Annotated in this window: 55 protein-coding genes and 1 riboswitch (2 of these 56 cut by a window edge); of the genes, 39 read left to right on the forward strand and 16 right to left on the reverse strand. The window is 72.5% G+C overall.

Annotated features, from left to right (window positions below; genetic code table 11):
• Window positions 1-67 carry the final stretch of a DUF5719 family protein gene (locus tag JT1_RS01950; protein WP_068322129.1) on the forward strand. Its footprint begins 1403 nt before the window's first position, so 67 of the gene's 1470 nt are visible here — the last part of the coding sequence; its start codon lies beyond the left edge, outside the window; it ends in the stop codon at window positions 65-67.
• 25 nt (window positions 68-92) lie between these two features.
• On the opposite strand, the gene JT1_RS01955 is transcribed toward JT1_RS01950, so the two are convergent.
• Window positions 93-491, reverse strand: a complete 399-nt coding sequence (locus JT1_RS01955; protein WP_245634770.1) for a metallopeptidase family protein — start codon at window positions 489-491, stop codon at window positions 93-95.
• Between the two features lie 71 nt (window positions 492-562).
• Here JT1_RS01955 and JT1_RS01960 point away from each other — a divergent pair, with 71 nt between their 5' ends.
• From JT1_RS01960 to ahcY, 7 genes are all read left to right on the forward strand, one after another.
• Window positions 563-946: a DUF3499 domain-containing protein gene (locus JT1_RS01960; RefSeq protein ID WP_068322134.1), complete on the forward strand. Its 384-nt coding sequence runs from the start codon at window positions 563-565 to the stop codon at window positions 944-946.
• Between the two features lie 66 nt (window positions 947-1012).
• On the forward strand, window positions 1013-2446 hold the full coding sequence (locus tag JT1_RS01965) for a phosphomannomutase/phosphoglucomutase (RefSeq protein ID WP_068322140.1): 1434 nt from the start codon (window positions 1013-1015) through the stop codon (window positions 2444-2446).
• 2 nt (window positions 2447-2448) lie between these two features.
• A complete protein-coding gene (locus JT1_RS01970) occupies window positions 2449-2640 on the forward strand; it encodes a Trm112 family protein (protein ID WP_068322520.1) in 192 nt (63 codons plus the stop codon).
• A 4-nt stretch (window positions 2641-2644) separates the two neighbouring features.
• Window positions 2645-3823, forward strand: a complete 1179-nt coding sequence (locus JT1_RS01975) for an SIS domain-containing protein (protein WP_068322144.1) — start codon at window positions 2645-2647, stop codon at window positions 3821-3823.
• Window positions 3820-5244 (forward strand): mycothione reductase, encoded by a 1425-nt coding sequence (locus tag JT1_RS01980; RefSeq protein WP_068322147.1) that lies wholly within the window; start codon window positions 3820-3822, stop codon window positions 5242-5244. Before JT1_RS01975 ends, JT1_RS01980 begins: the two co-directional genes overlap by 4 nt.
• 90 nt (window positions 5245-5334) lie before the next feature.
• Window positions 5335-6297 carry a DUF808 domain-containing protein gene (locus JT1_RS01985; RefSeq protein WP_068322149.1) on the forward strand — a complete coding sequence of 321 codons (963 nt, stop codon included), beginning with the start codon at window positions 5335-5337 and terminating at the stop codon, window positions 6295-6297.
• Between the two features lie 119 nt (window positions 6298-6416).
• Window positions 6417-7865 (forward strand): adenosylhomocysteinase, encoded by a 1449-nt coding sequence (gene ahcY / locus JT1_RS01990; protein ID WP_068322152.1) that lies wholly within the window; start codon window positions 6417-6419, stop codon window positions 7863-7865.
• A gap of 63 nt (window positions 7866-7928) precedes the next feature.
• Here the strand turns inward: ahcY and JT1_RS19115 are convergent, their stop codons facing one another.
• The gene (locus tag JT1_RS19115; RefSeq protein WP_082807401.1) at window positions 7929-8453 is read right to left on the reverse strand and encodes an SMR family transporter; all 525 of its coding nucleotides are present in this window, start codon (window positions 8451-8453) and stop codon (window positions 7929-7931) included.
• Window positions 8454-8463: 10 nt separating this feature from the next.
• Window positions 8464-8529: riboswitch (guanidine-III (ykkC-III) riboswitch) on the reverse strand.
• 87 nt (window positions 8530-8616) lie between these two features.
• Between JT1_RS19115 and mtrA the strand changes: the two genes are divergently transcribed.
• From mtrA to JT1_RS02025, 6 genes are all read left to right on the forward strand, one after another.
• Window positions 8617-9294, forward strand: coding sequence for an MtrAB system response regulator MtrA (gene mtrA / locus JT1_RS02000; protein WP_068322526.1), 678 nt, complete (start codon window positions 8617-8619; stop codon window positions 9292-9294).
• Between the two features lie 2 nt (window positions 9295-9296).
• Entirely contained in the window at window positions 9297-11015 is a 1719-nt protein-coding gene (gene mtrB, locus JT1_RS02005) for an MtrAB system histidine kinase MtrB (protein WP_082807402.1), read from the forward strand.
• Complete coding sequence (locus tag JT1_RS02010) at window positions 10999-12780, forward strand: LpqB family beta-propeller domain-containing protein (protein ID WP_082807403.1); 1782 nt, start codon at window positions 10999-11001, stop codon at window positions 12778-12780. Before mtrB ends, JT1_RS02010 begins: the two co-directional genes overlap by 17 nt.
• A 91-nt stretch (window positions 12781-12871) precedes the next feature.
• Entirely contained in the window at window positions 12872-13627 is a 756-nt protein-coding gene (locus JT1_RS18635) for a ComF family protein (RefSeq protein ID WP_068322161.1), read from the forward strand.
• 175 nt (window positions 13628-13802) lie between these two features.
• Window positions 13803-14483, forward strand: coding sequence for a ribosome hibernation-promoting factor, HPF/YfiA family (gene hpf, locus JT1_RS02020; protein WP_068322166.1), 681 nt, complete (start codon window positions 13803-13805; stop codon window positions 14481-14483).
• 91 nt (window positions 14484-14574) lie between these two features.
• Window positions 14575-15768: a winged helix-turn-helix domain-containing protein gene (locus JT1_RS02025; RefSeq protein WP_255218227.1), complete on the forward strand. Its 1194-nt coding sequence runs from the start codon at window positions 14575-14577 to the stop codon at window positions 15766-15768.
• Between the two features lie 181 nt (window positions 15769-15949).
• Here the strand turns inward: JT1_RS02025 and JT1_RS18185 are convergent, their stop codons facing one another.
• On the reverse strand, window positions 15950-16165 hold the full coding sequence (locus JT1_RS18185; protein WP_169701795.1) for a GNAT family N-acetyltransferase: 216 nt from the start codon (window positions 16163-16165) through the stop codon (window positions 15950-15952).
• Window positions 16166-16498: 333 nt separating this feature from the next.
• On the opposite strand from JT1_RS18185, the gene secA reads away from it, so the two are divergent.
• The gene (gene secA, locus JT1_RS02035) at window positions 16499-19270 is read left to right on the forward strand and encodes a preprotein translocase subunit SecA (RefSeq protein ID WP_068322176.1); all 2772 of its coding nucleotides are present in this window, start codon (window positions 16499-16501) and stop codon (window positions 19268-19270) included.
• A gap of 1 nt (window position 19271) precedes the next feature.
• Here secA and JT1_RS02040 read toward each other — a convergent pair whose 3' ends face one another.
• Window positions 19272-19799: an Rv3235 family protein gene (locus JT1_RS02040; protein ID WP_068322178.1), complete on the reverse strand. Its 528-nt coding sequence runs from the start codon at window positions 19797-19799 to the stop codon at window positions 19272-19274.
• Window positions 19796-20611 carry a LysM peptidoglycan-binding domain-containing protein gene (locus JT1_RS02045; protein WP_068322180.1) on the reverse strand — a complete coding sequence of 272 codons (816 nt, stop codon included), beginning with the start codon at window positions 20609-20611 and terminating at the stop codon, window positions 19796-19798. Before JT1_RS02045 ends, JT1_RS02040 begins: the two co-directional genes overlap by 4 nt.
• A gap of 129 nt (window positions 20612-20740) precedes the next feature.
• Between JT1_RS02045 and JT1_RS02050 the strand changes: the two genes are divergently transcribed.
• Window positions 20741-21280: a hypothetical protein gene (locus tag JT1_RS02050; RefSeq protein WP_068322532.1), complete on the forward strand. Its 540-nt coding sequence runs from the start codon at window positions 20741-20743 to the stop codon at window positions 21278-21280.
• A gap of 10 nt (window positions 21281-21290) precedes the next feature.
• On the opposite strand, the gene JT1_RS02055 is transcribed toward JT1_RS02050, so the two are convergent.
• Window positions 21291-21506 carry a helix-turn-helix domain-containing protein gene (locus JT1_RS02055; RefSeq protein WP_068322183.1) on the reverse strand — a complete coding sequence of 72 codons (216 nt, stop codon included), beginning with the start codon at window positions 21504-21506 and terminating at the stop codon, window positions 21291-21293.
• A 142-nt stretch (window positions 21507-21648) separates the two neighbouring features.
• Here JT1_RS02055 and JT1_RS02060 point away from each other — a divergent pair, with 142 nt between their 5' ends.
• From JT1_RS02060 to JT1_RS02075, 4 genes are all read left to right on the forward strand, one after another.
• Window positions 21649-22326, forward strand: a complete 678-nt coding sequence (locus tag JT1_RS02060) for a hypothetical protein (RefSeq protein ID WP_169701796.1) — start codon at window positions 21649-21651, stop codon at window positions 22324-22326.
• Entirely contained in the window at window positions 22323-23636 is a 1314-nt protein-coding gene (locus JT1_RS02065) for a CpaE/TadZ family protein (protein WP_068322193.1), read from the forward strand. The genes JT1_RS02060 and JT1_RS02065 overlap by 4 nt, the downstream gene beginning before the upstream one ends.
• A 61-nt stretch (window positions 23637-23697) precedes the next feature.
• Window positions 23698-25125, forward strand: coding sequence for a WS/DGAT/MGAT family O-acyltransferase (locus JT1_RS02070; protein ID WP_218005545.1), 1428 nt, complete (start codon window positions 23698-23700; stop codon window positions 25123-25125).
• Entirely contained in the window at window positions 25125-25505 is a 381-nt protein-coding gene (locus JT1_RS02075) for a DUF6912 family protein (protein ID WP_068322197.1), read from the forward strand. Before JT1_RS02070 ends, JT1_RS02075 begins: the two co-directional genes overlap by 1 nt.
• A gap of 34 nt (window positions 25506-25539) precedes the next feature.
• Here JT1_RS02075 and JT1_RS02080 read toward each other — a convergent pair whose 3' ends face one another.
• The 3 genes from JT1_RS02080 to JT1_RS02090 are packed head-to-tail and all read right to left on the reverse strand — an operon-like array spanning window position 25540 to window position 26859.
• Window positions 25540-26025, reverse strand: a complete 486-nt coding sequence (locus JT1_RS02080; RefSeq protein ID WP_068322199.1) for a DUF2505 domain-containing protein — start codon at window positions 26023-26025, stop codon at window positions 25540-25542.
• 40 nt (window positions 26026-26065) lie between these two features.
• Window positions 26066-26587 carry a WXG100 family type VII secretion target gene (locus JT1_RS02085; protein WP_068322202.1) on the reverse strand — a complete coding sequence of 174 codons (522 nt, stop codon included), beginning with the start codon at window positions 26585-26587 and terminating at the stop codon, window positions 26066-26068.
• Window positions 26584-26859: a hypothetical protein gene (locus tag JT1_RS02090; RefSeq protein WP_068322205.1), complete on the reverse strand. Its 276-nt coding sequence runs from the start codon at window positions 26857-26859 to the stop codon at window positions 26584-26586. Before JT1_RS02090 ends, JT1_RS02085 begins: the two co-directional genes overlap by 4 nt.
• A 197-nt stretch (window positions 26860-27056) precedes the next feature.
• Here JT1_RS02090 and JT1_RS02095 point away from each other — a divergent pair, with 197 nt between their 5' ends.
• Together JT1_RS02095 and JT1_RS02100 are read left to right on the forward strand one after the other, a co-directional pair.
• The gene (locus tag JT1_RS02095) at window positions 27057-31856 is read left to right on the forward strand and encodes an NAD-glutamate dehydrogenase (RefSeq protein ID WP_068322208.1); all 4800 of its coding nucleotides are present in this window, start codon (window positions 27057-27059) and stop codon (window positions 31854-31856) included.
• 47 nt (window positions 31857-31903) lie between these two features.
• Window positions 31904-33367 (forward strand): sensor histidine kinase, encoded by a 1464-nt coding sequence (locus JT1_RS02100; protein ID WP_068322211.1) that lies wholly within the window; start codon window positions 31904-31906, stop codon window positions 33365-33367.
• A 77-nt stretch (window positions 33368-33444) separates the two neighbouring features.
• Here the strand turns inward: JT1_RS02100 and JT1_RS02105 are convergent, their stop codons facing one another.
• Window positions 33445-33693 (reverse strand): WhiB family transcriptional regulator, encoded by a 249-nt coding sequence (locus JT1_RS02105; RefSeq protein WP_007925026.1) that lies wholly within the window; start codon window positions 33691-33693, stop codon window positions 33445-33447.
• A gap of 198 nt (window positions 33694-33891) precedes the next feature.
• Between JT1_RS02105 and JT1_RS02110 the strand changes: the two genes are divergently transcribed.
• From JT1_RS02110 to JT1_RS02120, 4 genes are all read left to right on the forward strand, one after another.
• Entirely contained in the window at window positions 33892-34290 is a 399-nt protein-coding gene (locus JT1_RS02110) for a hypothetical protein (protein WP_169701798.1), read from the forward strand.
• A gap of 1 nt (window position 34291) precedes the next feature.
• Window positions 34292-36088 (forward strand): amidase, encoded by a 1797-nt coding sequence (locus tag JT1_RS02115; protein ID WP_082807406.1) that lies wholly within the window; start codon window positions 34292-34294, stop codon window positions 36086-36088.
• A 123-nt stretch (window positions 36089-36211) separates the two neighbouring features.
• Window positions 36212-37501, forward strand: coding sequence for a trypsin-like serine protease (locus tag JT1_RS18190; protein ID WP_169701799.1), 1290 nt, complete (start codon window positions 36212-36214; stop codon window positions 37499-37501).
• 155 nt (window positions 37502-37656) lie between these two features.
• Window positions 37657-37971, forward strand: coding sequence for a hypothetical protein (locus tag JT1_RS02120; protein ID WP_169701800.1), 315 nt, complete (start codon window positions 37657-37659; stop codon window positions 37969-37971).
• Here the strand turns inward: JT1_RS02120 and JT1_RS02125 are convergent.
• The 6 genes from JT1_RS02125 to JT1_RS02150 form a co-directional block, all read right to left on the reverse strand.
• On the reverse strand, window positions 37955-42136 hold the full coding sequence (locus JT1_RS02125) for an FtsK/SpoIIIE domain-containing protein (protein ID WP_068322219.1): 4182 nt from the start codon (window positions 42134-42136) through the stop codon (window positions 37955-37957). The two genes, JT1_RS02120 and JT1_RS02125, sit on opposite strands and share 17 nt — an antisense overlap.
• Window positions 42137-42198: 62 nt before the next feature.
• Window positions 42199-42795 carry an energy-coupling factor transporter transmembrane component T gene (locus JT1_RS02130; protein ID WP_068322222.1) on the reverse strand — a complete coding sequence of 199 codons (597 nt, stop codon included), beginning with the start codon at window positions 42793-42795 and terminating at the stop codon, window positions 42199-42201.
• Window positions 42792-43481, reverse strand: a complete 690-nt coding sequence (locus JT1_RS02135) for an energy-coupling factor ABC transporter ATP-binding protein (protein WP_068322224.1) — start codon at window positions 43479-43481, stop codon at window positions 42792-42794. The genes JT1_RS02130 and JT1_RS02135 overlap by 4 nt, the downstream gene beginning before the upstream one ends.
• Entirely contained in the window at window positions 43475-44605 is a 1131-nt protein-coding gene (locus JT1_RS02140) for a thiolase family protein (protein WP_068322229.1), read from the reverse strand. The genes JT1_RS02135 and JT1_RS02140 overlap by 7 nt, the downstream gene beginning before the upstream one ends.
• Entirely contained in the window at window positions 44602-45591 is a 990-nt protein-coding gene (locus JT1_RS02145; RefSeq protein WP_068322232.1) for an AMP-binding protein, read from the reverse strand. Before JT1_RS02145 ends, JT1_RS02140 begins: the two co-directional genes overlap by 4 nt.
• A complete protein-coding gene (locus JT1_RS02150) occupies window positions 45578-46168 on the reverse strand; it encodes a biotin transporter BioY (RefSeq protein WP_068322235.1) in 591 nt (196 codons plus the stop codon). The genes JT1_RS02145 and JT1_RS02150 overlap by 14 nt, the downstream gene beginning before the upstream one ends.
• Before the next feature lie 191 nt (window positions 46169-46359).
• Between JT1_RS02150 and JT1_RS02155 the strand changes: the two genes are divergently transcribed.
• From JT1_RS02155 to smpB, 13 genes are all read left to right on the forward strand, one after another.
• A complete protein-coding gene (locus tag JT1_RS02155) occupies window positions 46360-47589 on the forward strand; it encodes a TadA family conjugal transfer-associated ATPase (protein WP_068322238.1) in 1230 nt (409 codons plus the stop codon).
• The gene (locus tag JT1_RS02160; protein ID WP_068322241.1) at window positions 47586-48455 is read left to right on the forward strand and encodes a type II secretion system F family protein; all 870 of its coding nucleotides are present in this window, start codon (window positions 47586-47588) and stop codon (window positions 48453-48455) included. Before JT1_RS02155 ends, JT1_RS02160 begins: the two co-directional genes overlap by 4 nt.
• The gene (locus JT1_RS02165; RefSeq protein ID WP_169701801.1) at window positions 48452-49405 is read left to right on the forward strand and encodes a type II secretion system F family protein; all 954 of its coding nucleotides are present in this window, start codon (window positions 48452-48454) and stop codon (window positions 49403-49405) included. The genes JT1_RS02160 and JT1_RS02165 overlap by 4 nt, the downstream gene beginning before the upstream one ends.
• A gap of 31 nt (window positions 49406-49436) precedes the next feature.
• On the forward strand, window positions 49437-49661 hold the full coding sequence (locus JT1_RS02170; protein ID WP_068322244.1) for a hypothetical protein: 225 nt from the start codon (window positions 49437-49439) through the stop codon (window positions 49659-49661).
• On the forward strand, window positions 49658-50053 hold the full coding sequence (locus JT1_RS02175; RefSeq protein ID WP_082807407.1) for a TadE family protein: 396 nt from the start codon (window positions 49658-49660) through the stop codon (window positions 50051-50053). The genes JT1_RS02170 and JT1_RS02175 overlap by 4 nt, the downstream gene beginning before the upstream one ends.
• The gene (locus tag JT1_RS02180; protein ID WP_068322257.1) at window positions 50050-50490 is read left to right on the forward strand and encodes a pilus assembly protein TadE; all 441 of its coding nucleotides are present in this window, start codon (window positions 50050-50052) and stop codon (window positions 50488-50490) included. The genes JT1_RS02175 and JT1_RS02180 overlap by 4 nt, the downstream gene beginning before the upstream one ends.
• Window positions 50487-50966, forward strand: a complete 480-nt coding sequence (locus JT1_RS02185) for a pilus assembly protein TadG-related protein (protein WP_068322260.1) — start codon at window positions 50487-50489, stop codon at window positions 50964-50966. Before JT1_RS02180 ends, JT1_RS02185 begins: the two co-directional genes overlap by 4 nt.
• Before the next feature lie 87 nt (window positions 50967-51053).
• Complete coding sequence (locus JT1_RS02190) at window positions 51054-52376, forward strand: AI-2E family transporter (RefSeq protein WP_169701802.1); 1323 nt, start codon at window positions 51054-51056, stop codon at window positions 52374-52376.
• 11 nt (window positions 52377-52387) lie between these two features.
• The gene (prfB, locus tag JT1_RS02195; RefSeq protein ID WP_068322272.1) at window positions 52388-53500 is read left to right on the forward strand and encodes a peptide chain release factor 2; all 1113 of its coding nucleotides are present in this window, start codon (window positions 52388-52390) and stop codon (window positions 53498-53500) included.
• A gap of 119 nt (window positions 53501-53619) precedes the next feature.
• Window positions 53620-54447 carry a cell division ATP-binding protein FtsE gene (ftsE, locus tag JT1_RS02200; RefSeq protein WP_068322273.1) on the forward strand — a complete coding sequence of 276 codons (828 nt, stop codon included), beginning with the start codon at window positions 53620-53622 and terminating at the stop codon, window positions 54445-54447.
• Window positions 54444-55352 (forward strand): permease-like cell division protein FtsX, encoded by a 909-nt coding sequence (ftsX, locus tag JT1_RS02205; protein WP_068322278.1) that lies wholly within the window; start codon window positions 54444-54446, stop codon window positions 55350-55352. The genes ftsE and ftsX overlap by 4 nt, the downstream gene beginning before the upstream one ends.
• A gap of 64 nt (window positions 55353-55416) precedes the next feature.
• Window positions 55417-56793 carry a M23 family metallopeptidase gene (locus JT1_RS02210; RefSeq protein WP_068322280.1) on the forward strand — a complete coding sequence of 459 codons (1377 nt, stop codon included), beginning with the start codon at window positions 55417-55419 and terminating at the stop codon, window positions 56791-56793.
• Between the two features lie 88 nt (window positions 56794-56881).
• Window positions 56882-57007, forward strand: partial view of an SsrA-binding protein SmpB gene (gene smpB / locus JT1_RS02215; RefSeq protein WP_068322283.1) — the 5' end (the start) only. It continues 351 nt past the right edge of the window; the window shows 126 of its 477 coding nt (coding positions 1-126); its start codon is at window positions 56882-56884; its stop codon lies off the right edge, out of view.

Consider the following 57007-nt stretch of genomic DNA (forward strand, 5'->3'; position numbering starts at 1 on the left):
GACCTCGATCCCCGTGCTGCCCTCGCGCGTCACGGTGCGCGACGTGCCGGTCGTGCAGGCCCGCTGAGGCTCGCTGCGGACCCGGGGGGCGGTCAGCGGCGCTCGGGGTCCACCTCGTCCGGGTCGACGCCGAGCAGGAGCGCGACCTGCTCGACCATCACCTCGTGGACCACGTCGACCGGGTCGCTCCCGCGCGCGATCGTCTCGACCGGTCGCCGGTAGACGACGATCCGGGCGGGCAACCTCCCTTCGGCGGGCCACAACCTGGCGAGGGGGACCCCCTCCTCCCAGCGGGCCGGGTCGGACGGGGGGATGTCCTCGACGGCGAACTCCACGTCGTCCCACCGTCGGCCCAGGACCCGGCGGAAGCGCTGCGCGGTGTCCACGACGAGGTCGTCGAAGGCCTCTGCGCGGGTCGCCATCGCCGGCACGGCCGGCTGGGCGAGCGGTCCGCGCAGGCCGCGGCCACGACGATCCCGATGACGACTCACCCTCCCGATCGTAGGTGCCCCGGTGCGGCGTGGCGTCACCGATCCTCTCCTGCGTGGCCTAGCCTGCACGGGTGACCGTCTCCCGCCAGTGCTCCCGTGCCGCCTGCGCACGACCGGCCTCCGGGACCCTCACGTACGTCTACTCCGACTCCACGGTCGTCCTCGGGCCCCTCGCCACCTACGCCGAGCCGCACGCCTACGACCTGTGCCAGGACCACGCCCAGCGCCTCACCGCGCCGCGCGGCTGGGACGTCGTGCGGCTCTCCACGGACCAGCCCGCCCCGGCCACCTACGACGACCTCGTGGCCCTCGCCGAGGTGGTCCGTCGGCGCCCCGAGCCGATGACCGACTCGGAGCGGACCCGCGGCATCGCCACGACCGCGCGTCCGGAGCCCGCGAGCGTCACCGAGACCGGTCGGCGCGGCCACCTGCGCGTGCTGCGCGACCGCGACTGAGCGCCCGACCCGGCGCTGCAGGACCGGCGCACGCCCGGCACGCGGTCGCGAACTAGGCTGCTGCCCGTGACCATCCAGCTCGCCGACTTCGTCAAGGCCTACGACGTGCGGGGCCTCGTGCCCGACCAGCTCAACATCGACGTCGCGCACGCACTGGGCGCGGCCTTCGCCGAGGTCGTCGCCATCGCCGAGGGCGCCCCGGCGGTCGTCATCGGCCACGACATGCGCCCGAGCTCTCCGGAGCTCGTCGACGCCCTGGCCCGGGGCATCACCGCCCGGGGCGTCGACGCGATCCTCATCGGCCTGGCCAGCACGGACGGGCTCTACTACGCGAGCGGGGCCCTCGGCCTGCCCGGTGCGATGTTCACCGCGAGCCACAACCCGGCCCGGTACAACGGCATCAAGTTCTGCCGCGCGGGCGCGCGGCCGGTCGGCCAGGAGAGCGGCTTGGCGCAGGTCCGCGACCTCGCCCAGGAGCACCTCGACGCGGGCGTCTCGGCCTTCGACGGCGTGACGCCCGGCGCGGTCACCGAGCGCGACGTCCTCGCCGACTACGCCGCCTTCCTGCGCGGTCTCGTCGACCTGTCGGGCTCGCGCCCGCTGCGGGTCACGGTCGACGCCGGCAACGGCATGGGGGGGCTCACCGTCCCCGCGGTCCTCGGGACGCGCTCGGGCCTGCCCGAGCTGCCCCTGACGATCGACCCGATGTACTTCGAGCTGGACGGGACCTTCCCCAACCACGAGGCGAACCCGCTCGACCCCAAGAACCTCGTCGACCTCCAGGCGCGCGTGCGCAGCCACGGGGCCGACATCGGCATCGCCTTCGACGGCGACGCCGACCGGTGCTTCGTCGTCGACGAGCACGGTGACCCGATCAGCCCGAGCGCGATCACCGCGATGATCGCCCGGCGCGAGATCGCCCGTGAGGTCGCTGCTGGCCGCGACCTTGCGGAGATCTCGATCGTCCACAACGCGATCACCTCCGCCGCGGTCCCCGAGATCATCGGCGAGGACGGCGCCCGACCGGTCCGCACGCGCGTCGGGCACTCGTACGTCAAGGCCGACATGAGCGAGCACGACGCGGTCTTCGGCGGCGAGCACTCCGCGCACTACTACTTCCGCGACTTCTGGTTCGCCGACACGGGCATGCTCGCGGCGATGCACGTGCTCGCCGCCCTCGGGGAGACCGACCGGCCCCTCAGCGAGGTCATGGCTCCCTTCGAGCGGTACGTCGCCTCCGGCGAGATCAACTCCACGGTCGCGGACGCCGCCGCCGTCACCGAGGTGGTACGCGGGCGCCACGTCACCGACGGTGCGGTCGTCGACGAGCTCGACGGCCTCACCGTGACCCACCCGGCCACCGACCGCGAGCCGATGTGGTGGTTCAACCTGCGGCCGAGCAACACCGAGCCGCTGCTGCGCCTGAACGTCGAGGCCGCCGACGAGGCGACCATGGCCCGGGTGCGGGACGATGTCCTGACGACGATCCGGGAGGCATGACCATGAGCGAGTCGACCATCGAGCCCTGGCTGCGGGAGATCCTGCGCTGCCCCGCGTGCCGCGCCGAGCTGCGCGACGAGACCGGGGCACAGGGGCCCGAGCTGGTGTGCACCGGTCCGGACTGCGGTCTGGCCTACCGGGTGGACGAGGGCATCCCCGTCCTCCTCGTCGACGAGGCACGACCGCGGGCCTGAGGCGATGCCCCCCTTCGACACCGGGCTCCTCGACGACGACGGGCGTCGCGCCGCCGTCGACACGACCGACATGCTGCGAGCCCTTGCCGGCGCCGGCGCCCAGGTGCGACGCGCGCTGACCCTGGCGGCGGAGACCGATCTCGCGAGCGTCACGGCGGGGGAGCGGCCGCGTGCCGTGCACGTCGCCGCCGTCGGCGGCGCCGAGACGGTCGGGACGGTCCTCGACCTGCTCGTCTCGCGCAGCGGCCCGGTGCTCCTGACGGCCGACGGGTCGGGGCCGCTCCCCGGCTGGGTCGGCACGCTCGACCTCGTCGTCGCGATCTCCCGCTCGGGCCGCGCCGAGGGGCCGGTGCGCCAAGCGCGCGAGGCCGCGCGACGCGGCGCCCACGTCCTGACGATCGGTGCACCCGACAGCCCGCTCGCGGAGGCCGCCCACGCCGCCCGCGGCCTCCACCTGGCCATGGACCCGGGGGTGGGCCACTCGCGGACCGCGTTGTGGGGCATGGCCGCCCGTGCCGTCCTCGGGGTGACGGGGAGTGGTGTCGTCGACATCGCCCCGAAAGTGCTCGCAGGGGTCGCCGACCGGCTCGACGAGCAGGCGGAGCGCTTCCGGCCCGATGCCGAGCACTTCGTCAACCCGGCCAAGGTGCTGGCCGCCGACCTCGCGGACGTCGCCGGCGTCGTGCTCGGGGACGGCCCCGTCACGGGGGTGGCCGCGCGCCGCACGAGCGCGATGCTCGCGCGGACGGCACGCACCCCGAGCACCTGGGGGCGCCTGCCCGACTCCGCCGCGCAGGTCGTCGCCTGCCTGTCCGGGCCGTGGGCCCGCGGGCGGCAGGCGCCCGACGGTGGTCGGGACATCTTCGCCGACCCCTACCTGGACGGCCCGTCGGGGCCGCAGCTCGGGCTGCTGCTCCTGCGGGACCCCGTGCCCGCGGACGACGCCGACCCGATGGAGGTCGAACGGCACAACACCGCGCAGTCGGTCGCCGACCACGCCCGCACGACCGGGGTGCGGGTGCTCGAGCACACCGCCCGCCCGGGCCACGACCTCGAGCGCCTCGCGGAGCTCGTCGCGCTCACCGACTACGCCGCGACCTACCTCGCCATCGGGCACGGGCTCGACCCGGCCACCGCCCCCGGCATCTCCGACCTCCACCTCCCACGGAAGGCCACCGAGTGATCGACGTCGACATCGCCGTCATCGGCAGCGGATCGGGCAACAGCCTGCTGACCGATGACCTCGCGGACCGCACCTTCGCGATGATCGAGGGCGGTGACGTCTTCGGGGGCACCTGCCTCAACGTCGGGTGCATCCCGACCAAGATGTTCGTCCACGTCGCGGAGATCGCCACGGCCGTGCGCGAAGGGGGACGCCTCGGCGTCGACGCGACGCTCGAGCGGGTGCGCTTCACCGACGTGCGCGACCGCGTCTTCGGTCGGATCGACCCGATCGCGGCCGCCGGTGAGGCCTACCGCCGCGACGACGAGGACGTCCACCTGCTGCGCGGCCACGCGAGGTTCACGGGACCGCGGACCCTGTCGGTCGAGATGCCCGACGGCAGCACGCAGGACGTGCGGGCCGGGCAGGTCGTCATCGCCACCGGGTCGCACCCGGTGGTCCCTGACGAGCTGGCGCAGGCGGCCGCCCGCGCGGGGGTCACCCTGCACACCTCCGACAGCGTCATGCGGCTGCCCGAGCTGCCCGGGCGGATGCTCGTCATCGGTGGGGGCTACATCGCCGCCGAGATGGCGCACGTCTTCTCCGCCTTCGGCACCCAGGTGGTCCTCGCGGTGCGCAGCGACACGCTGCTGCGCCACCTCGACGAGGACATCTCCCGGGCCTTCACCGCGGCCGCGCGCGAGCAGTGGGACGTGCGCAGCGGGACGACCGTCACGGACCTCACTCGCGACGAAGGGGGCATCACCGCCACCCTGTCCGACGGGTCGAGGGTCGAGGTCGACGCCGTCCTCGTCGCCGCTGGCCGGGCACCCAGCACGGACGACCTCGGGCTCGAGGCGGCCGGGGTGGACGTCCACGACGACGGCCGCGTCGTCGTCGACGAGTACGGCCGGACCAGCGTCGACGGCGTGTGGTCCCTCGGGGACGCCAGCTCCCCCTTCCAGCTCAAGCACGTGGCCAACCAGGAGGCCCGCGCCGTGGCGCACAACCTGGCGCACCCGGACGACCTGCGGGCCTTCGACCACGACGCCGTGCCGGCCGCCGTCTTCACCCACCCCCAGATCGCCTCGGTGGGCCTGACCCAGGCCGAGGCCGTCGAGCGGGGCATCGACGTCACCGTCAAGGTGCAGCGGTACGGCGACACGGCCTACGGCTGGGCCATGGAGGACACGACGAGCGTGTGCAAGGTCATCGCCGACCGGCGGACCGGCGCCCTCGTCGGGGGACACATCCTCGGCCCCCAGGCCTCCACGCTCGTGCAGCCGCTCATCCAGATGATGGCCTTCGACCAGCCCGTCGCCGACATGGTCCGGGGTCAGTACTGGATCCACCCGGCCCTGACCGAGGTCGTCGAGAACGCGCTGCTCGGCCTCGAGCTCAACCCGGCCGAGGACGTCCTCGAGTCGCCACCGATGGCGTGAGCGTCTCGGCGTGGCTGGAGGCCGGGCGCCGGCGTGTGCTGGCTACGCTGTGCACGTGCTGACGACCCACGTGACCCCCGGGCCCCTGCGATGAGCGGCGGCCTCGTCGCGCTTCTCGACGACATCTCCGTCCTGGCCCGTGCCGCAGCGGCGTCCATCGACGACGTGGCGGCCGCCTCCGGCCGGGCGAGCGTCAAGGCCGCGGGCGTCGTCGTCGACGACACCGCCGTCACACCGCGCTACGTCGAGGGCCTGGACCCCAAGCGCGAGCTGCCGATCATCAAGCGGATCACCATCGGCTCGCTGCGCAACAAGCTCGTCTTCATCGTCCCGGCGATCCTGCTGCTCAACGCCTTCCTGCCCTGGCTGCTCTCGCCCCTGCTCATGCTCGGCGGCACCTACCTGTGCTTCGAGGGCGCCGAGAAGATCTGGGAGAAGATCGCCGGGCACGACGACGGTGCGCACGCCGAGCCACGGCCCGCCGACGAGGAGACGATCGTCAAGGGTGCGGTGACCACGGACTTCATCCTGTCCGCGGAGATCATGGTCATCTCGCTCAAGGCCGTCCTGGACGAGGGGCTCAACGACTCCTTCTGGTACCTGCTCGCGGTCATGGTCGCCGTGGCCATCGCCATCACGTTCGTCGTCTACGGCACCGTCGCCCTCATCGTGAAGATGGACGACATCGGTCTGGCCCTCACGCAGAGGGAGTCAGGCTTCGCGCAGACCCTGGGTCGTGGCCTCGTCACGGGCATGCCCAAGCTGCTCACGGTGCTGTCCGTCGTCGGCGTCGCCGCGATGATCTGGGTCGGTGGACACATCATCCTCGTCGGCCTCGACGAGACCGGCTGGCTGCCGCAGCCCTACGAGCTCGTCCACCACCTCGAGGAGGTCGTGCACGAGGCGACCGGCGCACTCGGGGGTGCGCTCGGCTGGTTGACCAACACCGTCGCCTCGGCGGTCCTCGGTGGCCTCGTCGGTGCCGTCGTCGTCGCCGTCATGCACGTGCTGCCCTTCGGGAAGAAGGACGAGGGCGCGCACGCCGCGCACTGACGCGACCCGCGCACCGGGGCCCAGCGCCTACACTGCTGTGAGCCGGCGTGGGTGATGCCCCGCGAGAGCCCAGAAGGGCCGCGCCGGGTCCGATCCCACACCTGTCACAGGAGTTTCACGTGTCCTTCGACTACAAGGTCGCCGACCTGGGCCTCGCCGAGGCCGGCCGTCACCAGATCCGTCTCGCCGAGCACGAGATGCCGGGCCTCATGAGCCTGCGCGAAGAATTCGCTGGTTCGGCGCCGCTTGCGGGCGCCAAGATCGCCGGCTCCCTCCACATGACCGTGCAGACCGCGGTCCTCATCGAGACCCTCACGGCGCTCGGCGCCGAGGTCCGTTGGGCCAGCTGCAACATCTACTCGACCCAGGACGAGGCCGCCGCGGCGATCGTCGTCGGCGCCGGCACCCCCGAGGACCCCCAGGGTGTCCCGGTCTTCGCCTGGAAGGGCGAGACCCTCGAGGAGTACTGGGACTGCACCGAGCAGATCCTCACCTGGGCCGACGACGAGGGTCCCAACATGATCCTCGACGACGGTGGCGACGCGACGATGCTCGTCCACAAGGGCAAGGAGTGGGAGGCCGCCGGACAGGTGCCGCCCACCACCGAGGAGGACTCCGAGGAGTTCACGGTCTTCAAGGCGCTCGTGCGCCGCACCCTGGAGGCGGACCCGCAGAAGTGGACGACCGTGGCCGCTCGCATCAAGGGCGTCACCGAGGAGACCACGACCGGTGTCCACCGCCTCTACCAGCTCGCCGAGGCCGGCGAGCTGCTCTTCCCGGCCATCAACGTCAACGACGCGGTGACCAAGAGCAAGTTCGACAACAAGTACGGCACCCGCCACTCCGTCCTCGACGGCCTCAACCGCGCCACCGACGTGCTGATCGGCGGCAAGGTCGCGGTCGTCGCGGGCTACGGCGACGTCGGCAAGGGTGTCGCGAGCGCGCTCGCCGGCCAGGGCGCCCGGGTCGTCGTGACCGAGGTCGACCCCATCTGCGCGCTGCAGGCCGCGATGGAGGGCTTCGAGGTCACCACGATGGACAAGGCCGCCACCTACGGCGACATCTTCGTCACGACGACCGGCTGCTACGACGTCATCACCGCCGAGCACATGGCCTCGATGAAGAACAAGGCGATCGTCTCCAACATCGGTCACTTCGACAACGAGATCGACATGGCCGGCCTGGCGCGCATCGAGGGCGTCACCAAGATCGAGATCAAGCCGCAGGTCCACGAGTGGACCTTCGCCGACGGGCACTCGATCATCGTGCTGTCCGAGGGCCGCCTGATGAACCTCGGCAACGCCACGGGGCACCCGAGCTTCGTCATGAGCAACTCCTTCGCCAACCAGACGATCGCCCAGATCGAGCTCTTCGCCAAGGCCGACGAGTACGTCGACGACGAGGGCAAGCCGTCCGTCACCACGCTGCCCAAGCACCTCGACGAGAAGGTCGCCCGCCTGCACCTCGACGCCCTCGGTGTCGAGCTCACCGAGCTGACCAAGGGCCAGGCCGAGTACCTCGGCGTCGACGTCGCCGGGCCGTACAAGCCGGAGCACTACCGCTACTGAGCGCCGACCCGTGGGCCGCGAGGGGCCGCCGTCCGACACGGACGGCGGCCCCTCGCGCTCTCGTCAGCCGCTGGGCTCGCGGGCGGGGACGAGCTTGAGGCCCATGACGGCGGCGATGATGCCCGCGACGAGCAGGGCCCTGACGGGGGAGAAGGGCTCGTCGCCGGTCACCACGGCCCAGGTGACGGTGAGCGCGGCGCCGACCCCCGTCCAGACGGCGTAGTCGGTGCCGATGGGGATCGACCGGACGGCGACGCCGAGCCCGCCCATGCTGATCGCGAGGGTGAGGACGAAGATGACGGTCGGGAGCGGTCTGCTGAGCCCGTCGGACCGCCCCAGGGCCGTCGCCCACACCGCCTCGAAGACCGCGCTGACGAGCAGGACGAGCAGAGTGGTGCGGGCGCGGGAGGCGAGCTCGTCCCCCTTCGCCATGGACCACACGACGGTGAGGGTCGCGCCGGTGCCCACCCAGACGGCGTAGGCCGTGCCGGTGGGGATCGTGGTCATCGCCCACGCGAGGCCGGCCGTGCTGGCGGTGGCCCAGACGGCCTCGAGCATCCCCGAGACGACGAGGACGAGCCAGGACATGAAGTTCCTTGCTGAGTCCGTCGTGTCGTGGTGCGGGTACGGCTCCCTCGTCCGCAGGCCCGGTCGCGGGCCTCGCCGACCAGACGAGCCGCACGGGTACCCGGGCCCGGCAGCCCGCTGTGTGATGATTGGCGGGCAGCGACACCGTGTGAAAGGGATCAAGGTGAAGGGACGCGTCCTCGTCGTCGACGACGACCAGGCACTGGCCGAGATGCTCGGGATCGTGCTGCGCAAGGAGGGGCTGGACGTCGCACACGTCGCGGACGGCGCGCGTGCGCTCGATGCCTTCCACGAGTCCCGACCGGACCTGGTGCTCCTCGACGTCATGCTGCCCGGCATGGACGGGATCGAGATCTGCCGCCGGCTGCGCCAGGAGTCGGGCGTGCCGATCGTCATGCTCACCGCCCGGACCGACACCGTCGACGTCGTCGTCGGCCTCGAGTCCGGTGCCGACGACTACATCGTCAAGCCCTTCAAGCCGCAGGAGCTCATCGCCCGGCTGCGCGCCCGGCTGCGTCGTGGTGACGAGCCCGAGCCCGAGCGCCTGACGATCGGCGACCTGACGATCGACGTCGCCGGCCACTCCGTCAAGCGCGGTGACCAGTCGCTCGGCCTGACGCCGCTGGAGTTCGACCTGCTCGTGGCCCTGGCCCGCAAGCCGTGGCAGGTCTTCAGCCGCGAGGTCCTCCTCGAGCAGGTGTGGGGCTACCGGCACGCGGGCGACACCCGTCTGGTGAACGTCCACGTCCAGCGCCTGCGCAGCAAGATCGAGCACGACCCGGAGAACCCGCAGATCGTCGTCACCGTCCGGGGTGTCGGGTACAAGGCGGGGCCGTCCTGACGATGGCCTCCGCACCCGCGGTCGAGCCGACCGGGGTCTCGGACTCCGCCGGGCCCGAGGGCCCCGTCGGGGGCAGGTCCGGCGACGGGTTCGTCGTCCGCAGGATCAAGGCGCTGGTCGACCTGTGGCGCCGTTCGCTGCGCTTCCGCGTCGTCACGAGCACCCTCCTCCTCGGTGTCGTCGTCGTCTCGATCATCAGCCTGACGATGTACCGGTCCATCGCGGACGGACTGGTCGACAACCGGATCAGCCTCGCCCAGGCGGAGTCACGCAAGCTCACCGACGACGCCCAGGCGGGTTTCAACGGCTGGACGGGCACCCCGGAGCTGCCCGTCTTCACCAACTCCCTCGTCAACCGCACCCTCAAGGCACCGGCAGGGGACAACAGCCGCTACGTCATCTTCACCCGGGGCGGTAACAACACCTCCGACATGCGCATCCCCTCGGAGGAGTCCGAGGCGGTGACGCTCGAGTCCATCCCGACCTCCCTGCGGGACGCCGTGGCAGCCGACCCGGCCCGCCAGCAGACGGTGACGATCGAGCTGAACCGCCAGGTGACCGAAGGGGTCGGCGCCGAGTTCCCCGGGTCCGTGTCCGAGTCCGTGCCTGCCGTCGTCGTGGGTTCCCAGGTGGAGATCCCCTCGGCGGGCCCCTACGACATCTACTTCATCTACCCGATGGACCAGGAGCAGGCGACCCTCGGGACGATCTCGCGCTCCTTCACCCTCGGAGCCCTCTTCCTCATCGCGCTCGTCTCGGCCATCGCCTACATCGTGACGAGCATGATCGTCACCCCGGTGCGGCGGGCCGCCGCCGCGGCCGAGCGACTCTCCTCGGGCCACCTCAACGAGCGGATGTCGGCACGCGGCCACGACGACCTGGCCCTGCTCGGGCAGTCCTTCAACGACATGGCCGACAACCTGCAGACGCAGATCCGCCAGCTCGAGGGCCTCTCGCGCGTCCAGCAGCGCTTCGTCTCGGACGTCTCGCACGAGCTGCGGACCCCGCTCACGACGATCCGCATGGCCGCCGACCTGCTCCACTCCTCCCGCGACGAGATGGACCCGGTCGCCGGGCGCTCGGCGGAGCTGCTCCACGACGAGCTCGACCGCTTCGAGGAGCTGCTCGCGGACCTGCTGGAGATCAGTCGCTACGACGCCGGCGCCGCGGTGCTGGAGCAGGACCCCGTCGACCTCTTCGCGATCGTCGACCGGGTCGTCAGCTCGACGGAGTCCATCGCCGACGCCCGCGGGAGCGACGTCACGGTCCACCGCGAGCCGGGCCAGACCGCGGTCGCGGAGGTCGACGCCCGGCGCATCGAGCGCGTCCTGCGCAACCTCGTCGTCAACGCCATCGAGCACGGTGAGGGCCGCCCCGTCGACATCTGGGTGGGTGGCGACGACCAGGCCTGCGCAGTCCTCGTCGAGGACCACGGTGTGGGCCTCAGGGCAGGAGAGGCCTCGCTCGTCTTCAACCGCTTCTGGCGCGCCGACCCGGCCCGCACGCGCACGACGGGCGGGTCGGGGCTCGGTCTGGCCATCGCCCTCGAGGACGCGCGACTGCACCACGGGTGGCTGCAGGCCTGGGGCGAGCCGGGCGAGGGCTCGCGCTTCCGTCTCACCGTCCCGCGCACCGCGGGCGGTCCGCTCACCGCCTCGCCGCTGCCCCTCACGCCGCGCGAGGGCGACCTGCCCGGGAGCCCCGATGAGTCGTCCCGGTGAGGTGACCCGGCGCACGGCGCTCGGCGCCGCAGCCGCCGGCCTGCTGGCGGGGTGCGGTCTCGGGGCCGACTCCACCGTGCGGCCGGGGCTCAAGGTCGACGGCGAGCCCCCGGCGCCGCTCAACCGCATCCCCAACAGACCCGAGACCGGCGCCTCGCCGCAGGACATCATCCTCGGGTTCCTGCACGCGGGCGCGACGAGCGGGCAACGGCTCGACATCACCCGGGCCTACCTGACCGACACCCTCGCCAGGGGGTGGATCCCCGACAGCCAGACGGTCATCTACGTGGGCGGTGACCCCACGGTCCGACGCGTCAGGGGACAGCAGGACGTCTTCAGGGTGCGGGTGCGGGTGGCGGCGACGATCGACACCGAGGGCCGGTACGAGGTGGCCCCGCCCAACCTCTGGGAGAGCTTCGACTTCACGATGACCCGGGTCGAGGGGCAGTGGCGCATCGACCAGCTCGAGGCAGGCTTCGGCCGGCTGCTCCAGGAGCAGGAGGTCGGCTTCATCTTCCGGGACTACCCCGTGCACTACCCGGCGATCGGGTGGAACACCCTCGTCGTCGACCAGCGGTGGTTCCCCCAGGACCAGCTGGCGACACGGCTCGTGAGAGCACAGCTCGGGCGCGTGCCGGACTACCTCGAGGACGCGGTCTCCACGGACAACGGGGCCCGGCTCGTCATCGACGCCGTCCCCGTCCGGGAGGGCGTGGCCCAGGTCGACCTCGACGCGGAGTCGGTCGCCGAGGACACCACGACCCGCACGAAGCTCGCCGCCCAGCTCGTCGCGACGCTCATGACGCTCCCGGCCGTCACCGAGGTGGCGATCACCCTCTCCGGCAACACGCTCGAGCTGGGCGTCGACGGCCCGTTGACGTCCCCGGAGCAGCTGGGGTTCGTCGACCGCACGCGGGCGTCGGCGCCGATCGTGCTCGGCCGCTCGGGGAGCAAGGTGCTGACGATCGGTGACCGTCTCTCCTCGGTCTCGGAGCAGCACGTCCGGGCGGCCACGTCCCGCTTCGCACCGATCCCCTCGTCGGTCTCCCGTCTCGGCCTGCGACTCGACGCCAAGGAGCTGGCCACGGTCGACGGCCGCGGCCGGGACCTCGTGCGACTGCGTGACGACCGCAGCCGGATCGAGGTCCCGACCTTCGCCGCCGACCTCACCCGTCCCTGCTACGACTACGGCGGCGTGCTCTGGGTCGGTGGGGCGGGGCTGGGCCGTGAGTCGGGCAACCGCCTGTGGGCGATCAATGCCACCGCCGACCCCGAGGACGAGTCGGCGTCGGCGCCCCGTCGCATCCCCGCGCCCTGGCTCGGCCGGCGGTACGTCCGTGCGGCGGTCGTCTCGCCGGAGGGCAGCCGCATCGCCGTGGTGTCCGAGGAGTCCCCCCACACCGGCAGCATGCTCGAGGTGGCCGGGGTGGTGCGACGGTCCAACGGGCTGCCCACCAAGCTCTCGGCGCAGACCTTCCGCGTCGCCGCGGAGCTCGTGGAGATGATCGACGCGGTGTGGGTCGGACCCACGACGCTCGCCGTCCTCGGGCGTCGGGACAAGCAGGCGCAGCTCCAGCCCTACCTCGTGCACGTCGGCGGCAAGGTCGAGCCGATGGCGGAGCGCGCCGGCGCGGTCCGGGTCATGACCACCGGCGACGACACGGATGTGGTGCTCACGACCCCGGGAGGCCGCGTCTTCCAGCGTGCCGGTGGTCGATGGGTCGAGCAGCCGCTCCTCGACGGCGTCGTGAGTGCCGGTCTCTGACGAGGTCCCCAGACCCCCGGCTCGCGTCCCGCCGTCCACAGCCTGACGAAGGGGGCCGCCCCCGCCCGCATGGGGCTCGAGACTCGAGCACGTGGCAGAGCAGGGCAAGGGGTCGGTGGCCGCTGTGGCGGCGGCCATCGACCTCGTCCTGCCGCGTGGCTGCGCCGGGTGCGGGTGCGCCGGTGCCGCCCTGTGCGCCTCGTGCCGCTGCGCGTTGGCGGACCTGGCGCTCACGGACCTCGGCCGGGTGGCGCCCCACCCCGTCCCCGTCGGGTGGCCGGGGTGCACCGGGACGGTGCGCTACGAGGGCCTGGCCGCTCGGGTCATGAAGTCCTTCAAGGACGGTGACCGACGCGACCTGACCGACCCGCTCGGGCGCCTGCTCGCCGACGCCGTGCTCCGCGCGGTGGCGGGGCCCCCCTTCGTCGGCACGGGCTCTGGGGTGGGCGCCGTGCTGCTCGTCCCCATCCCCTCTGCGCCGGCCACAGTCCGCCGGCGTGGGGACCGACCCACGGTCCTGCTCGCGCGTCGTGCCGCCCGCCTCGTCGCGGGAGTCGAGGTCGCGCCCGCCCTGGTGATGGCTCGGGGGACCGCCGACCAGGCGGGCCTCGACCGCGCCCACCGGCTGGACAACCTGCGCGGCGCGATGACCGTGCCGCGGCCCGAGCGGGTCCTCGGGAGGGACTGCCTCCTCGTCGACGACGTCCTCACCTCGGGCGCCACGCTCGCCGAGGGCCGGCGTGCGCTGCTCGCCGTGGGGGCCGCGCGGGTGGGGATGGCGGTGTGCATGGTGACGCCCCGCAGATCGCGCAGACCCGCCCTACCTTTCCCTCGGCCCACCGACTAACGTGACGTCATGGGTCCCTCGATCGACCGGCGCAGCCGGTGCGGTGCAGGGGCCCTTCGCGTTCGCGGGCGGCAGCCGGCGACGACAGGCCTCCCGGGACGGGGGGTGGTGCCACGGTCAGTGCGCCCTCGCCAGGCGTAACCCACTGCATCACCGATGTCCCAAGGAGGACTCCGTGGAAATTGCCATCACCGGACGCCATGTCAACGTCTCCGACCGACTGCGCGACTACGTCGACACCAAGCTGTCGAAGGTCCAGCAGCTCGACCCTCGCGTGCAGCGGATCGAGGTCATGGTGAGTCACGAGGCCAACCCACGTCAGGCGAAGCTCAGCGAGCGCGTCGAGATCACGTGCCGCTCCAAGGGCCCGGTCATCCGCGCCGAGGCCTGCCACGAGGACCGACAGGCAGCCGTCGACCTCGCCGCCGAAAAGCTCCTCGAGCGTCTCCGTCGCGCCCACGACAAGCGCCACGTCCTGCGCGGTCGCCGGCGCACCTCGGTCGCCGACGCGACCGCCGAGCTCACCGACACCCTGCAGACCGGACCCAGCGAGGAGAGCGTCGAGGCGCCCGACCAGTTCGGCTCCATCGGCGACAGCCCCATCGAGGTCCGCGAGAAGGTCCACGAGAGCGCGCCCATGACGCTCGCGGAGGCCGTGCGACGGATGGAGCTCGTCGGGCACGACTTCTTCCTCTTCCACGACTCCGACACCCAGCGCCCCAGCGTCGTCTACCGACGACGCGGCTGGTCGTACGGCGTGATCCACCTCGACGTCCAGGACGCCGCCCACGACGCGGCCGTCAACGGCACCGCCGTCGAGTCGCCCGTCACCGAGACGGCGCGCGTCGGGGTCTGACCCCCAGCCGGTGATGGCCGCGACCCGACCGGGTCGCGGCCATCGTCCGTGCCCGGCGCGGTTGTCGTCGGGACAGGGCAGGGTGGGGGACGTGACCCGCAGACTCAGCGCGCCGGCCGCCCGCAGGATTGCCCTCGCGGCGCAGGGCTTCGCCCGACCACGGCCCGATCACGCGCCCACCACCCGTGACCTGCAACGCGTCGTCGACACCGTCGGGCTGGTGCAGATCGACAGCGTCAACGTGCTCACACGGAGCCACTACCTCCCCTTCTTCTCGCGCGTCGGCCCGTACGAGACAGGGCTGCTGGACCGCATGCGTGACCGGGCGCCGCGACGTCTGGTCGAGTACTGGGCCCACGAGGCGAGCCTGCTGCCCCCGAGCACCTGGCCGCTGATGGAGCACCCCCGCATGCGCCGTGCCGTCGACGACTCGTGGGGCGGCATGCAGCGGGTGGCCCGCGACCACCCGGAGGTCGTCGCCGCCGTGCTCGACGAGGTGCGCGCAGGCCCGCCGCGCACCGCCCGAGAGATCGAAGCCGCGCTGGGTCACCAGCGCGACGGCGACCGGGAGCACTGGGGCTGGAACTGGTCGCTCGTCAAGCACGCCCTCGAGCACCTCTTCTGGGCCGGGACGATCTCGTCGGTGGGGCGGACCAGCCAGTTCGAGCGGCGCTACGCGTCCCTCGAGCGGGTCGTGCCGCCCGCGGACGCCCGCGCGTGGCTCGACCCCACGGCCCGCCCCACCGAGGAGGCGGCCTACACCGAGCTCGTGCGCATCTCCGCGCGTGCCATGGGGGTCGCCACCGAGACCGACCTCGCCGACTACTTCCGGATCAAGCGCGTGCACGTGCGCCCGGCGGTCGAGCGGCTCGTGGCCGACGGCGAGCTGGAACCGGTGGACGTCGACGGCTGGGTCGCGCCGGCGTGGCTGCACGCGGACGCCCGCCGACCGCGGTGGGTCCGGGCACGGGCCCTGGTGTCCCCCTTCGACAGCCTGGTGTGGTGCCGGCCGCGCGTCGAGCGGGTCTTCGACTTCCACTACCGGATCGAGATCTACACGCCGGCCGCACAACGGGTGCACGGGTACTACGTGCTCCCCTTCCTCCTCGGGGAGGACCTCGTCGGCCGGGTGGACCTCAAGGCCGACCGGGCCGCCGGGGCGCTCCGGGCGCAGCGGGTCGGCTGGGAGCCGGGGCGCGGGGGAGCGGACGACCGCCGGGAGCTCGCCGAGGAGCTCGGGCAGATGGCCACCTGGCTCGGCCTCACCGAGGTGGTGGGGGCCTGATCAGGCGAGGCGCTCCCAGTGGATCGCCGCGCGCTGGCCGCGTCCGCGATGCACCAGTTGACCCCGCGGCCGAGCGACATGCCCTCGCGACGCCGCAGCAGCCAGTCGTCGAAGGTCTGCGGGCTCGGGATCTCCCGCGCGGGCAGGTGATGTTCCGGGTGGACCCAGACGTGCTGCGGGGTCATCGGGTGACCCGGCAGGAGCGACGCCACCCAAGCGTCGACGGCGCCGACCCGGCGCAGAACCAGTACAGGCTCGGCGCCCCGTGGTCGAAGGCCCAGCCGGCCGCCGTCCGCAGCGCGGTGGACATCGTCGAGCGCCCACGGGCCGCCGGGTGGAGGGCGAAACCCACCTCCCACGGCCCAGTAGCGGCGGCCGGCGGGCTCGCCCCACTCATGCGCCTGCCGCTGGAGGAACTCGCGCGCCTGATCCGGGCCGTAGGGCTGCGCCACGGTGGTCCAGCGCACGCACTCGGCGTCGTTGCTCTGCTCCACGAGTGCGGGCAGGTCCGCCTCGGCCATCGGGCGCAGTCGCACCGCCCCACGCGTCAGCACCGGCACGATGTCGGGGAACGCCCCGGTCGGAACGCCGGGGGTGCGGTGGTCGTTCACCCGGGTCAGGGTGTCCGGTCCGTGGCCGGCCCCGCAACCGATTAGCCTGTGGGCAGACTGTTCCGCGCAGCGGCGTTCGTGCCGTGCCCGGATCGTAGAGACGTCAGGAGCTTTGTTTCGTGAAGATCGTCGAGCGCATCCTCCGCGCCGGAGAGGGCCGCACCGTCAAGCGGCTCGAGGCCATCGCGGTGCAGGTCAACGCCATCGAAGAGGACTTCGAGAAGATGACCGACGCCGAGCTGCGGGGGGAGACGGACGTCTTCCGCGCCCGGCTGGCGGACGGCGAGACGCTCGACGACATCCTCCCGGAGGCCTTCGCGGCCGTCCGCGAGGCCAGCCGTCGGACCATCGGCAAGCGGCACTTCGACGTGCAGATCATGGGTGGCGCGGCCCTGCACCAGGGCAATGTCGCCGAGATGAAGACCGGTGAGGGCAAGACCCTCGTCGCGACCCTCCCTTCGTACCTCAACGCCATCGAGGGCAAGGGCGTGCACGTCGTCACGGTCAACGACTACCTCGCCGAGTACCAGGCCGAGCTCATGGGCCGCGTGCACCGCGCGCTCGGGCTCGAGACCGGCGTCATCCTCTCCTCGATGAACCCCGAGCAGCGGAGGGCCGAGTACCTCAAGGACATCACCTACGGCACCAACAACGAGTTCGGCTTCGACTACCTGCGCGACAACATGGCGTGGAACACCGAGGAGCTCGTCCAGCGCGGCCACAACTTCGCGATCGTCGACGAGGTCGACTCGATCCTCATCGACGAGGCCCGCACCCCGCTGATCATCTCCGGGCCGGCCGACCAGCCGACCAAGTGGTACAGCGAGTTCGCCAAGATGGTCCGCAAGCTCGAGCGCGGCCACGGCGCCGACCTCATGAGGGGCATCGAGGCCGAGGGCGACTACGAGGTCGACGAGAAGAAGCGCACCGTCGGCATCCTCGAGCCGGGCATCGAGAAGATCGAGGACCTCCTCGGCATCGACAACCTCTACGAGAGCGTCAACACCCCGCTCATCGGCTACCTCAACAACGCCATCAAGGCCAAGGAGCTGTTCACCCGCGACAAGGACTACGTCGTCATGGACGGCGAGGTCCTCATCGTCGACGAGCACACCGGCCGCATGCTGGCCGGGCGCCGGTACAACGAGGGCATGCACCAGGCGATCGAGGCCAAGGAGGGTGTGGAGATCAAGAACGAGAACCAGACCCTCGCGACGATCACCCTGCAGAACTACTTCCGCATGTACGACACCCTCTCCGGCATGACCGGTACGGCCCAGACCGAGGCGGGCGAGCTCAACTCGATCTACGGCCTCGGCGTCGTGCCGATCCGCACCAACCGCCCGATGATCCGCAAGGACCAGGCGGACCTCGTCTACCGGACCGAGCAGGCGAAGTTCAACGCCGTTGTCGACGACATCGCCGAGCGTCACGCGAACGGCCAGCCCGTCCTCGTGGGCACCACGAGCGTCGAGAAGAGCGAGTACCTCTCCGCCGAGCTGACCAGGCGCAGGATCAAGCACGCCGTCCTCAACGCCAAGCACCACGAGCGCGAGGCGAGCATCGTCGCCGACGCCGGCCGCAAGGGCGCCGTCACAGTCGCGACCAACATGGCCGGTCGAGGCACCGACATCATGCTCGGCGGCAACCCGGAGTTCCGGGCGGTCGCGGAGCTGAAGAAGCGCGGTCTCGACCCCGAGGAGACGCCGGAGGAGTACGAGGCGGCGTGGGACGACGCGCTCGCCGCCGCGGAGGCCGCGGTCGCGGCCGAGCACGAGGAGGTCACCGAGCTGGGCGGCCTGTACGTGCTGGGCACCGAGCGGCACGAGTCCCGCCGCATCGACAACCAGCTGCGGGGTCGCTCCGGCCGCCAGGGTGACCCGGGCGAGTCGCGCTTCTACCTCTCGCTCGAAGACAGCCTGATGCGCCTCTTCAACGCCGGCTTCGTCGACCGCGTCATGCAGACCGCCAAGATCGACGACGAGACGCCGATCGCGGGCAAGATGCTCACGAAGTCCATCGAGGGCGCGCAGAGCCAGCTCGAGGGGCAGAACTACGAGACCCGCAAGAACGTCCTCAAGTACGACGACGTGCTGAACCGCCAGCGCACGGTCGTCTACGACGAGCGCCGCCGCGTGCTCAGGGGCGAGGACCTCGAGGAGCAGGTCCGCCACTTCATGACCGACGTCGTCGGGGGCTACGTCGACGCCGAGACCGTCGGTGGGTTCTCCGAGGACTGGGACCTCGAGCGACTCTTCACCGCGCTCAAGGCGATCTACCCCGCCTCGCTCACCCCGGCCCAGCTCATCGAGGGTGCAGGCAGCCTGGCCGCCCTCAACGCGCAGAGCCTGCGCGAGGCGATCGTCACCGACATCCACGAGGCGTACGACCGCCGAGAGGCCGAGCTCGGCGAGCCGGTGGCCCGCGAGCTCGAGCGCCGGGTCGTGCTGTCCGTCCTCGACCGCAAGTGGCGCGAGCACCTCTACGAGATGGACTACCTCAAGGAGGGCATCGGCCTGCGCGCGATGGCCCAGCGCGACCCGCTCGTGGAGTACCAGCGCGAGGGGTTCCAGCTCTTCGAGGCGATGAACGAGGCGATCAAGGAGGAGTCGGTCGGCTACCTCTTCAACTCCGAGGTCCAGGTGCCAGAGGTGCCGGAGTCGAGCACCCAGCCCAAGAGCGTCGACGTGCTCCTCGGCGGGCGCGCGGAGCGCCCCAAGGTCTCGGCCAAGGGCCTGGAGGACGGCTCGCGCCAGCGCAACCTGCACTACTCGGCCCCGTCGGAGGACGGCGGCGTCGAGGAGCACGACGAAGGGGGCTCCGCCAGCGGGACCCGCGCCGAGCGTCGTGCGGCGGCCCGCAAGGCGAAGAAGGCCGGTCGCCGGGGCTGAGCTAGCCCACCTGCAGCGCCTCGACCACCCACCGGCGGTCGCGGCCGACCAGGCGAAGCGCGAGGGCGCGGACCCGGCCCCCGTCGACGAGCACGACGGCCGCCTCGACGACGTCGGGTGCGGGCTCGCAGGTGTGCACACGCACGACCCGCGTGCGGTGGCTGCGGCCGGTCGTCGTGGCGCGTCGCGCGGCGCGTGACCCGCGGCGGGCGACGACGACGTACACCTCGGGGCTCGTCCAGCGCATGACCTGGCCGGGCGGGCGCACCCCGTGCATGACCTCGACGAGGCCCTGGGCGATGTGCGCGGCCCACTCCCGCGGGTCCGGCAGGTCGCAGGCTCGCGTGGGCTGCCGACCGAAGACCTGCTCGTCGCTGGCCGCCGCGAAGTCCACGGCCAGCGCGTCCTGCACGTAGGGGGCCTGCCCGCGGGCGCGCTCCTCCCGTCCCTGCCGGTGCGTCGGCAGCGGGATCCCGGGTGGGCTGTGCCGCGGTGCGGGCAGGACCTGGATGGGTGCGGTGGTGGTCATGGTCTCCCCTTCGTGGCCGGGACGGTCGCCCGGGTCGTGTCGCTCGGTGCTTGCAGCTGGGTGCCCGGCAGGAGGATGTGCGGGTCGGGGCCGATGAGCTCGGCGTTGGCGAGGTGCCAGCGGGGCCACGCCTCGGCGACCTCGGCGTCGGAGGCACCCGGACCGAGGTGGGCCGCGGCGATGGACCACAAGGTGTCGCCACGTCGGACGACGACCTCCGGGCCGGACGCGTCGCGCTGCCTGCCGGTGAGCAGGGTGGGGTCGGTGCGTTGCCGGCGGGCCGGGCGGTGCGGTGTCCAGCCGGGGGCCGGCGCGGTCACCGTGACCCGCGGGCCGGGTGCGCTCCACCCCGGCGAAGGGAGGGACGTCGCGTCTGCCGTCATCGGCCTGGGGGACGTGGGCGCGGTCGGGGACGTGGCCCCCCACCCGGGTGACGGCGGGTCGCCGTGCTCGACCCGGACCGCGGCGACGGCGGTGCCCGGCAGGACCGTGGCGGTGACCGAGGCGCCGAGGACGACGGCCGCCCACTGGCGCACGACGGCCGGCGTCACGCGGTCGCGGACCCGGAGGGCCAGTCGTCCCGGGCCGCCCGGAAGGGCGGTGGCGATGCTCAGGCCGAGGCAGGACGTGAGCCATCCGGCGACGAGGGTCGCGAGCAGCGACGCGAGTCCGGCGACCGCCGCGGCCGGGTCGCTGCCCGGGTCCGCGACGCCGTCGAGCAGTCGTGCGGTCCCGGCCGCGGTCGCCGTGGTGAGGGCCGCGCCCCCGAGGAGCCCCGCCCCCGCCAGCGCCACCGTCGTCGTGCGTCGCATCGCTGCCCCCTTCGTATCCTCGGTAGCAAACGGTGTCGTTTGATGTCGTTTGCTGTTGATTGATAGCAAACCATGGCATCCGGCATCGCGCAACGGGTGGGCGCAGCCAGCCGCGCCTACATTGGGACCGTGCGCTGGGACCGGCTCTTCGACGACCTCGAGGCGCAGCTGGCTGCCCAGGCACGGCTCGAGCTCGACGCCGAGGTCGCCGAGCGCACCCGCACCGAGCGGGCGCGGATCACCCTCGGTGAACGCTTCGCCGGAGCCGTGGGCACGCCGCTGGTCGTGCGCCTACGCGGTGGGGCGCTCGCTCGCGGCGTCCTCGAGGACACGGGGGACGGGTGGCTGCTCCTCGTCGAGGGCACCGGTCGTCAGGTCCTCGTCGCCACCGCGGCGGTGCTCGGGGTCTCCGGGCTGCGTCGGCCGCGCGACGACACGCGTGCACGCCGCTTCGGCATCGGGTCCGCGGTGCGGGGCATCAGCAGGGACCGCCGTGCCGTGGTCGTCGTCGACGTCGACGGGGGCGCCGTGCACGGGACGATCGACGCCGTGGGGGCGGACGCCTTCGACGTCGCCGAGCATCCCCTGGACGCGCCTCGTCGGGCCGAGCACCTGCGCGGCGAGCGGGTCATCCCCTTCGCCGCCGTGGCGATGATCGCCTCGTCGTGAGGTGGGGCGATCAGCCCTCCGGGCCGCCGCGGGCGACGAACTCGCGCGTCTGCGCGTACATCCGCTCGATGTAGGCGTCGAGCTCGTCGACCTCGACGCGCCACTGGCCGCGACCGCCGACCTTGATCGCCGGGAGCTCCCCGCTGCGCACCAGCGCGTAGGCCTGGGCGGCGGAGACGCCGAGGACCTCGGAGACCTCGGTGAGCGGGACGAACTTGCGCGGCATGGGGCTAAGTCTGCCATCGGGTCCGGACGGCCCGAGGCCGCGGCACGGCTGCCTGTGGATGGTCGTCGGGCGTGGTGGGCCGGGTTTGGGCATGATGCTGAGCGACGCCCGCACCCGAGACCCGAGGAGCATCGTGAGCCCGTTGCCCACTCCCACCGCACGCCGTCTGACGGCGCCGTCGTGGAAGGATGCCCGCCTGCTCGTCGGGATCCTGCTCGTCCTGCTCTCCGTCGTCCTCGGCGCCGTGGCCCTGAGCGCGGCGGACGACCGTGTCGGTGTCTGGGCGGCGAAGGGGGAGATCACCCCCGGGCAGCAGATCGAGGAGAGCGATCTCGTGCGCGTCGACGTCCAGCTCGGCGACGCCGCACCGGAGTACGTGCTCGCCAACGAGCGCCTGCCCAACGGCGCGGTCATGGGCCGGGAGCTGCACGACGGCGAGCTGCTGCCGCGCGCCGCCGTCGTCGACCCGGTCGACCTGCGGGTGAGCCAGGTCGCCGTGCACGTCGAGCCCGCGTACCTGAGCAACCTCGTCAAGGGGTCGCGGGTCTCGGTGCACGCGGTCGACCCGCGCACGACGACCGCATCGGGCACCGACGAGCAGGCGGCCGACGACCGTCCTCGCTACGAGGAGATCGTCGAGCGGGCGACGGTCCATGCGCTGCCCACGAGCGGCGGTGGCGTCATGACCTCGGCCTCGGGGTCGACGGCCATCATCGTCGTGCCGGACGGGGTTGTGAACGAGCTGCTCTCGCTCGACACCCGCGAGACGCCCATCAAGCTCGTCCTCGAGTCGGGCAGCCCGGAGAAGAAGGACGGATGAGCGTCACCGTCCTCACCGCCCTCGCGCACGACTGGGAGGGACGCATGGTCGAGATCGTCGACCGGCTCCCCGGGGTCTCCGTCGGTCGACGGTGCGTCGACCTCGCCGACCTGCTCGCCGCCGCCTCGGCGGGTCTCGGCGACGTCGCCCTGGTCTCCGCGGACCTGCGGGGTCTCGACCGCGACGCCCTCGGCCACCTGCGCACCCACGGGGTCGACGTCGTGGGCGCCAGCCGGGACGGCGACGAGGCACAGGAGCGCCATCTCCGTCGCCTCGGCGTCGAGCGACACGTCCACACGGGCACGCCCGGTGAGGACCTGGTCGAGGTCCTGACGTCCGGCCCGACGACGCCGGGGGGAGGGATGCCCCTCGTCACGGACCCGGCCGAGCCGTGGCCGGGCGAGGACCCCCCGACCGCACCCCGCAGGTCGGTCCCCGACGGCCCCGACCCGCAGGAGGCACCGCCCGTCCGCGGTCGCGTCGTCGCGGTCTGGGGGCCCACCGGGGCCCCGGGGCGCAGCACCCTCGCGGTCAACCTCGCCAGCGAGATCGCCGCATCGGGGCACCCGGTCGTCCTGCTCGACCTCGACACCTATGGCGCCGCGGTGGCCCAGCTGCTCAGCGTGCTCGACGAGGCACCCGGCCTCGCCGCGGCCGCCCGCGCCTCCGAGCTCGGCACGCTCGACCTGCCCTCGCTCGCCCGCCTGGCCGTCGAGGTCTCGCCGGCCTTCCGCGTCCTCACCGGCATCCCCACGCCCACCCGCTGGACCGAGGTACGGGCCTCGGCGGTCGAGCACGTCATCTCGCTCTCCCGGGCGCTCGCCCCCTTCGTCGTCCTGGACCTGGCGTTCTGCCTCGAGGACGACGAGGAGCTCAGCTACGACACCGTCGCCCCGCGTCGCAACGCCACGACCCTCACGGCGCTCGCCGAGGCCGACGACCTGCTCCTCGTCGGGGCGGGCGACCCGGTCGGTCTGCAGCGCATGGTCCGCGCCGTCCAGGCCGTCGGGCAGGTCGCCTCCCCGCCACCGCGACCGGTCGTCAACCGGTTGCGCGCGTCCTCGGTCGGGCCCGACCCGCGACGCCGCGTCGCGGAGTCGCTCGCGCGCTTCGCCGGTCTGGAGGACATCGCCTTCCTGCCCGACGACCCGATGGCGACCGATGCCGCCCTGCTCGCCGGGCGCACCCTCGTCGAGTGCGCCCCCGAGTCGCCGCTGCGCCACGCGATCGCCGAGCTCGCCGCGGGGTTCACCGGGGTCGCGGCGCCGGCCCGCGCCCGTGCCCGGAGGGGACTCCTGCGCAGGGCCTGACATGGGCGGCGCGGGACGAGGGGTGCCCGGCGGCCCCGTCCGTGCCACGATGTCGTCCGTGGTGAGCAGACTCAGTCCCGTCGATGCCGCGTTCCTCCACGTGGAGGAACCGACCGTGCCGATGCACGTCGGCTCCGTCATGCTCTTCGAGCCACCCGCGGAGGGCGTCGTCGACCACGACGGCTTCGTCGAGGTCGTGGGGGACCGGATCGCCGGTCACGGCCGGTACCGTCAGCGCATCCGTCAGGTGCCCGCCGGGCTGGACAACCCGGTCTGGGTCGACGACGAGCACTTCGACCTGACCTACCACGTGCGACGTGCCGGGACGCCGGCACCGGGTGGCCGGCGCGAGCTCGAGGACTTCGTGGCCCGGATCATGGCCCGACCGCTCGACCGGGACCGCCCCCTGTGGGAGGCCTACTTCGTCGAGGGCCTGCAGGGCGGTCGGTTCGCGGTCGTCACCAAGGCGCACCAGGCGATGGTCGACGGCATCCACGCGGTGGACCTCGCCCACCTGCTCGTCGACCCGGATGCCATGCCGGTCGACGAGCGTGGCCAGGCGTCCGTCCCCGCCCCTTCCGACCTGCGCCTCGTGGCCGACGCCCTGCTCGGCTCCGTCCTCAACCCCGCCAAGGTGGTCCGCGGGGTGGGGCGCGGGGTGCGTGACGTCTCCCGCACGGGGCGGCGCCTCACCGAGACCGCCGGCGCGCTCGCGGTGACCCTCACCAGGGTCGGCGTGCGCCCCGCGCCCCCCTCATCGCTGCGGGCCCACGTGGGCGCCTCCCGGCGCTACGTCATGGTCGAGACGGAGCTCGACGACTACCGCCGCATCCGCAGCCGGCTGACGCGCGGGCGCTATGTCGCCGACGTGACGATCAACGACGTCATCCTCGCAACCGTGACCGGCGCCCTGCGCGCGTGGATGCAGAACCGCGGCCTGCCGGTCACGGGGTCCTCGAGCCTGCGGGTCATGGTGCCGGTGAGCGTCGTCGACGGCACCGGTGACCAGCTCACCGACAGCTCGCTGACGGCGTGCTTCATCGACCTGCCGATCGGGGAGAACACCCCGTCGATGCGGCTGCACCAGATCTCCTTCGCGATGCGCCAGCAGATCGAGTCCGCGGCCGCCGAAGGGGTCGATGCCTCGTCCCTGGCCTCCATGGGCGGCTTCGCCCCGCCCACGCTGCACTCGCTGGGTGCCCGCCTCGGCAGCGCGATGACCAGGCGCTTGTTCAACCTCGTCATCACCAACGTCCCTGGCCCCCAGCAGGCGCTGTACGTCGAGGGCTGCCGGCTCATCGAGACCTACCCCGTCATGCCGCTCGGGCGCAGCCAGGGGCTGGCCATCGGGCTGACGTCCTACGACGGCAAGGTCTACTACGGGCTCACGGCCGACCGGGACTCGATGCCCGACGTCGACATGCTCGCGGACTCGATCCACGAGGCCCTCGCCGAGCTGAGCTCGGCCGCCCGGTCGGCGCGCGACTGATGCGCGTCTACCTCCCGCTCCTGCTCGCCGAGCTGGGCGCCGTCGCCGCCGACGCGCGCCTGCCGGAGCGATCCGGTTACATCGTCTCGGACGCCCTGCGCGCCGCTGACACCGAGGCCGACGAGGAGGACCTCGAGTTCGAGGCCATGTGCCAGGCGCTCGACGCCGCTCGGGGACTGGGCCCGGGGCGGCGTGTCGTCGCCGCGGCCGACATCGCGGACGCGCCGGCGACCGGCAGGGGTGCCGGGCTCGACCGGCCCGTCGTCGTCCCGCTCGGGGACGTCGTCTCCTTCCACGTCGAGGAGGAGGCGGGGGAGGTCGGCGCCGGCTACGACGACCTCCTCTGGTACGACGTGACGGAGCTGTCCGACCTCACCTGAGGCACGCACCGGCCCTCGGGGCGAGGCGCGCCGGTCAGCTCAGACGCTCGGTGAGCAGCCGCACCTCGGTGTCCATCGACTGCTGGACCGGCGTCATCGCGGCCTCCTCGACCTTGCGACCCAGGAGGGGGATGGAGCAGCGCAGGTCCCCGTCGACGGTCATCGTCGAGCCGACGGCCGCGGCAGCGAGCACGATGTGCCCCCGCAGGGTCACCGGGACGCCACCGACGGTGATCTCCAGGTCCGCGGTGCGGGAACCGTCCGCGGCGGGCGGTCGCCAGGTCTGCTGCTCGGTGATCTGCAGCGTGTCGCCCACCATCGAGGTCACGGGGCCGGGCATGCCCCGTGTCGGCAGCACCCTCTCGGTGTGCACGGCCGTGAGCCCCCCCACCTGCTCCGTGACCGAGGCGCGCCCCTCGGGCCCGGCGCCGATCTTGGCCTGCTGGTACTCCGTCGTCGAGATGATCGCGAAGACGTCCTCGACGCCAGCGGGCAGGGGTGCGGTGTGGCTGATCCTCATGGGGTCACGCTAGCGCCGCCCGCCCCTCGGCGCGCACGCGTCAGGCGCGCAGCGCGTCGCCGGCGGCGGTCAGGGCGTGGCGCGCCTGCTCGCACTCGGCGCTGAGGCGCGTGCGGTGCCGCGACATCGTCGTGACGGTCTGGTGCACCCGCTCCTGGAGGCTCTGGCGCATGCGGTCCCCGTCCTCCTCGGCCCGTCGGTCGGCCAGACCGGTGATGCCCCACGGGCGGCCGACGGTGCCGTCCCGGACTTCCAGGCCGGCCTCTCGCGCCTCCTCCTCGAGCGTGCGCAGGCGGGCGATCGACGCCGCGAGCTCGGTCGCGGCCAGCTGCAGGCGCGAGCCGGAGTCCTCGAGGGCCGTGGCGACCTCGGCGCTCGCACCGGCGAGGACGTCGACCCGGCGTCGCGTCGCGACGGCCATGGGGCCGGTCCACCCCGGGGCGGCATCCGCCGCGGCCCGTTCGAGGTCCTCGACGTCGGCGCGCAGCCGCACCGCGGTGCGGCGCAGGGTGGAGGCGAGGGCGCTCATCGAGGCCGGGTCGCCGAGCAGGGGATGGGTCATCGGTGCTCCCGCGCGCCCTCGGCCAGCGGGGCCGCGGCGCGCGCGTGGGACCCGAGGGAGAGTGCGACCTCGCGGCAGCCGGAGGACAGCTCGCGCAGCACGTCGACCGCGTCGTCGACCAGCCCGTCGACGGCCGCCTGGGCGGTGCGGTCACCGACCGTCACCATGTGGTCGAGCAGCTCCTCGTCGGCCGAGACGGCGTGCCCCGCCAGGCTCGACAGCGCGGCGCCGAGCGCTGTCAGGTCCTCGGGTCGGGGGTGCGAAGGGGGCATGGTCCGGCCAGCCTATCCGCGCACCCCGCTCCTGCCGGGGGCCTCGTCCACAGCGTCCACGCAGTTCCTCCGCGGGCCTCGCGCAGGCGCGTCCCTCCCGGTGGATGTGATCTGCGCCATGGGTACTACGCTCGGAGTCGGGCGGGACGACGACGTCCCGCAGGAACCGAAGACATGCATCTCGAGGACGCTCATCCATGGCCCAGCCGCCTGTCCACCCTGCCATCGACCCCGCGCCCGTCACGGCCGAGGACATCGCCGCCGCCGCCCGCGCGGCAGGTGCCGACCCTGCCTTCGTCGATCGATACCTCCGGGACGTCGACGTCGAGGTCCTGCGGGAGCGCAGCGCGACCGAGCTCGTCGCACTCGCGACAGCCCACCGGGAAGCCGCCGCCCGCCGACCCGAGGGCACGTCCGTCGTCGAGGTCGTCCGCGGGGTCGTGCACATCGTGACCGCGGACCGGCCCTTCCTCGTCGACTCCGTGCTCGGCGAGCTCGCGAGCGAGGGCCTGGGTGTCTCCATGCTCATCCACCCGCTCTTCGTCGTGCGTCGCGACGAGGACGGGGTCCTCACCGAGGTCGTCGACCTCGACCCGCGCACCCCGCAAGAGGACGGGCTGGTCGACGAGTCGTGGATCCGTGTGGAGCTCGACGGGCGCTGCGACACGATGGTCGTCCAGGAGCGCATCAGCGAGGTCGTCGACGCCGTGGCCCTGGCGGTCGACGACTGGGAGCCGATGCGCGCTGCGGCCCTCGAGCTGGCCGACGCGCTGGACGCCGGGCACGGCACGGGGGACGCGCCCTCGCAGCGTGCGGCGGCCGACTTCCTGCGCTGGCTCGTCGACGACCACTTCACCTTCATCGGTGCCCGCGACCACCTCGTCGAGGCGGACGGGGTGCGGGCCATCCCGGGCACCGGCATCGGCATCCTGCGCTCGGACTCGACGGCCGAGGCGATCACGCCCCTCGGCGAGAGCCCCGTCGACCCGGAGGAGCTCGGCTGCGTCACCGTGGGCAAGTCCCACGCGGTGCTGCCGGTCCGCCGCGCGACCCACCCGGACCTCATCGCCGTGCGGTTCCACGACGCCGAGGGCCGCCTCGTCGAGCGCCGCTTCGCCGGGCTCTTTGCCTCGACGGCCTACACCAGCTCGGTCCTGACGATCCCGCTCATCAAGGACAAGGTCGAGCAGGTCCTCGCCGAGTCGGGCTGGGCGCGCCAGAGCCACTCGGGCGGCTTCGCGATGCGCCTGTTCGAGACCTTCCCGCGCGACGAGCTCTTCCAGGCGCCCGTCGACCACCTGCTGCGGGTCGTCACCCGGATCCAGCAGATGGTCCACCGCATGCGCACCGCGACCTTCCTGCGCCTCGACTCGGGTCGGCAGTTCGTCACCGCGATCATCTACCTGCCGCGCGACCGCTACACGACCAAGGTGCGGCACCGCATCGAGCAGGAGCTCTGCGAGGCGACGGGGGCCGACGAGGTCTCCTTCACCGCGCACGTCTCCGAGGAGCCGATGGCGCGGCTGTACTACATCCTCAGGGGGTCGACGGGGGTCCGGCTGCCCCGCGGAGAGGTGCGGGCCGAGCTCGAGTACTCCGTGGGCCAGGCCGTGCTCACGTGGGAGGAGCGCCTCGTCACCACCGCCCGCGAGCTCGTCGGTGACCGCTCCGAGCACCTGCTGGAGTCGTGGATCGACGGCTTCCCGCTCGACTACCAGGAGGACTTCGCGCCCGCCCAGGCCGTCGCGGACCTGAAGAACCTCGTCACCCTCGACGAGGGGACCCCCTTCGCCTGCGCGCTCTACGACCCGCGACGTGGCCACGGAGGGGGTGAGGACCCGTCCGTGCGCCGCTTCAAGCTCTTCAGCATCGCGGAGCTGATCCTCGACGACCTCATGCCGATGTTCCGCGACCTCGGGGTGCAGGTCATCGAGGAGGAGCCCTACACGCTGACCCGCACGGACGGGGTGAGCGCCGGCGTCTACGACTTCGCGCTGCGCGTCTCCGACCCCGCGCTGTGGGAGGCGTACAGCCACGAGGACCTGCGGGCCCTCGTCGAGTCGACCGTGCTCGCCGTGCGCGCCGGGCGGACCGAGTCCGACGGGTTCAACGCCCTCGTCATCCGGGCCGGCCTCACCTGGCGCCAGGTCGGGCTGCTGCGCGCGCTCGCCCGCTACCTGCGCCAGGGCGGCGGCAGCCGGAGCCAGCGCAGCCTCGAGGCTGCACTGGTGGAGCACCACGAGATCGCCCGCGACATCGTCGACCTCTTCGAGACCCGCTTCGACCCGGAGCGCTACGCCGGCCTTGCCGACGACGCGCGCGCCGCCGCCGAGCAGGAGATCACCCAGCGCATCGACGACGCGCTCGAGCACGTCTCCTCGCTCGAGCACGACCGGATCATCCGTGCCTTCGTCGGGGTGGTCGGCGCGACCCTGCGCACGAGCTACTTCGTGCGTGACGCCGACGGCCGACCGCTGCCGCGGATGTCCTTCAAGCTCGAGCCGGCCAGGGTGCCGGACCTGCCCAAGCCGCACCCTGCCTTCGAGATCTGGGTGCACAGCCCCCAGGTCGAGGGTGTCCACCTGCGGTTCGGCGCGGTCGCCCGGGGTGGCCTGCGGTGGAGCGACCGACGCGACGACTTCCGCACCGAGGTGCTCGGTCTCGTCAAGGCCCAGATGGTCAAGAACGCCGTCATCGTCCCGACCGGCAGCAAGGGCGGCTTCGTCGGCAAGCTGCTGCCCGACCCCGCCGCCGACCGCGAGGCCTGGCTCGAGGCCGGTCGCTCGGCCTACCGCGCCTTCATCTGCGGGCTGCTCGACGTCACCGACAACCGGGTGGACGGCGCGATCGTGCCGCCGGAGCGCGTCGTGCGCCACGACGGGGACGACTCCTACCTCGTCGTCGCGGCCGACAAGGGCACCGCGACCTTCTCCGACCTCGCGAACTCCATCGCCCGCGAGTACGGCTTCTGGCTCGACGACGCCTTCGCCTCCGGCGGCTCGGTCGGCTACGACCACAAGGGCATGGGCATCACCGCCCGAGGCGCGTGGGAGTCGGTCAAGCGGCACTTCCGGGAGCTGGGTCACGACACCCAGACCGAGGACTTCACGGTCGTCGGCATCGGTGACATGAGCGGCGACGTCTTCGGCAACGGCATGCTGCTCTCCGAGCACATCCGCCTCGTCGCGGCGTTCAACCACCTCCACGTCTTCATCGACCCCGAGCCCGACGCGGCCACGTCCTTCGCCGAGCGCCGCCGCCTCTTCGACCTGCCGCGCAGCACCTGGGACGACTACGACCGCTCGCTCATCAGCGAGGGGGGCGGCGTCTGGCCGCGCAGCGCCAAGTCGGTCCCGGTGAGCGAGCAGGCCGCTCGTGCGCTCGGCCTCGAAGGGATCACGTCGCTGACGCCCAACGAGCTGATCAACCACGTGCTCAAGGCCCCCGTCGACCTGCTGTGGAACGGCGGCATCGGGACCTACGTCAAGGCCACCGACGAGGACCACGCCGAGGTCGGTGACCGCGCCAACGACGCGATCCGCGTCGACGGCACCCAGCTGCGCGCCCGCGTCGTCGGCGAGGGCGGCAACCTCGGCGCCACCCAGCGCGGTCGGATCGAGGCCGCCGTGGCCGGGGTGCGCATCAACACCGACGCCGTCGACAACTCCGCCGGCGTCGACACCTCCGACCACGAGGTCAACATCAAGATCCTCCTCGGAGAGGCGATCCGCCGCGGCACCCTCGACGAGGACGCCCGCGTCGAGCTGCTCGCGTCGATGACCGACGAGGTGGCCGAGCAGGTCCTGCGCGACAACTACGAGCAGAACGTCCTGCTGGGCAATGCCCGGGCCCAGGACGGGACCATGCTCGTCGTCCACGAGCGGCTCATGGAGACTCTGACGGCACGCGGCGAGCTCGACCGCGAGATCGAGTTCCTGCCGACCCGCGCACAGGTCCACGACCGCATGGCGGCGGGGGAGGGGCTCTCCTCGCCGGAGCTGTCGGTGCTCCTCGCGTACTCGAAGCTGGCGCTCAAGACCGACCTGCTCGACTCCGACCTGCCGGACGACCCGGCGACGGAGCGCCGGCTCGTCGACTACTTCCCGACGCCGCTGCGCGAGCGCTTCCGCGAGGAGCTGCGGGCACACCCCCTTCGTCGGGAGATCGTGACGACCGTCGTCGCCAACGACCTCGTCAACCGCGGCGGGATCACCTTCGTCCAGCGCGCGACGGAGGAGACGAGTGCGACGTCGGTACAGGTGGCGCGCGCCTACCTCGTGTGCCGCGAGGTCTTCGGCCTCGACGAGTACGTCGCCGCCGTCGAGGCGCTCGACAACGTCGTGCCGACCCGCGTGCAGACGCGCCTCTACCTGGAGCTGCGGCGACTCATGGACCGGTCGGTGCGGTGGTTCCTCGCCAACCGGTCCGGGCGTCTGGACGTGACGGCGGAGATCGAGCGCTTCCGCGAGCCGGTCGCCGAGATCGCGCCGCACATCCCCCAGCTGCTGCGGGGGGAGCAGGCCGACCGCTTGGCCCGCAAGACCCAGGACCTCGTCGACGCCGGGGTGCCCACCGACCTGGCCCGGCGCAGCGCCGGCCTGCTCGACCTCTACCCCGTCCTCGACATGGTCGACATGGCGCGCGACGGCGGGCGCACGACCCGCGAGGTGGCGGAGACGTACTACCTCGTCTCGGAGGCCTTCGGCATCGACGAGCTGCTCATCATGGTCACCCAGCTGCCCCGGGAGGAGCAGTGGGACGCCATGGCCCGTGCCGCGCTGCGCGACGACCTCTACGCGACGCTGCACACGCTCACCGGGTCGGTGCTCGGGCACGCCGGCGACGACCCGGCGGCCCGTTTCGCCCAATGGTCGGACGAGCACGACGAGGCGCTCGAGCGGGTGCAGGGCCAGCTCGCCGGCATCCGTCAGCTCAACCGCCCCGGCGTCGCCGCGCTGTCCGTCGCGCTGCGCACCCTGCGGTCCGTCACCCGGTGACCGAGGCGCCCGGGCCGGCGGTGTCCGCACGTCACTAGGATCACGACGTGCGGACACTGGCGGACTTCCTGAGGACCACCCCCGGCCTGGACGCGGCCGACACCGAGTGGCTCCACCTGCTCGTCGAGGACTGGCAGCTGCTCGCCGACCTGCTCTTCAGCGACCTCGTGCTGTGGTTGCCGAACGACAACAGCTGGGTGGCCGTCGCGCACGCCCGGCCGATGACCGGGCCGATGGTCTTCGTGGAGGAGGTCGTCGGGCAGGACGCGACCGTGGTCTTCGGCGACCTCATCGACCAGGCGGCGCGCGAGGGGCAGAGCGAGCACGTGCGGGAGCGCGGCCAGGACCTGCTCCACGAGCGGGCGCGCACGGTGGTGCGTGCCGGCCGCACGATCGGGGTCCTGAGCATCCACGACCAGCTCGACAGCGGCCGTCCGCAGACCCGCCTCGAGGAGAACTACGCCGGCATGGGCGACGAGCTCTTCGCCATGGTCACGCAGGGCAGCTGGCCCACGCAGGTGGCGCCGAGCGGGGCGCGTCGTGGCGCACCGCGCGTCGGGGACGGCGTCATGCGGCTCAGCGAGTCCGGTGTCGTCGAGTACGCCTCGCCCAACGCCCTGAGCGCCGTCCGGCAGCTCGGGCACCAGGGCCCGATCGAGGGGCAGGTGCTCCTCCAGGTCCTGAGCGGCCTGCCGCACCTCGAGGGGCACGTGGACGAGGGCCTCGCGCTCGTCGCCATGGGCCGCGCCGCCTGGCGAGCGGACGTGAGCGCCAAGGGGGCGGCGCTCGCCCTGCGGGCCGTGCCGCTGATGAGCGGTCGCCGGCGCCACGGCGCCATCGTCCTGGCGCGTGACGTCTCCGAGCTGCGTCGTCGCGGCGAGGAGCTGATGACCAAGGACCAGACGATCCGCGAGATCCACCACCGGGTGAAGAACAACCTGCAGACGGTCGCCGCGCTCCTGCGGATGCAGTCGCGCCGCGTGCCCGACACCTCCGCCAAGGTGGCCCTGGACGAGGCCGTGCGCCGGGTCGGGGTGATCGCCATGGTCTACGAGGCCCTCAGCACCGGCTTCGCCGAGGCCGTCGACTTCGACGACGTCGCGGTGCGCGGTCTGCGGGCGATCGTCGAGGTGGCCCGCACGTCCGGGGCGATCGACTCCCACTTCACCGGCTCCTTCGGCCAGGTGCGCGCCGAGGAGGCCACGGCGGTCGGGCTCATCCTCTCCGAGCTCGTGCAGAACGCCGTCGAGCACGGCGTCCCCGACGGGGGCAATGTCCACGTCGACGCCCAGCGCACGACCGAGGAGGAGGGCGAGGACATCCTGCGCGTGAGCGTCGTCGACGACGGCCGGGGGCTGCCGACCGGGTTCCGACCGAGCCGGGCGGGGCTCGGCACGCGCATCGTCACCTCGATGATCCACGACCTCGGGGGCCAGATCCGGTGGGACGACGCCGAGCCGCGCGGCACCCGGGTGAGGTTCAGCGTGCGGCTGCGGAGCGTCGACTCCTGAGCCGCGGGACCGGGCCGAGCACGACGAAACCGCCCCCGAGCAGGTGCTCGGAGACGGCGGTCAGGGTGCGGGTGCGCTCAGCCGGCGCGCCGGGCGCGGGCCTTGCGGCGCTTCAGGGCACGACGCTCGTCCTCGGAGAGGCCACCCCAGACACCGGCGTCCTGGCCGGACTCGATGGCCCACTTGAGGCAGGTGTCGACGACCTCGCAGCGACGGCACACCTTCTTGGCCTCCTCGATCTGGGCGATCGCCGGGCCGGTGTTGCCGATGGGAAAGAACAGTTCCGGATCTTCGTCCAGACAGGCTGCGCGGTCGCGCCAATCCATGGGGGTGGTGCTCCTTGTCGTCGGGAGGGTCGTGTGCGGCCGGGGACTGGCCTGACGACCATGGTGCGCACACAGCCCGTGGCGTGTCCACAGGCCAATACACACACCATTGTCCAAGATACCGCTCGGGATGCCAACGGTGTGGGACGTCCTCATTGTTCCCGCACGGCGTGTGTTCGGTCACCTACGCTGCTCGTCGTGACCCCCAGCCAACCCCCTTCGCACCCTCGCCCCGCCGTCCTCGCCGCCGCCGGGGTATGCCTCCTGCAGGTCCTCATGCTGCTCGTCACGGCCGGTCTGTACGCCCTGGAGCTGACGCGTGGGGACGGTGAGGACCCGAGCACCGCCTCGATGACGATGGTCGTGTGCATCATCTTCGCGATCCTGCTCGCGGTGCTCGCCTCGGCCTGGTTCAAGGGCGCCTCGTGGCCGCGCACGCCGACCATCGTGTGGAATGTCCTGCTCCTGCCCGCCGCGTGGACACTCGCGACGAGCAGCGGGCTCTGGTTCGGCCTCGGCCTGGCCGTCCTCGCGCTCGTCGGGATCGCCGCCGCCCTCCTCACGCCCGTGCCCGAGCTGCCGGACCGGGCCCTCTGAGATGGCTCCCTTCGACGTCGTCGAGGCGGACATCGCCTCCCTCCGGGCTGCGCTGGAGAGTGGGGCGACGACGAGCGAGGAGCTCGTCACCGCCTACCTGGCCCGCATCGCCGCCTACGACAGCGCCGGCCCGCGGCTCAACGCCGTCGTCGTGCCCAACACCGCGGCCCTCGACGATGCCCGCGCCAGCGATGCCCGCCGGGCGAAGGGGGAGACCCTCGGCCCGCTCGACGGCATCCCGTACACGGCCAAGGACTCCTACCTGGCCACCGGGCTCACCTGTGCCAGCGGGTCGCCGGCCTTCGCCGACCTCGTCGCGCAGCGCGATGCCTTCACCATCGAGCGGCTGCGCGGCGTCGGCGCGGTGCTCATCGGCCTGACCAACATGCCGCCGATGGCCAACGGCGGCATGCAGCGCGGGGTCTACGGCCGGGCCGAGAGCCCCTACAACGGCGACTACCTCACCGCGGCCTTCGGCTCCGGCAGCTCCAACGGCTCGGGGACGGCGACGGCGGCGAGCTTCGCGGCCTTCGGCCTGGGGGAGGAAACCTGGTCCTCCGGGCGGGCGCCGGCGAGCAACAACGCGCTGTGCGCCTACACGCCCTCGCGGGGCGTGATCTCGGTGCGGGGCAACTGGCCGCTCGTGCCGTCGATGGACGTCGTCGTGCCGCACGCGCGGACGATGGCCGACCTGCTCGAGGTGCTCGACGTCGTCGTCGCCGACGATCCGGACACCACGGGTGACCTGTGGCGCACCCAGCCGTGGATCGAGGTGCCCGCGGCCTCGCAGGTGCGGCCGGAGTCCTACCCGGCACTCGCGCAGGACGGCGCGGCGCCGCTGCGCGGGCTGCGACTCGGCGTGCCGCGGATGTACCTCGGCACCGATGAAGGGGCGGGCACCGGCGTCGGCTTCGGTGGACCGATCGGTGAACGGATCGTGCCGCGGCCCAGCTCGCTGGAGCTCTTCGCGGCGGCGCGGGCGGACCTCGAGGCAGCGGGGGCGGAGGTCGTCGAGACCGACTTCCCCGTGGTGTCCAACTACGACGGTGACCGTGCCGGTGCGCCGACGATCGCGACGCGCGGCCAGCTCCCGGAGGGCTATCTCGAGGAGGAGATCTGGGAGCAGTCGATGTGGGGGTGGGAGACCTTCCTGCGGGCCAACGGCGACCCCGCGCTGCACCGGCTCGCCGACGTCGACGGCCCGCGGATCTTCCCGCACCCCGAGGGCGCGCTGCCCGACCGCTACGGCGAGCTCGACTTCGACCTCGCCGACTACGTCACCCGGGCGCGGCAGGCAGGGGTGGTCGAGGACGTCACGACCCTGCCCCTGCTCGAAGGGGGTCTGCGTGGCCTGGAGGAGACGCGCCGCGTCGACCTCGAGGCGTGGATGGACGACCTGGGGCTCGACGCGGTGATCTTTCCGGCGGTGGCCGATGTCGGGCCGGCCGATGCGGACGTGCGTGAGGAGTCGGCCGACCTCGCGTGGCGCAACGGCGTGTGGGTGGCCAACGGCAACCTCGTGCCCCGCCACCTCGGCATCCCGACGGTCACGGTGCCGATGGGCACGATGAGCGACATCGGCATGCCGATCGGGTTGACCTTCGCCGGGCGCGGCTGGGAAGACAACCGCCTGCTGACGATCGCCGCGGCCTTCGAGGCGACGGGTCAGCGGCGCACCGAGCCGCCGCGCACGCCGCGGCTGGAGAAGTCTGCGTGGGTCTTGGTCCCGGTTGGGTCTCGATCGCCCGGTTGCCGCGGGCAGGCGTTGACGGGCCGACTGTCTGACGCCACGGTATGACGTGCCCCACAGTGACGTGGGTTCGCGATCCGGAGGGGGAGCCGTGCGACATCAGGTACTTAGGGGGGGGGCGTGGCGCTAGCTCTCGCTGTTGCAGTCACGTCCTCCGGAGGGGGCTCAGCGTTGGGGCGCACCGCGGGTGCTCCTGTCACGAATGTAGCGACGAACGCACTGGATCCGGAGGTTGACCGGGCCTTCACAATTCTGGACGCCCAGCCTGCGGACAGGGCGGCAGCGCTCGACGAGGCTTTCGATGGCGTGGACCGACAGGGGCCCGACGGAACGTGGCGGGGCGATATCGGAGGGTTCTCGCCTGCAGAGATCCTCGACATGCACACGATGTCTCAACCTGTTGGGGATTCGGCGGCGAACGCGGTGGCAAAGATGCAGCGCGAGCAGGTTTTCAACGAACTTGTCGAAAAGGTGCGGCGGGACGCACCTGACCGATACGTGGCCGCGAGCTTTTCCTCCACGACCGCGACCATCTACGTGACGGGGGACGCCGGAGACTTCGCATCGACCGAGCGCGCCTCGTCGGTGGCTGTGAATTTCGTAGGTGGGTATCAGTACTCCGAGAGTGAGCTGCTCGAGAAGCATCGAGAGATCGTCGAGGGAGTAGACGCACCAGACATCGAGCGACTCTCATCGGAACTCAATCCGAAGGAGTCCACCGTCGTCATCAGAACTGATCAGCCGAGCAAGGTGGCCAGTTCGTCGAAGTCCGTGGACCTGGCGGATCCTGCTGATGGGCTACAGGTGACCGTCCTGCCGTCCAAGGATGTGCCTGGAGAGGGGCTGGACGCGCTGTTGCGGGGAGGTGGGTACTTGGGGTCGTGCACATCTGGATTTGTGCTGCGCAGCGATTACAGCGGCACCAAACGATTGGCGACCGCGGCGCACTGCGGCTACCGGCAAGATCGCGTTAAGTATCAAAATAGGAATCAATCCGCTTTCACTACTGTCGAGTACATGTGGCGTCACTGGGGGTCCAACGGTGATATCGCCTACACGAGTACGGGCGCTTTCGATCCCTATCCAAGTTTCTATGCTGGAGTGAGTGAGATCCGTGCTGTTCGCGGGGTCACGAATGACTTCCATGAGGGTAAGTCGTTCTGCAGGTTTGGGCGGACTTCAGGAAACAAGTGCAGCACCTCGCGAGGCATCTTCTCTAGCAGGAAGGCTCGCAGCGATGAGCGTGACGCTGGCAAGACCGCGCACAATCTCGTGTCGATGAACTACGACCGAGGCGAAGGTGGTGACAGTGGGGGGCCGTGGTATTCACCGTCCCAGAATTCGGCGGCGGCAGGTATCCACTCGGGTAGCAATGGCTGCTGGACGATCACCGTTCTGTGCGACCAATTCACGCCTGTCAGCGCATTTCATCAGTATGGATTCAGGGTGTGGACGCTGTGACTTGGCGCGCCCGTGCGGCAGGGCTCGCTGCAGCCGCCATAGTGCTGGCTGCTTGCCAAGCGTCTGATACGTCGCCGAGGTCGAGAACTTCCCCGGCGGATTCGAGCCCACGGGCTGTCTCGTCGTCCGGCGTCGTGGTTCCCATCGTCCCGCTCATGGGACATTCCGACGTTGCCAAGACCTACCACGTCAAGGGGCTCAATGATCGTGGCTGCGTCATCGGTCACGTGGATGGTCCTTCGGGCAAGCCGTTCAAGGGGGTGTTCGTCGGCAACGAGGGGACGAAGGTGACCGGAGATAGGGGCAACTTCACCATCACCTTCGCGAAGGGAAAGGTCGCGCGGAAGGGCGCCACCTTCACGGGGAGCGGTTATGCATTGTCGAGGGGCGACAACTCGGAATCTGAGACAGCGGTGATGGACGCTGTGCACGAGACGTGCGGTGAAGACTCGGTTATCGCTGTGGAGTGAGGTGCGTGGCTCGCATCTCGACCCATGGAAGCGCGACCTGCACCTCATCCGCTGGCCCGTCGACGACGAGGTATCCCCGACCGGCCACGCGCGGCAGCGGCGGGACCCGCAGGCCCAGGGCGTCGCCGTCGGAGCGAGCCGACGGCTGGAGCAGCAGGCCGGTGCGGGTGCGCGCGAGGTCGGAGACCAGCCCGCGCACCTGGCCGACGGCCGTCTGGGTGGCCGTCGCGCCGATGACGAGCCCGCGGTCGGCGTCGAGCCGGCGCAGGATCTCCTTGAGCACGTCGGCGACGGGGGCGCCCTCGAGCCGGTCGAGGTCGTCGGCGATGACCGCGAGGTCGGGGTGCCTCTGGCGCATGGCGATCAGCTCGTCCCGGTCGTCCGCACCGAGGACCGGGCAGTCGAGCCCGTCGGCGATCGCCCCCGAGCCGACGACGACGAGCGGCGCCCCGGAGGCGGCCACCTGACGGGCGAGCAGTGCCAGCGTCGTCGACCGGCCGCTGCGCGGCGGGCCGCAGACGAGGAAGCGCCGCGCGCCGTCCGTCCGCCACACCACCGGGTCGCGACCGGAGCCGCCGAGCCCGAGCGGGATCCGCTCCCGCGCCGCTGCGGGCAGCACGTCGGGCGGCACCGACCCGGGGAGCTCCTCGACGACCCACGGCGGCACGGTCGCTTCGCCCCCTCCAGAGGGGGCAAGTGACGGCAGCGCCACCTGCACGAGGTCGCCGCCCGGCTTGAGCCGAGCTCGCCCGGCGACGAGCCGGTCGGAGACCTCGGTGCGGGTGAGCCCGGCCAAGGCGGCATCGCCCCGGTCGCTCAGGTGCAGCACGAGGCGGGTGCCGACGAGGGAGGAGACCCGGCCGGACAGCAGCTCGCGGCCACCCGCAACGACAACGCGCAGCCCGAGGGCGACGCCGTCGCGCATCAGCGTCTCGAGGGACTCGGCCGTCTCGCCGAGGTCGAGCGAGCCGCGCGGTCGCGTCACCCGACCCCAGCCGTCGATCGCCAGCAGCAGGTGCGGCGGGGGCAGCGGACCCCCTTCGCTCTCGTGGGTGGCCCACCACGCGTCGAGGGTCGGGTGACCACTGGCCCGCAGGGCCACCCGTCGCGCCGCGAGGTCGGACTCGAGACGCTCGAGGAATCGGCCCACGACCGTCGGTTCCTCCCCGTCGACGATGCTCCCGACGTGCGGCAGGGCGGACAGCCCGGCCAGCCGCGCGGACCCGTCACCGACGACCTGCACCTGCAGCCGGTCCGCCGACCACCGGTGCGCGGCAGCGGTGACGAGCGAGGCGAGGGCCGTGGTCCGGCCGGAGCCGGGACCGCCGACGAGCATCCAGTGCCCGTCGGTCGTGGCCCACTCCAGCGGCGACTGGCGCTGCTGCGCCGGCAGGTCCACGAGGCCGAAGGGAGCCCCCGTCGCCTCGTCGTCGGGTAGCCGCGCCGCCTCGATGGTCTCCGGCAGCGGCGGCAGCCAGGGTCGGTGGGGTGCCGGGATGGCCAGCGACTGCGCCACCCGGGTCATCGTGCGGGCGAGACGCTGCAGGTCGGTCGGTCCGAGGTCGTCGACGACGGGCGGCGCGGGCCAGGCCTCGCCGGGGTGGCGCACGAGCAGCGCACCGCCGACACCAGCGGCGTGCCCGGCGACCCGGCCCGTCTGGAAGGCACGCGGCGGACCACCACCGGTGCTCGCCAGGGCCCGGCCGGGAGCCGTCTCGGGGATCTCGGCCGCGTCGGGGCAGCCGATGACGTCGTCGCTGTCGGCACGGTCGCGTACGCGCAGCGCGATGCGCAGGTTGACGTTGGCCTTGATGTCCGCGGAGACGATGCCGCCGGGTCTCTGGGTCGCGAGCACGAGGTGCACGCCGAGCGAGCGGCCCACGGCGGCGATGCGCATGAGGTGGGCCATGACGTCGGGCTGCTCCTCGGCGAGCATGCGGAACTCGTCGATGACGATCATCAGCCGGGGCAGCAGGTCGCCGCGGTGGTCGTCGATGTCCTTGGCCCCCGACGCGGCGAGGACGTGCTCGCGGCGGGTCAGCTCGGCGTCGAGGCTGGTCAGGGCGCGCTCGGCCGCGGCGGGGTCGAGGTCGGTGAGCATGCCGACGGTGTGCGGCAGCCGCGCGCACTCGGCGAAGGCCGCCCCGCCCTTGTAGTCGACGAGGACGAAGGTCATCTCCTGCGGCGACAGGCGCGTCGCGAGCGCCGCGACCCAGCTCTGGAGGAACTCGGACTTGCCCGACCCGGTCGTGCCCGCGACGAGGGCGTGCGGCCCGTCGCGGCGAAGGTCGATGCGGAAGGTGCCCTCGCCCGCGGCCCCCACGACGACCTCGAGGTCGTCGCCAGCAGAGCACCAGAGGCCGCGGATCTGTTCCTCGTCGTCGGGATCGAGATCGCCCAGGTCGACGAGCCGGGCGGCCCAGGGCAGGCCGGCGCCCTGCGCGTCGGGCGTCGCGTCGCGCAGCGGCAGCAGCGCGGCGGCGATGCGGCGCGCCCACGGCTCGCCGGTGCCGTCGAGCACACCCCGCGCCGCCTGCTCGCCGGCGAGCAGCAGCCGCAGGTCGTCGCCGGCGAGGACGGCGACCGCGCGGGCCTCGTGCGGCAGGTCGGCGGGGGTGTCGGCGAGGGCGATGACGAGGACGCGCTGGGGGCCCCCTTCGCTCATGATCGTGCGCAGCCCGGGGTCGGTCCGCCACGCACCGGCCCCGTCGACGACGACCACCTGGGCGACGGGCAGCGGATCGCCCTCGCGGCGTCGCTCGGGCCCGCTCGCGGCGCGTTCGGTGGTCAGGCGGGCGAGCCCGGCGAGCAGCGCGGCGCCCGCCTCGGGGTCGGTCGCGACCCGTGCGGACCCCGGCAGGTCGTCGTGTGCGCGCAGGTGCACCAGGCCGGCGAAGGGGGACCACCACCCGTCCTCGTCCGCGACCACGCCCACCCGCACGTCGTGGTGGGAGTGCAGGACCACGAGCCCCCCGAGCAGATGGCGCGCGAGCCGGTCACGGGAGGCGCGTGGACCCGCGATGCCGAGCACCGCGATGTCCGCCAGGTCGACCGTCAGGGGGACGTCCTCGAGCACCGGGTGCTCGCGCACGCCGGCGCGGTGCTCGACCTCGAGCCGGGCGGGCAGCGCCCCGAGGCCAAGCCGCAGGCACAGGTGCTCCTCGTGCTGGGCGCGCCTCTCCCACAGGCGTGCCGACTCGCCGCGAGCCGCGTCCTGGAGGGCCGAGGCGTCGGGTGCGGCGCGCAGGCGTTCGCGCCGCTCGTCGGCCAGGGCCGCGGTGAGCCGCTCCCCGGCGCGGGCGCGCTCGCGGACCCACGACGCGTGGGCCTCCCGGTGCTCGCGGCGCGAGCTCGTGCGGTCGGAGAGCGTCGAGCCGAGGACGAGCAGCGGGGAGAGCAGGCCGAAGAGCAGCATCCGCGGCCCGAAGAAGTAGGCCAGCACCCCCGCGAAGGGCAGCGGCAGCAGCACCATGACCCAGGGGATGCGGCGGCGTGCCGGCGGCCTGGGCTCCTCGGGGACCCGGATCGTCGTGGGCTTGCCGGTGCGGGGCAGGTGCGGCGTCGGGTTGACGCCCAGGGTGCCGTCGCCGGTCGCCACCGGTCGGGTCGGCCGCGGCCGGTGGGCCTCGACGGCGAAGGTCGTGTGCCCCGCCCGCAGCTGGCTCCCGGCACGCACCCGCACCCCGTCGGTGGGGACGGTCGCGTCGTCCACGCGGGTGCCGTTGGTCGTGCCGAGGTCGCGCAGGTGCACCCCGTCGCGGTCGACGGCCAGCTCGAGGTGCTCGCGGGAGAGCGCGTCGTCGGCGACCCGCAGCGTCGCGGCGTCGCCGCGGCCGATGGTGTGACGACCGGAGGTGAGCTCGTGGGTGCGACCGGCGTCGGGCCCGCTGAGCGTGACGAGGCGAAGGGGGGACCGCCGGGCTGCTCGCGTGGTGGGCTCCCGGGCAGGGCGCATGGCGTCGAGGACGAGCGCGGCGCCGTCGAGCAGGGGTGGGAGCCCGACGGGCGCGTCGGGAGTGAGGCGCTGCGGCCCGACCCGGACGGTCGCGCCCGGGCGCCCGGCCGCGGCGAGCAGGTCACCGAGGGTGTGGTGCTCCTCGGCGAGGACGTCGATCGTCTCGGTCCCCCCGCCGCCGGCGTCGATGATCGTCATCCGCAGCTGCATGAGGGCACGGTAGGTCGATCGCCCTCATCGACCGCGGGAGTTGTCCACAGGCCCGGCCGGGCTCAGTCGTCCAGCCCCCGCGCGGCGAGGGCGTCGCCCATGGCGTCGGCCCGCCTCAGGGCGCCGACGACGAGCGGCACGGCGAAGGCGCGTGGGCTCGCCCCGAGGCCGCGCGCGTGCTGCGCCTCGCGCACGCGGCCGCCCAGGTCGATGACGAGCGGCACGGCGCGGATGGCCAGCTGCAGCATCAGGCCGACGCGCTCGGGGTCGACGCCGACCCGTCGCAGCGGCCCGCACACCCGCACGACGACGTCGATGAGGTCGCTCGTACGGGTCGTGAGCGTCACGAGGTTGGCGAGCAGCACGAGCGCGATGAGGACCCCGACGATGACGAAGGCCCGCTCCCAGCCCGCGACCACCGTCTGGAAGACCCCGAGCGGCACCATGACGAGCAGCAGCGGGCGCAGCATCTGCAGCAGCACCGCCGCCGGCATCTGCGCGGTCGCGTAGCCCGCGAGCACCACGGCCAGGGCGACCGCGGTCACCACCGGCGAGCGGACGAAGGGGGAGACCAGCCCGGCGAGCAGCAGCCCGGCGAGCTTCGCACCGGCCGGCAGCCGGTGCAGGAGCGACCCGCCGTCGCGGTAGAGCCCGATCACCGGTCGCGGTCCATGAGCTCGAGGTAGCGCGCGACCGAGTCCGCCGGGGACCCGTCGTGCACGAGCCGGCTGTCGTCGAAGACGAGCACCCGGTCGAAGTCGGCGAGCAGGTCGAGGTGGTGGGTCACGAGGACGACCTGCTGGGGCAGGGCGCGCACCGCGTCGGCGACCCGGCGCGCGTTGCGGATGTCGAGCAGCGTCGTCGGCTCGTCCATGACGAGCAGGTCGGGCTCGGTGACGAGCACGGCGGCGAGGGCGAGCAGCTGCTTCTGCCCGCCGCTGAGGAGGTGCGCCGGGTGGTCACCGCGACCGGCGAGGCCGTGGGCCGCCAGGGCCCCCTCGACACGGGCGGCGATCTCCCCCTTCGTCAGCCCGCGGCGGCGCAGGGAGAAGGCGACGTCCTCCGCGACCGTCGGCATGACGATCTGCGCGTCGGGGTCGGTGAAGCAGAAGCCGACGCGCCGGCGCACCTGCTTCCCCTGCCGCGCCGTGTCGAGACCGTCGAGGGTCACGGTGCCGCGCTCGGGGACGACGAGGCCGTTGAGCATCCGGACGAAGGTCGACTTGCCGGACCCGTTGGCCCCGATGACCCCGATCCGGGGCTCCTCGAGACGCACGGTGACATCGCGCAGCACCGGTGCGCCGCCGTCGAACCCGTGCGTCACGCCGGTGACGTCGATCAGCATGCCTGCACCACCATCGCCACTCCCTGCCCGCCGCCGGCGGCGATCGTGGCGAGACCGAGCGACCCGGGGCGCGGCACCAGCTGGTGGAAGAGCCGTACGAGCAGCACGGCCCCGGAGGCGCCCCACGGGTGGCCCAGGGCGAGCGCGCCACCGTCGGCACACACGCGAAGGGGGTCCAGCCCCAGCTCGTCGCAGCAGGCCAGCACCTGCCCGGCGAAGGCCTCGTTGACCTCGATCGCGTCGAGGTCGTCGAGCCCGGTCCCCGCGCGCTGCAGGACGGTCCGCGTCGCCGGCACGAGGCCCCGGCCGGGTCGGTGGGGCGCCACGCCGGCGGTGGCGGTGGCCAGGACGCGCAGCCCCGGGCCGCCCAGGCGCGCGTGGGTCGCTGCGTCGACGACGGCCACGGCGGCGGCACCGTCGCTGATGCCGCAGGAGTTGCCCGCGGTCACCGACCCGCCGTCCCGGAAGGCCGGTCGCAGACGCGCCAGCTTGTCGACCGTGAGCGTCGCCCGCGGTCGGTCGTCGCGCACGACCCTGCCGACGGCCACGATCTCGTCGTCGAAGACCCCCGCCTCCTGCGCGGCCACGGCCCGCGCGTGCGAGCGCGCGGCGTACTCGTCCTGGCGCTCGCGGGAGACGCCGGCCTCCTGCGCGAGCAGGTCGTTGGCGACCCCCATGTCGGGGTCGTCCCACCCGGCGGGGGCGAAGGGAGCCCGCTCGTACCGCACGGGGTCGGCGCCCTCGACGGGCGGCCAGTGCCGCCACGGGGCGGTGCTCGCGGACTCCACCCCGCCCGCCAGGACGGCGGGGGAGCCCGTGGCGACCATGCGGACCGCCACGTCGACGGCCGCGAGCCCGCTCGCGCACTGCCGGTCGACGGTGAGGGCGGGCACGTGCTCGGGCAGCCCGGCGCGCAGGGCCGCAGACCGGGCGACGTCGCCACCGGGACCCATGCAGTTGCCGAGCACGACGTCGCCGACCTCGGCGGGGTCGAGCCCGGCGCGACGGGTCACCTCGGCGAGCACCGGTCCGGCGAGCCGCTCGGCGGTGACCGTGGACAGGGAGCGGCCGGCTGTCCCGATGGCGGTGCGGGCGGCCGCGACGATCACGGGGGTCGTGGTCATGACCCGGCCGCCACGAGCCTCGCGCGCACCGCGCCGCGGTCGACCTTGTCGTTGGGCGTGACCGGCAGCGTCTCGAGGTGGACCCAGCGTCGCGGGCGCTGGGGCGTCGTCAGCTCGGCGCGGGCGACGCGGCGCAGCCGGTCGGCGTCGGAGGCGACGGTGACCGCGCAGGCGACGACCTCGCCGAGCTCGGTGTGGGGGAGGCCGACGACGACGACCTCGCCCTCGGCGTGGGGTCGTAGGACCCGCTCGACGTCGGCGACGGTGACAGTCGCGCCGGCGGTGGTGATGCCCCCTTCGCGCCCGTGGACCCGCACGACGCCGCCGCCGACCTCGCCGCGGTCTCCGACGCTGACCCAGCCGCCCGGCCGGGTGCGCAGCTCGTGCCCCGGCTCGAGGTACCCGCGGCTGACGTAGGGGGAGCGGACCCACAGCTCGCCGTCGCGCGCGCGGACCTCGACGCCGGGGAAGGGACGCAGCGCGTCCGCGTGCTCGCCCCAGGCGACGAGGGAGAGCTCGGCCGCACCGTAGTAGTGGCTCAGGCCGCCGCCCGCGGCGAGGACCTGCTCCCGGGTCGCCGCGTCGACCCGGTCGCCGGCGACGACGACGTGCGTGCCGGCGAGCTCCTGCGGGCGGGTCGCGAGGACCCGCCGGAGCGCGCTGGGGGTGAGGTGGGCGTGCGTCGCGTCGGCGAGCTCGTCGACCATCGTCGCGCGGGCCCAGCCGGCGTGGACGGCGGCGAAGAGGTTCATCGACGAGGTGATCGGTCCGGGGGCGTGCACCCGGCTCCCCGCGGTGGTGCCGGTCAGCGCGCTGACGGCCGGGAAGGACCCGACCCACGAGCCGGTCGTGCGCACGATCGTGCGTGCGTGCCCGGAGGTGCCGGAGGTGGCGAGGGCGATGGGCCGGCCGGCTCGCGCGGCCTCCCCGAAGGCGGCCACGGGGTCCTCGGCCGCCAGCACGTGGACGATCTCAGACGAGGGCATCCTCACGCTCCCGCGTGCGCGTGCGGATGAGACCGGGGTAGGCGGCGTGCACCCCCCGCGCGACGACGGCGCAGATGACGGCCTTGACGAGGTCACCGGGGACGAAGGGGGCTGCGGCCACGAGGGCTGCGACGGGGCTGAGGTCGGCGCGCAGGATCATCCCGATGATGCCCAGGACGTTGAGCGCGAGGACGCCGCCCAGGATGTTGATGCCGATGCCGGGCACCAGGCGGTAGGGGCGGCCGGCCGCCTCCGTCATGACACCGACGAGGTACGCGGCGATCGGGTAGCCGATGAGGTAGCCCACGCTCGGGCCGGCGAAGACGCCGAGGCCGCCGCGCCCGCCGGCGAGCAGGGGGAGGCCCAGGGCGACGAGCGCGAGGAAGACGAGGACCGCGAGGGCGCCCCGCCGGGCGCCGAGGATCGCGCCGCAGAGCATGATGCCGAGCGACTGTGCGGTGATGGGCACCGCGTTGCCGAAGGGGGCGATCGCCGGGACGAGGCCGAGCACGGCGATGATGCCGGCGAAGACGGCGATCTGGGCGAGCTCGCGGCCGGTGGATCGGGGGTGGGACACGGTGGGGCCTCTCGGTTCGGGGACGCCCGATCATGGCACGCGAAGCGACCACGTGTGAACACTGTTCACGAGCGGCTCCGCCCACAGTCTGTGGATTCTCGAGATGCGAGCGCCCGGGAAGTCGCTAGCGTCTGACATCGACGGATCGGGGAGTGTCGTCGGTCAGATCACGAGCACGAAGGGGGGTCCGCATGGACGCCGTCAAGACGGTCGAGGGTGAGGTCCGCGAGCTCATCCGGCGCTCCGGCCTGGACCCGGTGCGCGAGACCGGCGAGGTCGCCGACCTCGTGCGCGCCGCGGTCACCGACTACGACGAGCGCAGCACCCACGGCGGGCTGCCCCTGCTCGGCAACTTCGAGGCCGCGGTCAAGTCCGTCATGGACACCGTCGCCGGCTTCGGCCCGCTGCAGCGCTACTTCGACGACCCGCTCGTCGAGGAGATCTGGATCAACAGCCCGAGCCAGGTCTTCGTCGCCCGCAACGGCGTCTCCGAGCTGACGAGCACCGTCCTCACCGCCGACGAGGTCCGTGACCTCGTCGAGAAGATGCTCAAGTCCTCGGGACGGCGGGTCGACCTGTCCTCTCCCTTCGTCGACGCGACGCTGCCCGACGGCAGCCGGTTGCACGTCGTCATCCCGGACATCACCCGGGAGCACTGGGTGGTCAACATCCGCAAGTTCGTCGTGAAGGCCGACCACCTCGACGACCTCGTGCGCCTCGGCACGCTCACCCGGGAGGCCTCGGTCTTCCTCCAGGCCGCGGTGGCGTCCGGGCTGAACATCCTCGTCGCCGGGGGCACCCAGGCCGGCAAGACCACCCTCCTCAACTGCCTGTCCGCGGCGATCCCGCCGCGCGAGCGGGTGGTGACCTGCGAAGAGGTCTTCGAGCTGAAGATCCCGATGCGCGACGTCGTCTCGATGCAGTGTCGCCAGCCCAGCCTCGAGGGCACCGGCGAGGTACCCCTGCGGCGCCTGGTCAAGGAGGCGCTGCGCATGCGCCCCTCGCGGATCATCGTCGGCGAGGTCCGCCAGGCCGAGAGCCTCGACCTGCTCATCGCGCTCAACTCCGGGCTCCCCGGCATGTGCACCCTGCACGCCAACTCCGCCCGCGAGGCGGTCACCAAGATGTGCACTCTGCCGCTGCTGGCGGGGGAGAACGTCGGGTCACGGTTCGTCGTCCCCACGGTCGCCGGCTCGATCGACATCGTCGTGCACACGGCCCTCGAGGTCGACGGCGTCCGACGGGTCCGCGAGATCGTGGCGCTGCCGGGGCGGATCGAGAACGACGTCGTCGAGATCAGCGACATCTTCACCACCCGTGACGGCCGGCTCGTGCGCGCAGAGGGCTACCCGCCCCACCGCGACCGCTTCCAGCGGGCCGGCTACGACGTCACCGCCCTGCTCGGAGGGGATCGCGGATGACAGGTGTCCTCATCGGCGCAGTCCTCGGCCTCGGGCTGTTCCTCATCTGGTGGTCCTGGTGGCCGAGCGACGAGACGCGGGTCCGCGCTCCGCGCGAGCACCGGGTCATCCGACGCCTCTCCGACGACCTCGCCCAGGCCGGCTACCGCGGGATCGGTCCCACGGGCCTCGTCGCGGCGTGCGTCATCGCCTTCCTCCTCATCTTCGTCGCCGTCACCGCGCTCACCGCGGTCCCGGCCATCGCGTTGTGCTTCGCGGTGATGGCCGGCGGCGTGCCCGTGCTCGTCGTGCGCATGCGGGCGCGTGCACGCCGGGCCCACCTGAGGGACCTGTGGCCGGACGCGGTCGACAACATCACCTCCGCGGTGCGCGCCGGCATGGCGCTGCCCGAGGCGCTCTCCCAGCTCGCGCTGCGCGGCCCCGAGGAGCTGCGCCCGGCCTTCGCCGACTTCGCGAGCGACTACCGCACGACCGGCCGCTTCAACGACTGCCTCGACCGGCTCAAGGACCGGCTCGCCGACCCCGTCGGCGACCGCCTCGTCGAGTCGCTGCGCATCGCCCGCGAGGTCGGCGGCTCCGACCTCGGGTCCCTGCTGCGCACCCTCTCGACCTTCCTGCGCGAGGACGCCCGCACCCGCAGCGAGCTGGAGACGCGCCAGTCGTGGACGGTCAACGCGGCCCGGCTGGCCGTGGCCGCGCCGTGGATCGTGCTGGCGCTCCTGTCGACCCGACCCGAGTCGGTGCAGGCGTACAACACCTCGACCGGTGTCCTCGTCCTGGCGGTCGGCGCCGCCGCGACCGTCATCGCCTATCGCGTCATGGTGCGCATCGGCCGGCTCCCGGACGAGGAGCGGGTGCTGCGATGACGGACGTCCTGCACTCCATCGGCCTGGGGCGCAGCGGCGCCCTCCTGGGGATGCTCCTGGCCCTCGGTGCCGTCCTGGTCCACCAGGGCTTGCCGCGCCACCGGCGGGCCACGCTCGACGACCGGTTGGCCCCGTACCTGCGCGACACCCCGAGGCCCTCGCGCCTGCTCGCCGACGACGAGGTCGCCCTGCTCGCTGTGATCCCGACCGTGCTGCGTCCGGTCATCACCGACCTGGCCCGGCGGGTCGAGTCGGTGCTCGGCGGCACCTCCTCGGTCCGCCGGCGTCTGCTGCGGGCCGGTCGCGCGCCCGACACGGACCGGTTCCGGGCCGAGCAGGTCCTGCACGGTTTCGGCGGTGCCGTCATCGGTGGCGCCCTCGGGGTCTTCTACGTGACGGGGCAGGGCCGCTCGCCGTTCTTCCTGCTCGTGCTCATCGTGCTCGGGTTCGCCATCGGCGTCGTCGTCCGTGACACCCTGCTCACCCGCGAGGCAGAGCGTCGCGAGGCGCGCATGCTCGCCGAGTTCCCCACCGTCGCAGAGCTGCTCGCACTCGCAGTCGGCGCGGGGGAGGGCGCCGCAGGGGCCCTCGAGCGGGTCGTGCGCCTGTCCGACGGTGAGCTGTCCGACGAGCTCGGACGCTGCCTCGCCGATGCCCGCGCGGGCGCCAGCCTCCCGTCCGCCCTGGAGGGCCTGGCCGACCGCACCGGACTGACCTCCCTCGCCCGGTTCGTCGACGGCATCGTCGTCGCTGTCGAGCGCGGCACGCCCCTCGCCGACGTCCTGAGGGCGCAGGCACAGGACGTCCGCGAGGAGGGGCGCCGGCTGATCATGGAGGCCGGCGGCAAGAAGGAGATCGCGATGATGGTCCCCGTCGTCTTCGGCGTGCTGCCCATCACGGTCCTCTTCGCGTTGTTCCCCGGCCTCGGCTTCTTCCAGTTCCAGATGTGACCTGACAGCACCGCCACCAAGGAGAGATGACATGACCGACCAGCTCATCAAGGCGCACGTGCGCCTCACCGACAGCGTCCACCGGGCCATGGCCCGCCTCGAGGACGAGACGGGCGACGTGCCCGGCTGGGTGCTCATCACCCTGATGACCGCGGCCCTCGTCACCGGCATCTGGGCCATCGCGGGCGAGCAGCTGAAGTCGATGTTCGAGAACGCCCTCAAGGGCGTCACCGGGCCCGACCAGGTCCACGGTTGACGCGGATCGAGCGTCTGGGGGACGACCGCGGATCCGCGGTCGTCGACTTCGCCCTGACCTCGATCCTCCTGCTCTTCGTCTTCCTCGCCGTCTTCCAGCTGGGACTGGCCCTCCACGTGCGCAACACCCTCGTCTCCTGCGCCTCCGAGGGGGCTCGCTACGGGGCGAGGGCCGGCTCGAGCCCCGAGCAGGGCGCGGCCCGCGCACGTGACCTCATCGACCGCTCCCTCTCGCCGCGCTACTCCGGCGGTGTCGTGGCGAGGACCGACACGACGACCGAAGGGGTGCAGGTCGTCGTCGTCGACGTGACGGCACCGCTGCCGGTGATCGGTCCGGTCGGCCCGGGGGACGCGCTCGACGTCCGTGGCCGCGCCTTCCTGGAGGAGCAGTGAGGGCGCGCGCACGGCTGGCCGACGACGGGGGGACCGCCGTCATCGAGTTCGTCTGGCTGGCGATCCTGCTCCTCGTCCCCCTCATCTACCTCGTCCTGTGCCTCGCCCGCCTCCAGGCCGGGTCCTACGCCGTCACCCAGGCCGCCCGAGAGGCAGGTCGCGCCTTCGTCACCGCGAGCGACGAGTCGTCGGCGCAGGCGCGCTCGCAGGCCGCGGCGGACATCGCCTTCGAGGACCAGGGCTTCGGGGAGGGCAGCCGCCTCACGCTCGAGTGCACCGCTTCGCCCTGCCTGTCGCCCGGAGAGTCGGTGACCACCCGGGCGGTGACCTCGGTGCCCATGCCGCTCGTCCCGGGGTTCCTCCGCGACGTCGTGCCGCTGGACATCCCGGTCTCGGCCACGCAGGTCTCGCCCGTGCCCGAGTACGAGGCGCGATGACCTCCCTTCGCCCCCTCTGCGCGCGCACCCGTGACGATCGTGGCCAGCTCAGCGTCCTCGTCCTCGGCCTGACCGTCATCGCGATGACGCTGATCATCGGCGGCATCGCCGTGACCTCGGTCCACATCTCCCGGATGCGACTGCTCGACGCCGCGGACTCCGCGGCGCTCGAGGCGACCGACGAGAGCGCCGAGCAGATCTACGAGGGCGGGCTCGGCACCGCCCTGCCCGTCACCGACGACTCGGTCCGCGCTGCGGCCTCCGAGCACCTCGCGTCGCGTGCGCTGCCGCACGGCCTCGAGAGCTGGGGCGTCGCGGACGGCACGGGCAGCCCCGACGGTCAGACGGCCGTCGTCCGCCTGACCGGACAGGCGGACCTGCCCCTCATCGGCGGCCTGCTCGAGTCGATGGGTGGCTCGGTGACGGTGACCGTCGAGTCGCGGGCCCGTGCCGGCGTCGTCACCGGCCAACCCTGAGCCGCGTTGCGGCTCGCCCGTCGGTCCGAGGTGACACGATGACGGCAGCGGTGCACGACCGTGCCCGCACCTGCAGGAGGGATGCACGTGGCGGACGAGCAGCGGGACGGCACGACCGGGACGAAGGGGGAGGACGCGCCCCCGGCCGAGGTGGCCGAGACCACGTCCGACACCGCACCCGACGCCGCGCCCGACGCCGCGCCGGACACCGCTCCCGATGAGCACGAGCCCGAGGTGGTCCAGACGACCCAGGGCACGGTCCTCGACCCCGACGAGCGCCCCGAGGCCCCGACCGTCCCCGCCGCCGAGCTGCACGACGCCGAGCGCGACCACGCCCACGAGGAGGTGCGGCCGGTCCACCGGATCTCGCTGCCGCCGACGCTCACCCTGCTGCTCGGGCTGGCCGCCGGGATCATCGCCATCGCCGGCCTCAAGCAGGTCGCCGGGATCGTCGCGCCCACCTTCCTCGCCGTCACGCTGATCATCGCCGTCTACCCCGTGTACAAGGGCATGCGGCGGATCCTGCCGAGCGCCGTCGCCGGGCTGCTGCTCATCGTCATCCTCTACGGGATCCTCGCCGCGCTCGGCGCCTCGATCGCCATCGCCGCGACCCGCTTCGCCAACGAGCTGACCAAGCCGGCGTACACGAGCACCTTCACCGGGTTCGTCACCGACATCCAGCAGCTGCTCGCCGAGCGCGGGGTCGAGACGGAGGAGATCAACGACGCGATCAACAACTTCGACCTGCGCAACCTCGCGGGCGTCGCCAGCTCCCTCGCCAACACCGTGACCGGCCTGACGACGACGATGCTCTTCCTGCTGACGGTGATGATCTTCCTCGTCATGGACGCCGGCGGCTTCGGCCGGCGGCTCGACGCGATCCACCGGCAAAAACCGGACGTCGCCGACGCCCTCGTCGACTTCGGCTACCGCGTGCGCCGGTACTGGATCGTCTCCACGGTCTTCGGCATCATCGTCGCGGTCATCGACTACCTCGCCCTGGCCTGGCTCGGCGTCCCGCTGGCGATGACCTTCGCCCTGCTGGCCTTCGTCACCAACTACATCCCCAACATCGGCTTCGTGCTCGGCCTCGTCCCGCCGGCCCTCATCGGGCTGCTGTCGGGCGGGGTCTCGACGATGGTGTGGGTGATCGTCGTCTACTCGGTCGTCAACTTCGTCGTCCAGACGATCCTGCAGCCGAAGTTCACCGGCGACGCCGTCGGCATCAACGCCTCGACGGCCTTCCTGTCGCTCGTCTTCTGGGCGTACGTCTTCGGCGCGCTCGGCGCGCTGCTCGCCATCCCCTTCACCCTGCTCGTCAAGTCGATGCTCATCGACCGCGACCCCAAGGTGCGCTGGGTCGACCAGTTCATCTCGAGCACGCCCGACGCGTCGGCGCGCCTGCCGTAAGGTGACCTGCTGTGGCTGTCGACTTCGAGACCGAGATCAAGCACCTGCGCACGACCATGGGGTCGGTGCGCGATGTGACCGACGTGCCCGCCCTCGAGGCGCAGATCGCCGAGCTCGAGCAGCAGGCCGCGGCCCCCGACCTGTGGGACGACCCCGACAAGGCGCAGGGCGTGACCTCCGCCCTCTCCCGCGCCAACTCCGAGCTCGAGCGGATCCAGAGCATGGACGCGCGGATCGACGACCTCGAGGCGCTCGTGGAGCTCGGGACGGAGGAGCGCGACGCGGACACGCTCACCGAGGCCGAGGCCGAGCTGGCCAAGATCCGCAAGGCCGTCGGCCAGCTCGAGGTTCGCACCCTGCTCTCCGGTGAGTACGACGAGCGCGCGGCGGTCGTGACGATCCGCGCCGGCGCCGGTGGCGTCGACGCCGCCGACTTCGCCGAGATGCTCATGCGCATGTACCTGCGCTGGGCCGAGCGCCACGGCTACCCGACGAAGGTCATGGACACCTCCTACGCCGAGGAGGCGGGCCTGAAGTCGGCGACCTTCGAGGTCAACGTCCCCTACGCCTACGGCAACCTCTCGGTCGAAGGGGGGACCCACCGCCTCGTGCGCATCTCGCCCTTCGACAACCAGGGTCGTCGCCAGACCTCCTTCGCCGCGGTCGAGGTCATCCCGCTCATCGAGGGCACCGACTCCATCGAGATCCCGGAGAACGAGCTCAAGATCGACGTCTTCCGCTCCTCCGGCCCGGGCGGCCAGTCGGTCAACACCACCGACTCCGCGGTGCGCATGACGCACATCCCGACGGGGATCGTCGTGTCGATGCAGAACGAGAAGTCGCAGATCCAGAACCGTGCCGCCGCGCTGCGCGTCATGCAGTCGCGCCTGCTCCTGGCCAAGCGGGCCGAGGAGGCCGCCGAGCGCAAGGAGCTCGCCGGCGACGTCAAGGCCACCTGGGGCGACCAGATGCGCTCCTACGTGCTCAACCCGTACCAGATGGTCAAGGACCTGCGCACCGAGCAGGAGACCGGCAACCCGAGCGCCGTCTTCGACGGTGAGATCGACTCCTTCATCGAGGCCGGCATCCGCTGGCGCATCGAGCAGGCCAAGGCCGAGGCCTGAGCCGACCGCGACCTCGGACCTAACGCGCCGAGGTCACGAGATTGTCACGGACCGTCCACCCGTGCGGCTTATCCTGCAGGCGGCCGTGTCCCCTTCGTCCCTGAGGCCTGCTGCAGCTGATGATCCGCTTCGAGAACGTCACCAAGAGATACCCCAACCAGAGCCATCCCGCGCTCGACGGGATCGACCTGAACATCGACCGCGGGGAGTTCGTCTTCATCGTCGGCGCCTCGGGCTCGGGCAAGTCGACCCTCGTGCGGCTGACGATCCGTGAGGAGATCGTCACCTCCGGGCGGCTGCTCGTCGGGGGCCACGACCTGCGCAAGCTGCCGCAGCGCAAGGTGCCGCAGCTGCGGCGTCAGGTGGGGACGATCTTCCAGGACTTCCGGCTGCTGCCGAACAAGACCGTGGAGCACAACGTGGCGTACGCCCTGCAGGTCATCGGCCGCCCGCGCCGCGCGATCCGGGCGCTCGTGCCCGAGACCCTCGAGCTCGTCGGCCTCGCGGGCATGGAGAAGCGCATGCCCCACGAGCTCTCCGGTGGTGAGCAGCAGCGGGTGGCCATCGCCCGCGCGGTCGTCAACAAGCCGCCGGTGCTCCTGGCGGACGAGCCCACAGGCAACCTCGACCCCGCGACCAGCCTCGACATCGTGGGCCTGCTGCGCCGCATCCACGACTCCGGCACGACGATCGTCATGGCCACCCACGACAACGTCATCGTCGACGAGATGCGCAAGCGGGTCGTCGAGCTCGAGGGCGGCGTGATCGTCCGCGACGAGGAGGGCGGGAGCTACGTGCCGCGCATCGTGGACTCGCGTGACCGCGAGGACCGCGCCGCCGAGCACGAAGGGGGCGTGGAGCCCCGCGAGGACCCGGCGGACCGCCCCCTGGGTGAGGTGCACGCCCTCGACGACTGGGACGACGACGCGGAGGACCTGCTGCGATGAGGCCGACCTCGGTACTCGCCGATGCCTGGGAGGGCCTGCGGCGCAACAAGTCGATCGCCGTCTCGGTGATCCTCGTGACGATGATCTCGCTGTACCTGCTCGGCGTGGGCCTGCTCGCCCAGCGGCAGGTCGACCAGATGAAGGGCTACTGGTACGACCGCGTCCAGGTCTCGATCTACATGTGCACCGAGACCTCCGCGCAGCCCAACTGCTCGACCGGGGCGGCCACCCAGGACCAGAAGGACTCGGTGGACGCGCAGCTGGAGGAGATGAAGCCCCTCGTCAAGGACGTCTACTACGAGTCCGAGGAGGAGGCGTACAAGCGCTTCAAGCAGGACTACAAGAACTCCCCGCTCGCCGGGCACATCCGCGTCGGCGACATCCCGCCGAGCTACCGCGTCCAGCTCTCCGACCCGGAGGAGTACGAGACGGTCGCCTCCGCCTTCGAGGGGGCGCCCGGCGTGGCGAGCGTGCCCAACCTGCGCGAGGTCTTCGCCCCGCTCTTCCGGGCGATCAACATCATGACCGTCGTGATGGTCGGTCTGGCGGCGCTCACCCTCATCTCGGCCGTGCTCCTCATGGCGACGACGATCCGGCAGGCGGCCTTCACCCGCCGTCGTGAGATCGCCATCATGAAGCTCGTCGGTGCGTCCAACCGGACGATCCGTACCCCCTTCATCATCGAGACCGTCGCGTCCGGCCTCATCGGGGCGGTGATGGCGGTGGGCCTGCTCTGGTTGTCGGCGTGGGCGCTCTTCGACCGATACCTGTTGCAGGAGAACGCCGGTACCGCCTTCATCTCCGCGAGCGATGTCTGGCTCATCGCCCCCTTCATGCTCGTCGGGGTGGTCGTGCTGGCCGTGGGGACGTCGACGGTGACCCTGTGGCGCTACCTGCGGGTGTGACGGGGCGCGCCGAGGGCGCGAGGGTGCTGTGCACCGGTCGGGTTCGTCGTTACCGTTGACCTCGATGTCCCGCCCCTCACGTCCCCAGGTCTCCGCGCGCGCCCGTGCCCTCACCGGCGCCGCGCTCTCGGTCTGCCTGCTCGGCGGCGTCGTCGGCTACGCCCACGCGGCCGACCCGGACCCGCAGGAGAAGAAGAACCGGGTCGACAGCCAGCTCTCCGACGCCCGCGGTGACCTCCACGAGTCGTCCAAGGAGCTCGTCAGCGCGTACGAGAAGCTCAAGGCCACCCGCAACAAGCTGCCCGGGGCGCGCAGCGCCGCGGCCGCCGCCGAGCGGGCCGAGACGACGGCGAAGGGGGAGTACGACGACGCCGTCGCCGCGTACGAGCTCGCCCGGGCCAACGAGCGCAAGGCCGAGAAGCAGCTGAAGTCGACCAGCTCCAAGATCACCACCTCGCGGCGCGCGGTGGCCGGCTTCGCCGGGCAGGTCTACCAGCAGCAGGGCATCGGGACGATGTCCGTCGCCGTCGGCAACGAGGACCCCGGGACCTTCGTCGACAAGATGATCATGGCCGAGTCCGTCGGTGACTCCCAGAGCTCGGCGCTGCAGGAGCTGAGCACCTCCCGCGCCAACCTCGTCTCGACCGGGGACCGGCTGCAGGCGCTGCGGCAGAAGACCAAGGACGCCAAGACCGACAAGGAGAGCAAGCTCTCCACGGCGAAGGTCGCCAGCGACAAGGCCGACTCCACGCAGCGCAAGCTCGAGGGCCTCGAGAGCGACCAGACGAGCCAGGCCGCGACGTTGCGCCGGGAGAAGGCCAAGGACAAGCGCCAGGTCGACAGCCTCCAGGCGCAGTCGGACAAGCTGACCAAGATCCTCGAGGAGCGGGCCCGCAAGGCGCGCATCCGCGAGGCCGAGATCCGCCGGGCCCGCGAGGCCCAGGCCGCCCGCGAGGCAGAGGCTCGCCGTCGGGCCGCGGCCTCGACCCCGAGCGCGGCCGCCGCGCCGGCCGACCCCAACCCGCCGGCCCCGACGAGCAGCGGCGTGCTGCAGGCGCCGAGCAGTGCTCCCGCCAGCTCGGAGTTCGGGCTGCGCTTCCACCCGATCCACCAGACCTGGCGGCTGCACGCCGGCCGCGACTACGCCGGCGCCTGCGGCTCCCCGGTCTTCGCCGCGACCGACGGCACGATCATCGCCGCGAACCCACCCGGCGCGACCGGCGGCTACGGCAACCAGATCGTCATCGACCACGGCATCAAGCGGGGTTCCTCGCTCGCCACGACGTACAACCACCTGCAGTCCTTCGCGGTGCGCAGCGGCCACGTCAGCCGCGGCCAGGTCATCGGCTACGTCGGGACCACCGGGACGTCGACCGGGTGCCACCTGCACTTCGAGACCCGCGCCAACGGCACGCCCGTCGACCCGCGCGGCTGGCTCTGACCTCCCTTCGGCACAACTGACGGGACTCCGCGCGCCCGACGGGGTACGGTGGCCCGTCACCAACCGGACCTGCGAAGGGGGGACCACCATGGCCAAGAAGACCGCCCAGGGCGAGCTCGTCGTCGCGCGCAACCGCAAGGCCCGCCACGACTACCTCATCGAGGACACGTACGAGGCCGGCCTCGCGCTCATGGGCACGGAGGTCAAGGCGCTG

The organism is Janibacter terrae NBRC 107853 (assembly GCF_001591405.1).
Lineage (GTDB): Bacteria > Actinomycetota > Actinomycetes > Actinomycetales > Dermatophilaceae > Janibacter > Janibacter terrae.

Excerpts from the sequence above, each read along its gene's own strand:
- JT1_RS01970 (WP_068322520.1), top strand. The coding sequence starts at position 2,449 with ATGAGCGAGTCGACCATCGAGCCCTGGCTGCGGGAGATCCTGCGCTGC.
- JT1_RS01975 (WP_068322144.1), top strand. The coding sequence starts at position 2,645 with ATGCCCCCCTTCGACACCGGGCTCCTCGACGACGACGGGCGTCGCGCC.
- JT1_RS01985 (WP_068322149.1), top strand. The coding sequence starts at position 5,335 with ATGAGCGGCGGCCTCGTCGCGCTTCTCGACGACATCTCCGTCCTGGCC.
- JT1_RS19115 (WP_082807401.1), bottom strand. The coding sequence starts at position 8,453 with ATGTCCTGGCTCGTCCTCGTCGTCTCGGGGATGCTCGAGGCCGTCTGG.
- mtrB (WP_082807402.1), top strand. The coding sequence starts at position 9,297 with ATGGCCTCCGCACCCGCGGTCGAGCCGACCGGGGTCTCGGACTCCGCC.
- JT1_RS02010 (WP_082807403.1), top strand. The coding sequence starts at position 10,999 with ATGAGTCGTCCCGGTGAGGTGACCCGGCGCACGGCGCTCGGCGCCGCA.
- JT1_RS18185 (WP_169701795.1), bottom strand. The coding sequence starts at position 16,165 with ATGAGTGGGGCGAGCCCGCCGGCCGCCGCTACTGGGCCGTGGGAGGTG.
- JT1_RS02040 (WP_068322178.1), bottom strand. The coding sequence starts at position 19,799 with ATGACCACCACCGCACCCATCCAGGTCCTGCCCGCACCGCGGCACAGC.
- JT1_RS02045 (WP_068322180.1), bottom strand. The coding sequence starts at position 20,611 with ATGCGACGCACGACGACGGTGGCGCTGGCGGGGGCGGGGCTCCTCGGG.
- JT1_RS02055 (WP_068322183.1), bottom strand. The coding sequence starts at position 21,506 with ATGCCGCGCAAGTTCGTCCCGCTCACCGAGGTCTCCGAGGTCCTCGGC.
- JT1_RS02065 (WP_068322193.1), top strand. The coding sequence starts at position 22,323 with ATGAGCGTCACCGTCCTCACCGCCCTCGCGCACGACTGGGAGGGACGC.
- JT1_RS02075 (WP_068322197.1), top strand. The coding sequence starts at position 25,125 with ATGCGCGTCTACCTCCCGCTCCTGCTCGCCGAGCTGGGCGCCGTCGCC.
- JT1_RS02080 (WP_068322199.1), bottom strand. The coding sequence starts at position 26,025 with ATGAGGATCAGCCACACCGCACCCCTGCCCGCTGGCGTCGAGGACGTC.
- JT1_RS02085 (WP_068322202.1), bottom strand. The coding sequence starts at position 26,587 with ATGACCCATCCCCTGCTCGGCGACCCGGCCTCGATGAGCGCCCTCGCC.
- JT1_RS02090 (WP_068322205.1), bottom strand. The coding sequence starts at position 26,859 with ATGCCCCCTTCGCACCCCCGACCCGAGGACCTGACAGCGCTCGGCGCC.
- JT1_RS02095 (WP_068322208.1), top strand. The coding sequence starts at position 27,057 with ATGGCCCAGCCGCCTGTCCACCCTGCCATCGACCCCGCGCCCGTCACG.
- JT1_RS02105 (WP_007925026.1), bottom strand. The coding sequence starts at position 33,693 with ATGGATTGGCGCGACCGCGCAGCCTGTCTGGACGAAGATCCGGAACTG.
- JT1_RS02115 (WP_082807406.1), top strand. The coding sequence starts at position 34,292 with ATGGCTCCCTTCGACGTCGTCGAGGCGGACATCGCCTCCCTCCGGGCT.
- JT1_RS02120 (WP_169701800.1), top strand. The coding sequence starts at position 37,657 with ATGGGACATTCCGACGTTGCCAAGACCTACCACGTCAAGGGGCTCAAT.
- JT1_RS02125 (WP_068322219.1), bottom strand. The coding sequence starts at position 42,136 with ATGCAGCTGCGGATGACGATCATCGACGCCGGCGGCGGGGGGACCGAG.
- JT1_RS02135 (WP_068322224.1), bottom strand. The coding sequence starts at position 43,481 with ATGCTGATCGACGTCACCGGCGTGACGCACGGGTTCGACGGCGGCGCA.
- JT1_RS02140 (WP_068322229.1), bottom strand. The coding sequence starts at position 44,605 with ATGACCACGACCCCCGTGATCGTCGCGGCCGCCCGCACCGCCATCGGG.
- JT1_RS02145 (WP_068322232.1), bottom strand. The coding sequence starts at position 45,591 with ATGCCCTCGTCTGAGATCGTCCACGTGCTGGCGGCCGAGGACCCCGTG.
- JT1_RS02155 (WP_068322238.1), top strand. The coding sequence starts at position 46,360 with ATGGACGCCGTCAAGACGGTCGAGGGTGAGGTCCGCGAGCTCATCCGG.
- JT1_RS02160 (WP_068322241.1), top strand. The coding sequence starts at position 47,586 with ATGACAGGTGTCCTCATCGGCGCAGTCCTCGGCCTCGGGCTGTTCCTC.
- JT1_RS02165 (WP_169701801.1), top strand. The coding sequence starts at position 48,452 with ATGACGGACGTCCTGCACTCCATCGGCCTGGGGCGCAGCGGCGCCCTC.
- JT1_RS02170 (WP_068322244.1), top strand. The coding sequence starts at position 49,437 with ATGACCGACCAGCTCATCAAGGCGCACGTGCGCCTCACCGACAGCGTC.
- JT1_RS02185 (WP_068322260.1), top strand. The coding sequence starts at position 50,487 with ATGACCTCCCTTCGCCCCCTCTGCGCGCGCACCCGTGACGATCGTGGC.
- ftsE (WP_068322273.1), top strand. The coding sequence starts at position 53,620 with ATGATCCGCTTCGAGAACGTCACCAAGAGATACCCCAACCAGAGCCAT.
- ftsX (WP_068322278.1), top strand. The coding sequence starts at position 54,444 with ATGAGGCCGACCTCGGTACTCGCCGATGCCTGGGAGGGCCTGCGGCGC.
- JT1_RS02210 (WP_068322280.1), top strand. The coding sequence starts at position 55,417 with ATGTCCCGCCCCTCACGTCCCCAGGTCTCCGCGCGCGCCCGTGCCCTC.